The following is a 57,671-nucleotide window of genomic DNA, read 5'->3' as shown; positions in this document are numbered from 1 at the left end:
ATATTGCTCTTACTTGGTTACTCCGGGAAAAATCAAGCAAAAAAATTGCCGCCTATATGTCATTAATCGCCGATGCTATAAAACTAAGCGTCAATGAAAAGCAAAGGCATAATTTAAATTACCCATTTAAAACGGTTCCTGCAATGAAAATTGCTAAACTTGCAGTCTCCGAAACTTTTCAAAAACGTTATAAAGGTCTTGGATCTTTTATGGTTGCCACATCTGTTACTTTAGCGCGTATATGTAATGAAACGCTTTTCGCTTGTCGTTTCATTACCCTTGATGCTGATGTGGAACATAACGAAAGTGTCCTTGAATTCTACAAGAAAAACGGATTTTCTGTTAATGAAGAACTGATTAATAAAAACCGTAAAACTATCAGCATGAGGAAAGATATATATAATTGTTCATAGTTAATTGTTCCCTAATCCATCATCACAAACGCCGCCCAATAAAAGGGCATCGGGTACTTAGCGCGGACTTTTTTCTGCGCTTCTTTAAACGCTTCCTGCCTACTCTTTCCTGAAATTAGCCATTCATTGTAGAAAGTGCTCATCAATAACGCGGTTGCCTCATCGCTCACTTCCCACAGGCTCATTATTAGGGTCTCCACCCCGGCCAGTTTGAAGGCGCGTTGCAAGCCGAAAACGCCTTCGCCGTTTTTAACGTCACCTAAGCCGGTCTGACACGCGGACAGCACTACTAATTTAGCGCCTAACAGATTCATACCGGCGATTTTCGCGGCGGTTAAGATGCCGCTCTCCACGCCTTCTACGGGGTTATTTGTCCATGCGTGGTTACCGCCAGCCAATAAAAGCCCCGAGCGCAACAGCGGATTGTCTATTGGTTTTAATACGCTTCTGGTTTGTTGTTGCTCTTGTTGCCTGTTATCGTTTTTGCGTTCAGGGTCAGGAAGAAAGAAACCGTGGGTCGCCAAATGAATTAACCCTATTTTTTTGCCGCTCAACTGTCTGAAAGATTCCTCGTTGCCCATGCTGTCTTGATACAAAGTGTTGGCTATCTTTTTTTTCTTTAAATAGCCTTGAATATTTTGCACTTCCACACGCGTTGCCGGTAACGGAACCCAGGCCGCGCCTCGCGTTACGCCTTCGGGCGGAGCGGAAAAAGCGGCGGACGCTACGGCTTCTGTTTTGTATGATTGCGCCGCCGCTCGCATGGCGGTTTCATCGGCGTTATAATCAAGCCCACCGTACAGAACAGCGGACGTAATTTGCGTTTTTTCTTTTTTGCTTCTGGAAAGATGAACAACTTCACTGGTACTTGAGACCAGATTCAGATTGTATTTGTCAGTCAGGCGTTTATTGAAGGAATCGTCTAACGGCAGAGCGTTAAACGCTATCTTATGCAGTAGCCCCGAAGGCGAGTAATAAACCGTTGTAACTCCTTTTAATTCCTGTTCAAGCGGCTTCCAAACATATTCAAATAACGCTAACCCGTTGGCGTTGTAGAGAATACGCGCCTGCTGTTCAGGGCTTCTCCCTTCCACTTTGTCCAGTATTTCTTTCAATTCGCTTTCATTGCACAGAAGAACCCACACTGGCGCTTTGCTGTCCTTTTTTACCACAAGCGCGGCGTATTGAACGGTATCCGTAAATTTTTTATCGAAAATTCTAAAAGAAATAAATTCAATGGCGGCTTCGTTCTTTTGCAGGCTTTTTTGTATGGTTTGCCAGTTAATAGCCAAATCCGCTTTTAATTCCCTAAAAGCGGCGGAAGATTGGGTGAGGGATTTATCAAGCGCTTCGGCTTGGGTCTCAAGACTTTTGATGTATTCTTCGTTACTGCCTTTTTGTTGTAGTGTGCTGATCTGCCGGCGTAAACTACCTAATTCTTCAAATTGCGCGATTAGGGCTTGATTGCCCGAAGCGTATATCGCATCTCGCACGGCGTTAGTGGTACGGAGCAGAAGGCCTTTGGAGAACAGGGCAGTTTCGTAATTAAGGATATTGCTTTCGGGGACGGGGTGGTAGAATGATAAAGAATAGCTTCCTTCAAAAGACCTTGAGTTAGCGTTCCAATAAGCGTCGCGCTGCTGTTCAGTTTGGAAAGAAAAATTTTTATTTACAATGCCGGTTTTTATTTTAATCTGTTCCTTGTTATACGCTAGTGCCTTCGCGTATTCTTTTTTATCTAAATACAGTGCACACAAATTACCTAGTGACCCAGCATAAGAGGGATGCTCTTTACCCAGCGCCTTTTCCAAGATGGCTGCCGTTTCCAGTAAATAGCGTTCAGCTTTGGCATAATCGCCCATTTTGTCATAAAGCACTCCTAAGTTGTTTAACAATGCGGCATAATAGGGATGCTCTTTACCTAGCATCTTCTCTTGTATGGTTGCCGCTTCTAGTAAATAGGGTTCCGCTTTGGCGTAATCGCCCATGTTGTCATACAGCAATCCCAAGTTGCCTAATATTATGGCATAATAGGGATGCTCTTTACCCAGCGCTTTTTCAAGGATGGCTACCGCCTCCAGATAATAGCGTTCCGCTTTAACATAATCGCCCATTTTGTCATACAGCAATCCCAAGTTGTTTAACAACATGGCATAATCGCGATGCTCTTTACCCAGCGCTTTTTCAAGGATGGCTACCGCCTCAAGATAATAGCGTTCCGCTTTGGCATAATCGCCCATGTCTTTATACAGCGCTCCCAAGTTGCTTAACGAGGTGGCATAAGAGGGATGATCTTTAACTAGCACCTTTTCCTCAATAGCTAACGCCTCCAGCAAATAGCGTTCCGCTTTAGCATAATCGCCCATGCTGTCATACAGTGATCCCAAGTTGTTTAACAACGTGGCATAATCAGGATGTTCTTTACCCAATGCCTTTTCACATATGGCTACCGCCTCAAGATAATAGCGTTCAGCTTTGGCATAATCGCCCATTGCGTCATACAGCGCTCCTAAGTTGTATAACGACGTGGCATAAAAGTAATTCTCTTTACCAAGCGTCTTTTCTTGAATTGCTTTTAGTTCCAAAAAAAATGAGACCGCTTTAGCATAATCGCCCATGTTGTTATACAGAGTTCCCAAACTGTTTCGTGCTTCCGTATTTTCAGGGCTAATAGAACAAGCTAAAGTCCAATCCTCTATCGCCCCGGAAATATCTCCGTTTTCTTGTTTTTGAGCGGCTCTTACGCAATACAAATCCGCCAGTTTTTCCTTCGCTTCGCTATTGCTGGGGTTAAGTTCAATCGCTTTTCTATAATCCGCTATTCCCCTGTCGTAATCGCCGTATATTTGATAAATTTTACCTCGGTTAAAAAATGCCCTTTCGTATTTAGGATTTATCTTTATAGCCGCCGAAAATTCTTTTTCCGCCTCCGAATATTGGCTAACACTAAAATATATCTCGCCCCTGCCGTTAAACGCCTCCGCGTAATCCGGCTTTACCTGCAAAGCCCGGTTGAAATTCTCCATAGCTTTGTCATAGTCGCCCTGAGTAAAAAATTCCGTTCCCCTTTTGAAGTAATCCGCCGCCGTCTGAGCAAAAATCGCTTTATGCGTAAATACCGCCAACACAAGGGCAATCAGCAAAATTTTTAGTTTCATAGCCAAACTCCTGTTAAAATATTATACCAAAGAGTTCTCACTAAGAACACTAAGAGACAAAGAACACAAAGGGAAGATCAGAGGTTTTTGTCCACCATCTTATCGTGAAGCTCACGCATTAATAACAAACAACAACATTGCTCATTTCTCATTGCTCATTGTTAATTGGCTCCTTTGCCCTCAATTACCGCCGCCTTATCTTTATGAAAATTATTTTCCGTGCCGGTGGTAGTTGACTGTTTACTTTTTTTCGATTAGCCTGTTAAAGGAGGCATAAAATGCTGGTAGTAAACGGTTTTTTTGAAAATGGCGTATTTGTACCTGAAAAACCTCTTTTCAATATTAAAGGCAGACAAAAGGCGGTCTTGAACATTGATGAAACAGATAAAAACGATAAACAGGAACGTATAAGCGCATGGCATGAATTCAGCCGTACAATAAGAACCAGTAATGAGCTATTGGAAGGAGAGCCGGAAAGAATCCGTTTTAGAACTCCGGAAGAAATCGAAGTCTTATGAAATACGCCCTTGATACCAATATCATTACCTATTATTTAAAAGGAAATGAAAAAATATTGGACAAGGTAGATCAAGAAGCGGAGAGCGATAATATCATAATTCCGCCCTTTGCCTATTTTGAAATTAATAAATGGCTTATGGCAGTAAATTCAAAAACCAAATTACAGGCATTTGAAAAACTGTTTGAAAAATGCGGCATAGACGCAATTGAAAAAGAAACACTGGATTTATCTCTGTCGATCTATATAAAATTACGCAAAAACGGCGTTACTGTAGACGATGGCGATTTACTCATAGCGGCGTATTGCATTAAAAATAATTATATCCTTGTATCCAATAACCAAAAACATTTTGAGAAGATTGAAAATCTCCAAGTTGTTAATTGGGCAGCCTAATATGCTGTAACATAAAAGAATATACAAAGAATTTACCACGAACCACACGAATCTTTTGTCCGTTATCTTATCGTGAAGCCCACGCATAGATTTCGGACAAAAATTCCCTCTTTTCTTCCTTTGTGATCGCGAACCGAAGGTTCGATGTACCTTTGTGTTCTTTGTGTGAGTCTTTGCGATAAAATTATTTCTTATGATGCAATAAATTAGCCGCTTCATCCACGGAAGTAGCGTTAATAAGAGCCTGACGGATTGATTCGTCTCTTAATATGGCGCCTAACGCGGAAAGGAACTGCAAATGAGGACCGTCTTTTTTAGGGGAAACTTCCAGTATAAAAAGACGGGACGGCTGGCTGTCCGTAGGTTCTAGAATAATTCCCTCTTTTTTAATGCCTACCGCCACAACCGTATCTTTTACGCCGTCGGTTTTCGCGTGTGGAATAACTATGCCGTATCCCATGCTGGTACTCATAATATTTTCCCGCTCAAATACGTCGGCTAACACAAGCTCGCGATTTAACAGCTTCTCCTGCTTAAAGAGCATATCAACCAATTCGCGGATTATTTCTTCTTTTGAATTCCCTTTAAGATCAAGAATTATAGAACCAGGCTCTATTAATGAAAGCAGGGTGTTGTTGGTTCTTCCTCTGCGGTCAAACAGTTCTTTCTTCATAGCCGTAGTGTTCATTGAGTCTTTTAACTTTTGCATGGATTCCGAAAGATTAATTATATCTTCATAAACAACATTTTTAACAAACGGCAAATCAGAGTTTGACGTTTCTACAATAACGGCGCTTCCTTCGCAGCTTATCGAAAGAGAAATATCATCTTTACGCGCCAAAGCGATGTTATCGTCAATATTCATTATCTGAACATAAAAACCTTCGGCGCGAATATCAATTAACAATCTGTCCAGCATAAGTTTTGCGACATCATGAGAGTCAAAATCCCATTTTAAACGGGTGATATCCTCATCGTTGACTAATTTTCTTGTTCCCTGCCCTTTAATTTTTAACGACGCGTTTAAAAGCGGCGGAGCTACGATAGTAGAAATTAAAGTCAATAAAATTACAATTGAAAAAAGCTGGTTGTCAAGAATGCCCATCGTTAATCCGATACCGGCAATGATAAGCGCGACCTCGCCGCGCGGAACCATGCCTACTCCGATTCGTAAAGCCCCTTTAGCGTTAAAGCCAAGCAGGAGCGCGGGACCGCCGCAGCCGATTACCTTCGCGAAGATTGCCGCCAAAGTGTATATTCCGCCGAAAATTAAAACATCTACGGAAAGTATTTCCCGCACATTTACCATCATTCCCATAACGGCAAAAAACACGGGGACAAAAAATTCATAAAGCCCTTCAAGCCTTCCCTGTATCACCGCGGCAATATCTGTTTTTGAAAGCGAAAGCCCGGTAATATAAGCGCCGATTATCATCGCGAGCCCGCCTTGTCTTTCAAAAAGACCGGCAAGAATAAGAGCGAGGCCAAACGCGAGTATGGAGAAATCTGAACTGTTTTTAAATAATTTTAAAAATGAGGCAAGCTGGCGCGAGAAAAGCAAACCCAATACCGTAAATCCCAGCCATATTCCAAATGCTTTCCCGGCTATGCCAAGAATCGCCAACGCGGAAAAATTGCCGCCCGCGTGCCCGCTGAGTAAAGCGGTTATTCCAAGCACTACGGCAAGCATGATTATTCCCAATACGTCGTCAAATACCGCGGCGGCAAGAATGGTAACCCCTTCGGGAGAGTCCATCTTTTTTTTATCGCTTAGAATTCTGGCGGTAATACCAACCGAAGTCGCCGTTGATAATATCCCTAAAAACAAACAACGCGTATCTAAAAATGAAGTTTTAAGAAGCAAAACGCCGCAAACATCTCCGATTACAAAAGAGAATAAAACTCCGCCCAATCCTATTACTACGCCTGCGATAGAATATTTCAGGAATAAACCAATATCCGTTTCCAGTCCGGAGTAAAAAAGCAAAATAATAGAAGCGACTGTGGCAAATGAATACAACTCATTACTAACCGCGATAGAACCGCTTGCGCTTAATGGAAAAAGCCCCTGGGGAAAACCGGGAAAAGCTATACCGCCTAAAGCATAAGGGCCTATTACTACGCCTATAAGCAATTCGCCAAGCACGGAAGGGATACCCACTTTCTTCGCCAAATGTCCGCCAAAACGCACCGCAAATAAAATTATCCCTACTTGAAAAACCAATATAGTCATTAATTCTGTAGTATTCATTTTATTATTGATACATCCGTGATATTTCCTGAAATTGGTCCTGTATCTGTAAAACAGCGTCCGTCATAACCGGGTCAAACTGTGTGCCTTTTCCCTGCATAATAATATCAATCGCTTGTTCATAAGGCATGGCTGCTTTGTAAACGCGGGCGCAGACAAGGGCGTCGTATACGTCGGCTAACGCGGCAAGGCGCGCTGAAATAGGTATTTCTTTTTCTTTTAATTGCCTAGGGTATCCCTTTCCGTCCCATCGCTCGTGATGCCCGTAACAGATGTCTTCGCAATGTTTAAGGTATATTGATGAATTTACGTCTCCAAGCTCATGGATAATATCCTTGCCGCGTATAGTGTGCGTTTTCATCACTTCATATTCATCGGGATCAAGCTTTCCGGGTTTAAGAAGAATCCTGTCTGGAATCGCTATTTTTCCGACATCATGCAGAGCCATGGATCTGGTTATCATATCGGGCTGGAGTCTCTTTAATTCATCGGAATAAATTGAATTGACTCCTAATAAATAATCAATTAACGCTTTCACAAACAACTGCGTCCGCTTTACATGCTCGCCGGATTCCAGATCGCGGTGTTCAATAACATTCGCAAGCCCCTGTAGGGCGTTTTCAAGAGTCTTAGTCGCTTCCGCTGTTTTTTCCGCTACCATTTGTTCCAGACTGTCGCTGTAATTTTTTAGCGATATCTGATTTCTTACCCGAAGTTTGACAATTTCAGGCAGGAACGGTTTGTTAATAAAATCGACAGCACCGGCGGCAAGAAGCTCGCTTTCCGAATCGTTTTCGGCAGTGATAAAAATAATGGGGATTCTTTGAAACGATTTATCTTTTTTAATCTTTTCAAATAATTCACGCCCGTCCATTTGAGGCATAACAACGTCCAAGAGCATGATCTTTGGAAGAGGAACGGTAGTTTTAAGTTTTTCCAGAGCTTCCTTTCCGTTGTACGCCGTAACAACATTATAATCACCGCTTAGAATTTCTTCCAGAATCATTACATTTGTTTCAACGTCATCAACTACAAAAACTACAGGTTTATTTTCATTCATATTGAGCTATTACCTTGTCCACTTCTACTAATGTTTCAGAGTAGACAGTCTTAACAGTTTCCAACTTACCGGGAGCTACAGAGCCGGCTTTTATTTGGGTTTCAAGTTCAAGGACATGCTTATAAAGTTCAGTAAGAGACAGATTAGCGGCAAGCCCTTTAAGCGTATGGGCGTTAATCTGCGCCTTGGGCAAATCACCCGCGGCCAACGCGGCTTCAAGATCGATAAGATTCTTATCATCCTTAAATTTTTTGAATAGTTTGGCTAGAAGTTTTGAATTATTCAAAACCCTTTTTAGCCCTTCTTCGATATTTACTAACACTACACCGTCTGCCATATTAAACCTCTCTTTTTTATGGTATTTAAAATTTTATCTCTCACGATAAATAATTCTGCCTCTGCTAAGATCATACGGGGAAAGGGCAATTCTTACCCTGTCGCCTGGGACAATTCGGATATAATGTTTGCGCATTTTACCCGACAGATGAGCCAATATAAGATGCCCATTCTGGTTATCCAGTTCCACTCTAAACATGGTATTGGGAAGAGCTTCCTTGACTACTCCCTCTACCTCTATCGCTTCTTCTTTTGCCACTTTTACTCCTTTAGTAAATATAATAATTAAGCCACTTTATGTCAATTACATAAATATGATAAAATAAGGCATGTATTATTATAGCACAAGAAATAAAACTAAAAAAGTCGATTTTGCCGAAGCCGCCCTTACGGGATTAGCTCCGGACGGAGGGCTTTTTGTGCCTGAAGAAATTCCCCAATATTCGGCGCAGGTACGCTCCTCTCTTGGGTCTATGGCTTTTACGGACATTGCCTATGAAACAATCAAACCTTATGTAAAAGATGAAATCCCCGACAGCGTGTTATCTGATATTGTACAATCGGCGTTCACTTTTACAGCCCCACTTGTACCTGTCAAAGACCGCTATGTTTTGGAACTTTTTCACGGACCGACGGCGGCGTTTAAGGACTTTGGCGCCCGTTTTATGGCCCGCGCTTTTTCATACTTACGCCGTGGAGAAGACCGGTCTTTGAGAATACTTGTCGCCACTTCGGGCGATACGGGCGGCGCCGTGGCGGACGGCTTTTTTGAGGTGCCGGGCATTTTTGTTACGGTTTTATACCCAAAAGGGCGCGTATCCCCCCTTCAAGAGCGGCAAATCGCCGGTCTTGGCAAGAACATCACAGCCCTTGCTGTAGAGGGCAGTTTTGACGACTGCCAGCGTCTTGTAAAAGCCGCTCTTGCCGATGAAGGCCTTAAAAAACGAATGTCCCTTTCTTCGGCAAATTCAATCAATATCAGCCGCCTTATTCCGCAGGCGGTCTACTACGCCGCCGGCGCGGGAAGGTCATTTGCGGCACACCTCGATCCCGACGGAGAGGCTACGCCGCGCGTAAAAGGCGCCTTGTCGTTAGGAGGGTGGAAAAGCGGCTTACCGATTACACTGTGCGTACCGTCCGGCAACTTTGGCAATTTAACGGCGGGGCTTTACGCGATGAAGATGGGCGCGCCCATAAGGCAATTTATCGCGGCGACAAATATTAATAAGACCGTTCCCGATTATCTTGACTCAGGCGAGTACCTCGCGAGAATTTCGCAGGCGACAATTTCCAACGCGATGGACGTAGGCGCACCCAGTAACTTTGAGCGTATGTCAGCGCATTTTTCATTGGAGCAGATGCGCGAAATAATTTTAGGCGTTTCAGTCGGTGACGAAGAGACAAGAGAAACAATTACGCAAGTACATGATAAGGCGGGGTATTTTCTTGACCCTCACAGCGCGGTGGGCTGGAGGGGAGTTGATAAACTTTACGCTAACAATAAAATTCAGGAAGGGCCGGTTGGCGTTCTATGCACGGCGCATCCGGCTAAATTCTCGGAGACGGTAGAACCGTTAATCGGCGCTCCGCCAATGCCAGCGTCCCTATCCCGCGCAATGGAAAGAACTGTAAACGCCAAAGTAATACCGGCGGAAGCTTCCGCGCTAATTGACTTCTTAATTTCAATCACATGAAAAAAAACACCAGCAAACTTTTTAAAACCGCCGCGAATTTGTTTTTTAACAATTCTTTACCGGTTAGGGGTTTGTGGGTTTTAGTTTTATTTTTTCTATTCATAGCGTTTTCTTTTGCCTGTGATTTAGAGGGGCATTTTGAATTTACCGTAAGCAATAACGAGGGAGAAATTCTTTACTGCGGATGCTATGACGCCATTAATATGGGGCCGCATATTATCGAATATGTCCTTACCAAAGAAAGAGCGGAGGCGACAGGGGTAAGGCGCCCGTCGGCGCAATTTACGCAGGACAGGGACAACGGCGTATTACGACAATTACTAACAGATAACGGTTATTCCCTGCCGTATCACAGCGACTACACAAATTCAGGTTATGACAGGGGGCACATGGCTCCCAACGCGGATTTTAACGACACCCGTGAAAACGCGCTGATGACTTTCTTTATAGCGAACATCTGGCCTCAAACGCCGAATCTAAACAGAGTTGAATGGCTAAGAACAGAAAACAAAACAAGAAAACTGGCGTCGGAGTATTTATTTGTAAGGGTAATTATCATTGTTGATGAATTTAAAACGGAAAAAGTCGGAAACATCACCATCCCGTCCTGTTTTAAAAGACGCGTCTACGATTTATATTCAGGCGTTTTGATCTACGAAATTGAAGCTTATCAGTAGTGGTCAGTAACAACTAAATATTTACAAGACATTATTCCCAAATTTTCTCTCGCAAAGGCGCAGAGGCGCAAAGGCGCGAAGTTTTCGTACGTTAGCTCATATTTGATCTAGATATATTATTTTGACTACATATCTTGTAGGAAAAACGATGATCCTACGGACAACAACTCTGCGCCTCTGCGCCTTTGCGAGAGGTCCTTTTGTAAATATTTAGTTGTTACAGAGTAGTAGTAATTATACTTGTTGTGATAAAACAAATAAATAGTCAGATACTCTGTTTAGGTACGCTCCTGCTTCGGGGCGTAGCGGCTGTTCTTCGCTGACAGAGAAAAATAACCTTTCCGCTCTTCTTGCGACCGACCGCGCTACTTGGATTTGCGCTTCTATGATGTTTTTTCCGGGGACAACCAGCTTGGTCTGCTTGGGAAGATTGGCTGACAATTTGTCAATCTCTTTTTCTAAAATGGCAACTTCATCATCGGGCAGAAAAAAATTACTGTTCTTTACGTCGGAAACATGGGACATGATTGTTACAAGATTTTTTTGGATTCTTTCCAAAAAATCACGCGCGGACTGATTGGAATCCTCGTTTGAAATTATCGCTTTAATTAGGCCCAGATGGCAGTTAAGTTCGTCAGCGGCTCCGACAAAATGAATTGACGGGCTGTTTTTAGACACTTCATGCCCGCTTAGATCGGAGGTTTTTCCTTTGTCGCCTTTTCTTGTATAGATGCCCATATTACAGCGTGTCGGGGGAGTCAAGATAAACCGGAAGCTGCATTGATGTTTCCAGATAACCCATTCGGCGTTTTTTAACGGTAATTTCCATTACGGCGTAACCTTCATCTTCCATCAAGCGCAAACGCGAAATAGACACGGGATCGTCTTCCGATATTCCGACTTCATCCGCTATTGAACCGCGGACTACGCGGTTTACCCTGAAACTTGACGCGAAAATTGTGCTTTGCAGGGGCGTAAGAATCATGCCAAACAACGGAGCGGCTATCCTATCCCGTTTGTCAATCTTTGCCGCGTCCAGAAGGGGCAGATCTGGGCGTGGGACGGTCATCATAATTTTCTTTTTTACTTCCCCTGTGTTTTTGTCTACAGTTTCCAATACGACAAGTTCTTCGGGGCCGCAGTTAAAAATCATGCTCTGCAAGGCTGGAATAACGCCACCGTTGGGGGCGGTTATTGTTTTACCGTTAATTGTTTTAATAAAAACGCCTTCGCGAACCCTATGAAGAGCGGCTGGCGTATTCGGCGAGGTATAGATAATTTCAGCCTCAGAATAAGTTTCACATAACGTCATTCCAAGCCACGGGCGAGGGGATTTCCCCCCTTTTATCATAGTGGGCAGGGCGGCTGCAAGCATTTCCGCCGGAATGGCGAAATTAAGCCCCTGATGCTGATCCACGCCGGCGAAAACTATTCCCACAAGCCGCCCTTCATTGTCCACTACAGGGCCGCCTGAATTGCCGTGATTGACGGCCGCGTCTATTTGAATTACATCCCCTATCTGCAAAAAACGCCTTCCAAGAGCGGAAACAATGCCCGATGTCACCGTCATTTGCAACCCTATGGGAGAGCCAATCGCAAGCACCGTATCGCCCACGCGCGGAATTACCCGATCTACAAGTGAAAAAACATATTCAGTATTTATTTCCGTCTTAATCAGCGCAAGATCAAGCGCTTTATCCCAGCCAATAACTCGCGCTGGAACACGAGGATTTGAAGAATCCCCCATGCGGATATACATCCGCGAATAACCTTTGCGTTTGGGATCAACTTCGCTTGATATAACATGGTAGTTTGTAATTAACAAACCTGACGCGTCAACAAAAAAAGCGGAACCCAAAACCTTGTCGGGTACGCCGTATCCGCGCTCAATTCTGTATCCCCTGTCAACAAGAACGGTGGCAACTCCTTTAACCATATCGGAAGCGTTATCTCTGCCTTGAGCGTACTCGCGCAGATTCGCGGGAATATTTCTGCCGCCCGCCGTTTGAGCGGCGGCAAGGAAGAACGCCGAAGAGCGGCGCTGCCGTCCTTCTACGGCTTTTTCAAGAAATAAGAGGGCGCTTTGATAATCCATCGGCCTTATTTCATGCGATCTTACAGCAGCCAAAAACGCCCCAAGATTATCGCCTTCCTTTAATTTTTTCTTCGCGCCCGCAAGAATAAAATCCGCTTCTTTTCCGGTATGGGCGTTTTTTATTCCGATACTCGCGATTGATCTTCCTAGGGACACGGCGTCGTCCCATCGCTCTTCCTCAACCGCCTTATCCTGCATCGCGCATAGATTTTCAATAGCCTCTTTTTCATATTTGGCAAGCTTCTGACAATCTTCGCTTCCATCATTATCCGTAACGGAATATATTTCTTTATAAATATAGATTTGATTCAACGCGGCAATTGGTTTTTCACCGATTAGTTTTTCAATATCGCTCAGCCTGACCGAACTCGTAGTACGGGACGGAGAGTCATTATCAGCATCCTTCACGCTTCTGCATGAAAAAATTAAAATTATAAAAAGTAATAAGAAAAATATTTTTTTCATTTTTTGTTACCGCTCTCCGAATAATCCATTTCTCCGCCGCCATCCATATCATAAGAATAAACAATCGAACCGTCAGGAAGATACACTTCTTTTGTTTTATATGTTCCGTCTCCCGCCCAATCGCTCTCGGAAGAGGCGATTAACCGGCGGTAGTCAAGGAGACTCTCCCATTCATAACCTGGCGGCGGGCGGCGGAAACGGCGTATTGTTTCCATTCTGCCGTCAACATCCAAATCAATGTGTTGAACTACAGGCAGTCCTTTTTCAAACTCCGTAACTGAAACCTGCCGTCCGTTTAACGTTTCAATAACGCGCAGTATGACTCCACTATCCATATAAATTGTCTCAACCGCGCCGTCGATTTCCAAACTTGGGCGGGTATAACTTGAGCAAAATGAAAGGAGGGCGCGATGGGAAAGAGTAATATATTGATACGCTGGCACGGGATAGGCAAGGCCGGAAAGGTTGTCGCTCCCTCCAAGTTCGATAAAATTAACTGGCGCGTAACTAAATACGGCGGGGCCAAATTTAAATATTTCATTTTCCATTTCCGCCTGCCTGACAAAAGGATAGCGCTCCCATTGCAAAATAACTCTGCGCGATAAATCTTTATCATGCGAGGAATTATCTTTTGTAACAAAAACGGAAATATTTTCAGGATCATTGTCCAGTCCGAAATTAACCGTTACGTTAAAAACTTTATGGGTAAGGTAGTCAACTAAAGATTCAATAAACCCCTCGCGGTAACGCGCAATGGTTTCTATATAGCCGTCGTTATCATCATCAGTAATTATAGAGCCGGTAAATGTAAGGAGTTTGCGCGTAAAGGAATCGCGTCCTTCTTCAGTGCGAAGAAATTTGTAAGTGTCGATAATTATTTCTTTTTTAATAACTGGTTCTTTGTCCGTAACCGCGGAAAAAACTTCTTCTATAGCCAGTTTATCGTCAATCAGCCCAAGATTGAGCGCCACAGGGACGCAAGCGGGATTCGGCATAAACCTTTCTTTAGACAAACTTCCTGACCTGTAAGAAGCGACGCTTCTTTTCGCGTCTTCAATATCCCTCATAAACGGGGCCGCCATCCACGCAAGTTCCGGGTCACTCTCCGTTAAAAAGGGAAGCCGCCTAAGGGCAAGCTCAAGAAGGTTGATGTCGCTTTGCGGCAATTCAGACGGTTGGGGGTTTCTGTTATACGCATATTCAAAAAATATCCGCAGGGGGCGCGGATCGCGCGGGAAATTGTCCATAGCGAGAAGAACTTGGCTTCTGAACCGCGCCGTTGCGTTTACATAGTCATAACCCGGCACTTTTCCCTCCGCCATTCCGCGCAGGGCGAGAAGACGCAGCATTGCAACATCGGCGCGGGAATCAGAAGCGGTGATTTGATCAAGGCAGATTATCGCGTCATGATATTCGCGCATGGAAATTAACATTTTCGCTTTTAATAACAGCGCGTCATATTCCCTGTACTTAACCCACCTTTTAGCGTCAATTGCCTTATTTAAATTATCAACCACTGTTTTTTGCCTTATGCTGTCTTTATAGCGCGTTTGAATAACTGCCAAAAGATAGGGAATATCGGAAGAAACAGTTGCAAAATCCATTGCGCGGACAGCCGCGGCATGAGCGTCATCCCATCGATTTTCATCAATCGCCTGCTGTATCCATTGAACGTACTGCCCTGCCATTTGCGAATCGTCTTTTATCTCTGTCTGAGTTTGCGCGTGAATATTAAAGCAGACTGAAGCGAACAACAGCAAAAAACACAGACCGTATAAACAGTTACCCCGCAAGTTTTTTTTTATTTTTAGCGTATTATAAAAACTTACGGAAAATTTCATTCGCTTCCCCCTTTAGCCGGAAGACCGATAATTTCCCGCACTTCATCATCAATAAGAGTCTCGCGCGCAAGAAGCGCGTCTGCAAGTTTTTCAAGCTGAGCTTTCTTTTCTTCGATAATTTTTAACGCGTTGCCTCTTGCGCGATCAATTATTTCCTTAACTGCCCTGTCTATCCTCTGCGCGGTATCCTCTGAATAATCCTTATGACGCGCTATTTCCTTTCCAAGAAAAATAGGCTCGTCTTCTTGCCCGTAGGCGATGGGGCCAAGTTCCGCCGCCATGCCCCACTCGCAAACCATGTTACGCGCCATTTCAGTCGCCTGTTGAATGTCGTTCTTTGTACCCGTAGTCGTCTCATTGTAAAAAAGATTTTCCGCTAACCAGCCGCCGTAACAGATGGCGATGCGGTCTTCTATCCAGCCCTTGGAGCGGCTGTAACTGTCTTCTTCGGGAAGTGAAAGCGCCGCGCCCAACGCCCGTCCGTGGGGAACGATCGTAACTTTATGCAACGGGTCGGCGTTTTTAAGAAAGTAGTGCAGAATAGCGTGTCCCGCTTCATGAATGGCGGTCATGCGCCGCTCTTTGTCTGAAACGACAAGAGTCTTTCTGGCGACTCCCATCAGCACTTTATCCCTTGCCTCTTCAAAGTCTGACATCAGCACTTCGGGCCTGTCTTTTCTCGCGGCAAACAAGGCCGCTTCGTTTACAAGGTTCGCGATATCCGCGCCGCTCATTCCCGGAGTCGCTCTTGCGATGCGCGCAAGATCAATCTGCTTATCCAGCGGAATTTTTGCGGCGTGGATTTGCAAGATCGCCTCACGTTCCTTTATGTCGGGCATCGCCACAATCACCTGGCGGTCGAAGCGGCCAGGCCGCAGAAGAGCCGGGTCTAAAACATCGGGACGGTTTGTGGCGGCAAGAATTATTACTCCGTCTTTTGAATCAAAGCCGTCCATTTCTACAAGGAGCTGGTTCAGCGTCTGCTCGCGCTCGTCATGGCCGCCGCCGTAACCCGCGCCGCGCGTGCGCCCAACAGCGTCCAATTCATCAATAAAAATTATACATGGGGCGCTCTTGCGTCCCTGATCAAAAAGGTCTCTTACGCGGCTTGCGCCAACGCCGACAAACATTTCTACAAAGTCGGAACCTGACATGTGAAAGAACGCGACGCCAGCCTCGCCCGCGACAGAACGCGCCATCAATGTTTTGCCTGTTCCGGGCATCCCGACAAGAAGCACTCCCTTTGGAATACGCGCCCCCATCTTGGTAAACTTCTGCGGATTTTTTAAAAACTCAACTACTTCTTCAAGCTCATACTTTGCGTCCTTCTGCCCCGCCACGTCGGAAAAACTCACCTTTTTTCCTTCGTCATGATAACGTTTCGCCTTGCTCTTTCCAAATTGAAAATTCTTCATGCCGACGCCCTGCATGTTTCTAAATATCAGCATCATTATTGACAAGCCGATAATCCAGGGAAGCATATCCAGAATTATCCGCATAAATGTCACTTTTGTTGGGGAACTTGAAATATTGATGCCCCTGCTTTGCAGGTTACCCATGATATTGGGATCGGATAAATTTGGAATGCGCGTTTTAAGCTGAGGCGAACCGCCGGCGGGCGAACCTTTTAAATAAATATCGACATTTCTGTCGTCATAAATAGTAACTGACTCAACCTGATTTTCTTCGATAAAGCGGTTAAACTCCGAGTAAGCTATATTCATAACAGGCGGAGATTTATCTCCTTTGAAAAAAAAGGCAATAAACGCAATTGACACGATTATAAAAAAAATAAACGCAAAACTGCCCGGCCGCTTAGGCTGATTAGACCCGCGATCGGGTAATTTATTATTAGGATCGATCATTAATACCCCCGTCTCGTCAGAAATTATTGATTAGTGATGAGACTTTGTTATAATATAGTAAATTTTAAGTGTTTTTGGTTAATTAATCAAGTGACCATGCGGGAACCTTTCTGGTGTTTAGTGGTGTGAAAATAGAACGATGTATGCCCAAAGAATTTATTCAGTACAGTCGAAGAAAGGTACATTACGGAATTTTAGTATCAGCAACCGGCGTGTGTCTTTAGTTATCCTGAACGTAGATGTAATTACCTTCTTTGTTAAAGTAATTCTGATAAATATTCATCTTGTTTGGAATACTGTCAGGCGGATTCTCACGGAATTGAAATGTATGTTCTTTTTTGCTGATGATCATCTCCCAGTTGTTAATTACATTTGTTCCAAGAATGCAGTCATTGTTACCATATAACTGTCTCCTTGTCTGGTTAATTGTACCATAAGAGTCATATAAATACAAAAGCATTTTCCTGTGCCTTCCCTCTCCACCACACGATGTATGCCCAAAGAATTAATTTAGTACAGTCTGAAGTTTTTCAATCCTTTTACGGAGACAGGCTATTTTTTTTTACTTGTAGTGTAATACTTTCGCATTTTAGCGATTGACCTTTTGACGGCAGGGCGAACAGCTTCCTCAATCGACTTGATAAAGGTTTCATCTACATCATCAAGATAATTGGCGACTGCCGCTGAAACATCGTCCCTTATGCTCTGTTCAGGTTTAAAGAGTTCGTAGATTTCAACTTTTAAGGCTTTGGCTATTTGAGATAAAGTTTGGGCAGAAACCCATTTTTTGCCATTTTCAATGTCGCTGAGAAATGTGATAGATATTCCCAGCTCAAGGGAAAGGTGAAGTTGCGACAGACCGAGCCGACTACGGTATCGTTTGATATTCCGGCTTAGCAACTCCCGGCAGTTTTTTTCGTCTTTATTCATTTACATTCTATCTCTCTCTTTGTGAAAAAACAGGGACAATTCAGCATGAAGAAAGATTGACAATTTCTCAAAAAGCCAATAGAGTAATGTATTATATTAATCTAATAGCGAATTGCTATCAGATTTTTACGGAATTAATTATTTCGGCATGTTTATTGCCGAAAAAAGGAGTATTTTATGAAAAACAAGAAATCAAACGTGTGGAGTTTTGCAACAGCAAAACTCCAAGCTAAAACCAGAATTAGCCTGCTAATTCTGGTTTTAGCAGTAATCGGGTTTTCAATCGCGGCTTGCGATAACGGAAGCGACAGCACCGCCACTACCTACGCAGTAACCGTCAACGGCGGAAACGGAAGCGGCAGTTACGCGGCAGGCGCAACCGTAAGCATTAGCGCAACAGCGTCATCGGGACAAACATTTACAAACTGGACAGTCATTTCAGGCGGCGCAACACTGGCAAATCCAAACAGCGCAAGCACCACATTTACCATGCCCGCAAATGCGGTAACCGTTACGGCAAACTTTACAGGCGGCAGCGGCGATAATGACAACACACCAAGCACTGGTATAGGTACTGGATCTATTGAAAACAGAAAGTATCGAGTTGAAGTGTATAATCTCAGCTCTGAAACTTATACTTACGGTGGTACTACTTATGGCAATAAAACTTATCAGGATGTTGTGAGAGCCGATATGATTTCCAAAGGTGCTTCTATAATTGCTCCATCTCCCTATACTAATCAGACATTTTCAGACATAACTTCAATACTTAGTTCTGCGGCTACAAGTATAGGATATACCAGTGGCGTTGCTGGAATGACTGATAGCTTGACAGAAGCATTACAAACAAATAATCAAAATGGTTGGTGGCGAGGTTTTTACAGTGGATCAACATATCGATTTTTTTACGTAAATAGAACAGGGAAAAATCCGAATTATTATACTGTAGAAGTTTATAATATCAGCTCTGCAACTTATACTTATGGTGGTACTACTTATGGCGGTAAAACTTTAGATGATGTCGTAAGAGCCGATATGATTTCCAGAGGTGCCACTATAATTGCTCCATCTCCCTATACTAATCAGACATTTTCAGGCGTAACTTCAATACTTAGCACTACAGCTACTAACATAGGTTATACCAGTGGCATTACCGGAATGACTGATAGCTTGACAGAAGCGTTACAAACAAATAATCAAAGTAGGTGGTGGCGAGCTTTTTACAGTGGATCAACATATCGGTTTTTTTACGTAAAACAAGAGTAACGGAGTAGCATCCAAGTAACGGACACGCACCACTTTTCCCTAGTGCCGTTATGCGACATTGCTAATTAGCGTCTGACCACTAAAACACATAAATAGGTTTTTTTCTATGATACTTTTTTAATGTGTTTTAGTGGTCAGAATGTATGCCCAATAAAATTCTTGAGTACAGGGCAATCCAGCGTAGCCGTGTAGATCAATAATGCCGCACGCTGAGAGCGCCAAAAAATGCCGCAGTCCCCAATAAAAGCAAGGCCGCCTTTAGGTGGCCGCCAGTGCGAGGCGGTATCCTCCAGAGTTTTTGCCACCCGCAGCCCTGCCCTGACTGTACTAAATAAATTCCTTGGGCATACATCGTGTAGCAATTTACGAAGCCAGATTGCGTTAAATCAGAGCAATATCCTTTATATCATCATCATCATCATTTACAACCGGTTTTATATCTTCTTTCTTTTCTTCTTTTTGATGTACAACATTATATTTTCTTTCTAAAAAGAGCGTCATGTGCCTTATAAATTCTTCAAACTCTCTTTCATTCATCCTTTCAATTTTTTCTTTTTCTTCTGACATCTTTCCCTTTACCGTAAAACCAAACTCAAAGAAATCTGATAATTCATCATCTTTTTCCGTTAATTGTTTATTGTATACGTTTATTTCCGTAAATTCGCTTCCACTCTCTTTGTAACCTAATAACCTCACCGAATACTTTAGTTTTATAATTACAGTCACTTCTTCAAATATTCTTTCGCTCATCCTTTTCTCTCCTCTCCTTCTTTTTTATACCACATTTTTTAGCGTATATGCAACAACCTAGTGTTCCGTAAAAAACAGGCAACAAAATATTTCATTTTTGATTTTATTTTTTAAAAGCATAAGTGCGGGTAATTATGATAAAAATGAATGATTTACTATCCTTTTTCTTCATATTTTTATATATTTGCCAAATAGGTATTTTGTAATATGTATTTTACAGAACACTAGAAATCCCGCTTTCAAAGAACTCTTTCCGCGCTAGGGACAGAATGATTTTTTCCCCTTCGCGTTTAATCTTCACAGGCCCAAGGTCGGCGGCGTTTACAGCGCCCGCACAAAAACGCCTTACAACAGCGCGTTTTACAGGGCGGGGATTTCTTTTGTTTTTTAGAAATTCGTCAATTGCCTGAAATACCGCTTCTTCACGGATGATTTGCTCCTGATCAAAAAAGTTCTTGGCCTCGGTAAAAACAGAGAATTTATCAGCCGCAGAATCACGCGAGGCGTTATGTGATATTTCAGGTTCGAGTCCCCGGTTCTGTAAACTTCGCGGCTTACAATTATTCCATTTTACGCGGGTATTTGCCTCACCGGCGATAAAGGCTGCTGTTAGCGACTGGGTTTCCGCCATGCCAAAAATGCCGCTTTCCCATGAAGGGAACGCTTCGTTTAACAGCGGAATAAGTTTGCGCCGTATCCGGTTGCGAAGGTATTTTTCGTCTATATTCGTGGAATCTTCGCGCCAACTGATGTTTTTTGTTTTTAGGTACTCTACAACATTTGCGCGGGTCATTTTTAACAATGGGCGGATAAGTCGCCCTCGTTTTTCCGGCATGGCGGACAGGCCTGCAGAACCTGCGCCGCGCAAAATACGCATCAGTGCGGTCTCTAAAAGATCGTTTTTTGTGTGGGCAAGCAATATGAGCGTTTTGTCGCCTAACCGGTTGGCTTCTTTGGAAAGCGCCCTGTGGCGGAAAAAGCGGGCTGCGGCTTCTATGCCGATTCCTCTTCGCTGAGCGAGAGCGGCTATTTTGCCCTGCGGAATATTTTCAACGCGGCACTCAATACCGTTGCTTTTGCAAAAATCGCCGACAAACTTAGCGTCGCCTTGGCTCTCTTCCGCCGGGCGAAGACCGTGTTCAACGTGGAGGCAAAAAAGCGAGTCTTTGCCGATAACGCCGCCGCTTCTAAGGGAATGCAACGCGGCAAGCAGCGCCATTGAATCTGCGCCGCCTGAAACGGCGGCTAAAAAGACTGTCCCTAGCGGATAGTCTTTTAAAACTGCGGAAACGTTATTTTCAAATTGAGCGCAGAAAGGTTCCGTTAGGATTTTTTCTCCCCGGCGCCTGAAGCCGCTTTCTTGTCTCCGGCGGCAGGCGCGGCTTTCTTGTCCCCGGCGGCTGGTGCGGCGCCCGCTGCGCCAGCGGCAGGAGCGGTTCCGGCTGCGGCGGCTTCAGCGGCGGCAACTTCAGCGGCGGTCGGAGCGACAACTTCAACCTTGGCGAATTTCACCAACGCGAAAACCTGATCGGGGTTCGTATGAAGTTTAACTCCGGCGGCAAGGGGAATATCCCTGACATGCATGGATTGATTTGCCTTAAGGCCGGAAATGTCAATCTCGATCCTTTCGGGAAGGTCTTTTGGAAGACATTCAATTTCAATTTCATGCAACGGAGTTTCCAACATTCCGCCTTCGCGGACGCCGATAGGATTCCCGATGAAAACAAGGGAAACTTTGGCGCGCAGGGCGACCCCGCTTTCAACCTCATAAAAGTCGATATGAAGAATGTTTCCGTCAACAATATTGCGCTGGGTATCCTTTACAAAAGCGTCGTATGATTTGTCTCCTACTTCCAATTTTACAATTGTACTTTCAGAGATGCCTTTCGTGCCTTTCACAAAATCGACAGCATCCAAATCGACGGAGACGGACTTGCCCGCCCTTCCGTAGATTACCGCGGGAATTCTCCCCACTTTTCTAAGCCTTCTGGATTCAGCGGAACCCTGTTTAGAGCGGCTTTTCGCCTGTAACACAACTTTGCCCATATATTTACCTCAATTAAAAATTACGGGATTAAACCCTATCTGGGACGACAGGATTCGAACCTGTGAATACCGGCTCCAAAGACCGGTGGCTTACCACTTGCCGACATCCCATGTTTGGGTAAGTTTACTAAAATTGGGGAAAAGAATCAATAGGCAATTTATACGCAAAAATTTCTCACAAAGGGCACAAATGTACAAAGATCACGAAGAAGAGGGAAGAAGGGGTGTTTGTCCGAAATCTTAGATTGAGATTCGCGATAAGATAACGGACAAAGACCTTTGATTCTTCTTTGGTAACCTTACACTTTGCCTGTGTTCTTTTAACTACTATCCACTTCTTCCCCTAACTAGGGGCGCACAAGCCGGAAGCCGATGCCGTTGGTGCGGGACGGATCCGACTGTAAGCCGTATTCCCGACGGGCAGAACGAACTGACATTGCACCATCATAAAAGCACCCGCCGCGCATCACACGGGCAGTACCGGAGACCGCCCCCGCAGGATCGGTCTGTGTTTCGTTTGTATAATCGCCAAACCAGTCCCAGCACCACTCATTTACGTTTCCGTGCATATCGTACAATCCCAATGCGTTAGGTGAAAAAATACCTACTGCCGTTGTCTTTCCCCTAGACTCTCCCTTAGCGTTATTATTATACGGATATTTTCCGTTATAATTTGCCTGCCTTGTTGTGATGTTGTTTCCGGTACTGAACGGCGTTGTCGTCCCCGCTCTACAAGCATATTCCCATTCAGCTTCCGTAGGCAGACGGTAACCGTTAGCTCCTCGGTTCCATGTTACGTTATCGCCGTTTATGGTATATGCGGGAGTCAGTCCTTCCTTTAAGCTCCTCCTGTTGCAGTACTCTACCGCGTCAGACCAGTTTACATTTTCCACCGGCAGGTTGTCCCCTTTAAAATAACTGGGATTTGCCCCCATCACTTCCTGATATTCTTTCTGCGTAACCTCATATTTCCCCATGTTAAAACCGCTCACCGTTACCTGATGCTGCGGACCTTCTCCTCTAAAACGGTCTGGCTCGTTGGCAGGACTGCCCATTGTGAAGGTTCCGCCTTGTATGCGTACCATGTCGGAGGGGACTGGCGTTGGTTGCGGTGTTACCGTCATCGTCGTGGTTACTTGCGGCTTGCTGCCGAGATATGCCGTATCAAAAAATTGGTTGTATACTGCGGGAATTTGCGTCCTGTTGCTTGCTCGGGACACGTCCGCACCAGTACGGTTAAATACTTCTTTTACTTCCAGTCCAGGAGTTTTAAGGTTGTTCAACAGGTGGGCGGTAAAAAGACCGTTTCTACCCGAGCCGTCCGCAGCGGTGGAACCTGCGCTGGTCGAATATACAATGATACTGTCAACAGGTTGGCTGCCTACTACGGAAAGCCCCCTTGTGCCACTTCTTTTCCAACTGAAAGGATTATCCCTGCAAGCGTCCAACACTACCACGTTGAGCGCGTTCTTCGCTTCGTTTAGTTCAGCAAGCGCCCATTGGACGGATACCGCCCTGTCACGCAGGGAGTTTTCACTCGGTATGTTCGATCCGACAGGAATTAAATAGTTCTCTCCGTTGGACTGCACCCCGTGTCCCGCGTAAAAGAAAAAGCCGTAAGAGCCGCTTGAGACGGAAAGACGGTTTTTAAGCCGCATTACCGCGCTTTCCATTTGGTCAAGGTTTGCGTCCAAAAGCTTGTCCACGGTAAAACCAAGCCCCTGCAAGGCGGCTTCCATGTCATTGGCATCATTCACAGGATTGTTAAGCTTTCCTATGTTCGTATAGTTTCCGTTGCCTATGACAAGCGCGTATTTTTGTTGCGCGAAAAGTCCCGTGCCGGAAACAAACAATAAAGAAATAATAAAAAATAATTTTAATGTTTTTTTCATCAACAACTCCTTATTTGTGATTAATAGCCAATAAAAGCCCGAAGACCGCTTTTGGGTTTCCCGACATTGCGGAAAAACGCATTTCGTTGGTTTCATAGCGGGCATTGTGCGCGGGAATATAATTTAAGCCGACTGCGGCGGCGACACGCTGATGGAAACTTCCTTTCTCTTTGGAAAAACGCTCCGTTATCACGTCAATGTCAAGCGCTTCTTTTGAGTATAGGACAACCAGATAGTCCGTACCAGTTTTTTGATCCAGAAAAATCCAGAGTGATTCTCCGGGAATGGCAATGGCGTTCTCGCTGTAATCAAGCGCCGGGGATATGTTATAACCTTCAGGCGGGAATATCATCGTCGTTTCATTTGACGAATTGTCTCCCGCAAAAGCATACACATAAGCGGGTTTGTCGTTTTCCAGCAGGTAACGGAATTTAGTTCCGGAAACATACGAGCCGGTTGTACGGTAGTAACCGCCTTCAAAAGTTACAGGCATCCCCAGTTTGGAATTTTCCACCTCAACTTTTACAGACCCCGAGTATTCAGCGCCGTCTTTATATGCCGACAAATTTTCAATTACCTCGTAGGCTTGATTTACAAAATCATTAAACACCTGATATGGAATCCATATATAGCCGTTATTCCCCCAGATTGTACCCCAACTGTTCAGAATCTCAAAAGCTCCGCCGTATTTTGTATCGTCATACCCCACTACGCACATGGCATGGCCGCCGTAATTAACCGCAGGATTGTCGGAAGGCCGCCATACTTCTTTGGCTTTAAAAAACGAATCCGGACAATTCATTCCGATAATCACGGGTTTGCCTTCACAGATGCTTTTCTTAACCATATCCGTCCGCGCGTTGTTTGTTTCGCTGCGCCGCGAGGCGTATAATGTTACATATCCGCCTATAGGATAACGGCGGCTGCTTGAAAACATGGAAAGGGTAATTAAATTGAAAGCCATTGTTTTTTCAAATTCCGCTCTTTTAACAGCGCCTTCTATCTTCATAAATTCCAGAATGTCGGAAATCGCCGCGCCTTCTTGCCCCGTGGGGTTAATATTTTTAAGCGAATAAAAGCCTTTGTAAACAAAAATCGGGGAGAATACGTTATTTGTAACCAAAAAATAATCAACACGGTTCAAAGATACCGATTCCGCAATTGTCCTTGCGGCATACGCGCTTGCCCAACCTACGCAAGTCCCGTAATTACCCTGATCTCCGGGTTGCGGGGCGTACTGTTTAAGCGAATATGCCTTGGGTATAACGGTATATGAACGTGTTAATTGAACCGCCTTACGCGGCAGGCTGTTATAACGGTCGTCATCAAGAATTGCCCCTTTTGGGAATGTTTGGGCAAACAATGCACAGGCGCTTAGCGCCGCCGCAAGTATAAGAGTTACGATCCTTTTATTGCTTCGCATAAAAAATCTCCTTTACAACGCTGTTTTTCTTCTTTTCTCTTTTTTCTTTCGCACTATCTTCTCTTTTTTCTCTCTTCTTTTTTTTTGCACCGCCCCTAGCGTATAAATATCGCCTAACGGCACTACGGAAAAGTGGTGTCGGTTACGCTGCGTACCAAAGATGCCGTGGAGTACCTTTGCGACAGAATGGCGGTTATGGAGGATGGGAAGTTTATTTGAAAGAGGCTCACACTAACTATCCACTACCTACTTCCCTACTCATTAATTCTTTAATCGCTTTATTTCATCAAGGCTGAGTCCTGTTATCTTCTGAATAGTTTCGTCAGAAACTCCTTCAACCAGCGCATTACGGGCGAATTCTTCCCTGCCTTCTTCTTTGCCTTCTTCCCTAGCTTCGTCCTGCCAGACTCTTTTCGCCGTGTCCCAATTCCATTCTGTTGTTAGCATACTCATTACCTCCTTGGCGTGTTTCTCCATTAACTCTTTCAATATATCATGTTTCTTACAATATTGCACTGTCTTTTTTACCGCATCTTTCAAAGACGCTCCCACTTTCTGATACTCCCTCACCTTTGCTATAAACGCGCTGTATTGAGCTAAGGTTTTACACTTTCTCGCTATTTTTTCATTCTTTCCCTTGTTTATGTTTATTATCTTTACTTCCAGTTCCAATGTGAGATACTCTTTTTCTGAAAGTCCCAAACTCTCCGTACTCTCAAATAATTCAAGAGTGTTAATGACGACTGGAACATTGGGGCTTAGAGTTATCCCCTCCAGAGCGCAGTAGAGTTCTCTTAAAACGTCAGGATTACTGAAGATGAAGGAGAAAACGCTGTTTTTAAATTTTTTGTTTACATTTTCCATAGCAACCTCGCAAAATGGTTTTGTAGTTGACCGCCACAAGACAGTTTTTAAAACTACATACCCTATATGGCGCAAGAGTGCCGTTTTGCTTGACTGAAAATAAAGATTTTTTAAGGATTTTTTTCCAAGAACTTCACACAAAGAGCACAAAGGTACAAAGATCACAAAGAGGGAAAAAGGAGGTGAAAGCTAAGCTTGAGCCTCATTATAAGATTACGAACAAGACTATCAACTGCCACTATACCACCCCTAGCGCTCAAATGTCACCTAACGACACTAGGGAAAAGAGGTAGCAGGTACGTTTGCGTGTCCATCGAAAAAGTATTAACGGTTACCTTTGCGTATACTGAGTATATCCGTATTTATAGTTTTACTACTTCTTCAGGAGATAAGCCTGTCGATTTAACTATTATATCAAAAGAAACACCTAACGATTTCAGGTTACTGGCAGTTTCAACTTTGCCTTTCTTATAATAGCCGTCGAATTGCGACTGCCTGTCCATCCATGCTTTCTGCCGCGCGTTATACTCCGCCCTTACTTTCTCGTCCGCGCTTATCTCGTACAGGATGTCTACCGCTTTCCGTATTTCAGGGTTTGCCGTTGCTATCATCTCAAATTCTCCTTTCTAATACATACGCAGATTACCCGCTGTATTTGATCGTAATGCTCGCCTTTTCCTATCTGATCTACTATCAACCTTGACTTGTAAAACGAAATACGTTCCCCTATATACATTAAGGGGTTTACCTGTATTTCTATGTCGATAATTTTACCGGTCTTGGTGCTTACTTTTACGTCCAGAATGCCCATTTTGTCTTCTTCATGTTCCGGTTTAAGGTAGGTGTCCAAAAAAACAAGCTCAAATTCTTCGTCCGGCAGGTTCACAAAGCTCTTGAGCATGGCTATGAGTATATTTTTATGGCGGTCATCGCCAAAGAGGAGCTTGAACACAAAGTCGTTTGTTGGAAGTAGAATGTCGTAGTCCATGACTTTAGTATACAAAAGAAATAAGCCGTCTACAAGGGGGCTTTTTAATGGCTTTTGTTTTGGTTTTTACCATTTAGTGGTTAATGGTTAGTGATTAGTTAATAGTATCGTTGTTAGTAAGCTACGCTTGATAATATCACGCTTAGCTTGCAAACTTCGCTCTCTATATACTCTCCCCGCTCCATGCCCACGCCTTCGCTCCACTCCGTGTCGCTACGGCTTGGGCATGTCGCCTGTATTGCTGACGCAGAACTCAGGGGCGCACCAGCCGGAAGCCGATGTCGTAGTACCGGACGTACGGGTAGCTGCCGTACCGAGACGCAGAACGCAGGAACATGCCGTAGTTGTTCCAGTTCCCGCCGCGTAACACCCGGTAAGACCCAGAGGACGCGCCCATAGGATCGGTTTGCGCCCCACTTGTATAATCGCCATACCAGTCCCAGCACCACTCCCGTACGTTCCCATGCATATCATACAATCCCAATGCGTTTGGAGAAAAACTCCCAACTGCCGTCGTTTTTTGCCTGTACTCCCCCTTCGCGTTATTATTATATGGATAGTTTCCATCGTAATTCGCCTGACTTGTTGTGACGTTGTTCCCGGTACTGAACGGCGTTGTCGTCCCCGCCCTGCAGGCGTATTCCCATTCAGCTTCCGTAGGCAGACGGTAGCCGTTGGCGTTCTTATTCCATGTTACGTTATCACCATTTCTGGTATACGCTGGAGTTAATCCCTCCTTCTGGCTCCTCTTGTTGCAGTACTCTATCGCGTCATACCAGCTTACTTGTTCCACAGGCAGATTGTCCCCTTTAAAATTACTGGGATTTGTCCCCATCACTTCCTGATATTCCTTCTGCGTTACTTCGTATCTTCCCATGTAGAAACTGCTCACCGTCACCTGATGCTGTGGGCCTTCATTACTATTACGGCTTGGCTCACTGGAGGGGCTGCCCATTGTGAAAGTTCCGCCTTGTATGCGTACCATGCCGGCGGGGATGGACGCGGGTTGTTGAGCGGCAGGTGTTACTGTTTGCGCGGGTTGCGTAGCAGGCTGTTGCGGTTGTGTGGTTGTCGTCGTTGTCACCTTAGGCTTGCTGCCGAGGTAGGCGGTTTCGGAGAAGTCGGTGTACAGGGCGGGGCGTTGTTCGTTGTTGCTGGCTCTCTGTACGTCGCCCATTGTCCGACGGAATACCTCGTTTACTTCAAGATCGGGGTTTTTCATGTTTGCTAAAAGGTAGGTTGTAAATAACCCGTTCTTGCCAGTGCCGTCGCTGGCGGTCTTGCCCGCTCCTGTCGCGTACATGATTATGCTGTCAGCGGGCGGAGCGGCAATTACCGCAAGGCCGCGGTCGGCGCTTTTTGTCCATGCTACGGGAAAATCGCGGCAGGCGTCTAAAACTACTATGTTCAGCGCGTTCCTCGCGTCGTTTAACATTCCAAGCATGACTTGTACAGATAGCGCCCTCTCGCGCAAAAAGTTTCGGTCGGGTATGTTGGCGTCCGCAGGTATCAGATAGTTTATTCCGTCCATCTGCACCCCGTGTCCGGCGTAAAAGAAAAAGCCGTATGAAGTGTTCCCACCTTCAACAAGGCGGTTCTTAAGCCGTATCGCCGCGTTTTCCATTTGGGCAAGACTGCCGTTCAACACCTTGTCTACTGTCCAACCCAAGCTCTGCAAAGCGGCGGCCACGTCGTTGGCGTCGTTTACCGGATTACGCAGAGTGCCAAAATTAGTATACGTCCCGTTACCGATGACAAGCGCGTATTTTTTCTGAGCGAAAAGAGCCGCCGTAAGAAAGAATGACAATATAATAAGAATAGCGAATTTTTTCATTGTATACTCCCCGAATAAGTAAAATTATACCATAAAATAGTGAGCAGTGAGAAGTGAGTAGTGAGCAGTATTGTTGTTTGGAAGATTATCTTACATACTGGCTCACTGCTCACTACTCACTGCCCACTGCCCACTGCTCACTTTTCACTGCTCACTGTTCACTATCTCCTACTTGATTCTTTTTTAATAAATTTATATCTTTTACAAAGACTAAACAAAGGTCATGGGCCGCTAGCTCAGTTGGCAGAGCATCGCCCTTTTAAGGCGGTGGTCGGGGGTTCGAATCCCGCGCGGCTCAGGTTTATTCGCAAGAAGATCTCACGAAGATCACTAAGGTACAAAGATCACAAAGGAGGAATCAGGGGTCTTTGTCCGAAGACTATGCGTGAGCTTCACGATAAGATAACGAACAACAACCCCCTCTTCTTTGTGATCTTCTCTTTCTTTGTGCTCTTTGTGAGAAACCTTTCGATAAATTTCATTGACTTTTAACATGCTAAAAGGTAAAATAAGAACATGAATCTAAAAACGGTAATTACCACGGATACGATAGAGCTTCATTTGAAAGGCTCTACCAAGAAAGAAATAATCAACGAATTGCTTGATATTCTTGTCAGAACGGGAAAAATTAAGGATAAAGGGGCGGCGTTGGCGGCTGTAATGGACAGAGAGGAAAAAATGTCCACCGGCATGAAGCACGGGATCGCCATTCCGCACGGGAAATGCGCGTCTTCTGAGGATTTGGTCGCTTGTATCGGCATTTCGGAAAAACCTGTGGACTTTGATTCTTTGGATAAACAGCCTTGCAGAATTTTTATAATGACCCTATCACCGGTTGAAAAAACAGGGCCGCACTTGCAGTTCCTTGCGGAAGTCAGTCTGTTATTTAAAAGCGCCGAAAAACGCGAGGAAATTATAAAAGCCAAAACACCCGAAGAAGTGCTGGAAATACTTGCCGATTAATCCCAGCAAGGGAAAGACAATGTACGTCAAAGACAATCTGATTCTTGATAACGACGGCAGAGTTTTAATCTTGCGCGGAGTGAATCTTGGCGGAGACTCAAAAATACCTTTCTGTGAAATCGGCGGCGAAATAAAACCCGAATTTTTAAACACTCAAAATAATGTTTCCTTTGCCGGCAGGCCTTTTCCGCTTGAAGACGCGGAGAGTCATTTTAGGCGGCTAAAAAAAGCGGGAATGACTTTTCTAAGACTGATTGTCACATGGGAAGCTATTGAGCATGAGGGGCCGGGAATCTACGATGAAGCGTATTTGGCGTACTTGCGAAAAATTTTATTAATAGCAGATAAAGAGGGGATTTCAGTTTTTATCGATCCTCATCAGGACGTGTGGAGCAGATGGACGGGGGGCGATGGCGCTCCTGTGTGGACTTTGGAAAAATTGGGAATGAATCCCGATAATTGCGATGCTTGCGCGGCGGCAATTACGCGCCAGCGTTACGCTCTTTATCATAAGAGCAAAAAATATCCCGACGGTGAGCCATTTCCCAAAATGATATGGCCGGGCAATTACAACCGTTACGCGGCGGCGACAATGTTCAGCTTGTTTTTCGCGGGAAAAACTTACGCGCGGGATTTGCGGATAGAGGGTGAAAATGTACAGGACTGGCTTCAAAACCGGTACATTGCCGCTTTTAAACACGCGCAACGCCGATTAAAAAATTGCTCCGCAATAGCAGGTTGGGGTTCGATGAACGAGCCGCACTTTGGCTTTATCGGCCATCAGAATCTTGAAAATCCTGAAAGCATGGTTATCCCAGCCGGGCCGCGCCCAAGCCCGTGGCAGGCAATCCGCGCAGCCTCCGGCTTTCCTGTGGAAGTTCCCATTTACAAAATTGAATCTTTGTTTAAAAAAGTTTCCGGTTACGAGACATTCAACCCGCGTGGGATTTCACTTTTTAAAGACGGTTTTTCCTGCCCTTGGAAACAAGCGGGCGTGTGGCGCGAAGAAGGCGGCGTACCTCGGCTTTTACGCGCCGATCATTTTAGCAGTTATCAGGGACGGCCTGTAAACTTTGCCGATGACTTTTTAAAACCGTTTATCGTCAAATACATCAATGCAATGAAAGAGGCTGACGATAAATCTCTTTTCTTTATTGAGGGATTGCCTAATTGCATGAAAGCCGAATCTCATCCGTCATGGGATAAGAACGATCCTATTAACACAGTCAACGCGTTTCACTGGTACGACGGCTTCGCTCTTTTTACAAAAAGTTTTCGTTCTTGGTTTACGTTTAACCAGGACACTTTTAAAATAATTTTGGGAAGAAAAAATGTAGCGGACTATTTCGCGAAATGTCTCGCTCAAGGAATCGGTTGGACAAAGGAAAAAATGGGAAACATGCCCGCTTTTTTGGGAGAGTTTGGGCTTGCCTTTGACTTGAACAACCGCAGAGGTTTTAAAAAAGGCGATTATTCGACACACGAGCAGGCGCTTTCAATGTACTATGACGCGGTAGACGCAAATCTTCTTCACTCGACAATTTGGGATTATTCGGCATGCAACACGAATAAATACGGCGACAGTTGGAACGACGAAGACCTTTCAATATTTTCAGAAAACAGCGAACGCGCCTCTTCCGGCTGGAAACGCCCCTACCCAATGGCAACCGCCGGAAAGCCGCTTTTTTTCAGTTGGAACAAAAACCGCAAAAAAATAGTTTTCTATTTTACCGCCGAAAGCTCAATTAAAGCGCCAACTGTAATTTTTCTGCCCGAGTACTTATTCGCGAAAGAGCCAAAAATAGAAATCGCCACCCCAAAAGGAGAGACTCTTAAATGGGAACAAACCCGTGAAGAGCAAAAATTACTTATTTACAACGGCGATTATGATGGGGAAGTACTGGTAGTCCTTAAAAATTAATTATTTACAAAAAGACCTCTCGCAGAGGCGCAAAGGCGCAAAGTTACTGTCCGAAAGTCCATTGTTAATCAAGATATATAATTTTGACGACAAATCTTGAAGGAAAAATGACGATCCTACAAACAACAACTTTGCGCCTTTGCGCCTTTGCGAGATAAAATTTGGGAATAATTCTTTGTAAAGTTTTTTATGTTACTGACTACTAGGGATAATCCCCAGTAAGGCGTTTTTCTTCTTCTTTAAGAAGTCTTGAAAGAAAGCGATTTTCCAGTTTGCGGCGGTTTCCTAAAATGCGGCTTGTGTAATTGAGAGTGACTTCGGGAGCGCCCGTTGACCTTACCCTTCCCGTGCCGACATTGTACATGGCAAGAGCGGAAATTTCACTGCCGCTTGAATCCATGCAGTAACGCAGATGGCCGACACCGTAACGGGCGTTGGTATTAATATCGTAGAAAGACAAAATATCAAGCTGGGGAAAAGATTGGTTGTTTAATTGAAATAAACCGCGATCTACGCTTCCGTTGCGGTTTTTTTTGTTTATCGCGTTTGGATTAAATTGGCTTTCTTCCCAGCATAAGGCGAAGGCCAACGCCGGCGGAATGTCAAATACATCACAACTGTCCAGAATAGCCCGCGCGATTTCCGCGTTTGAACATATAGCGGTAAAAAATTCCGTTACCCATTCTTTGTACTCGGGATTTCGATAATACTCCAAAATAGAATCGGGAATGTTTTCTGATTGGCGAAAAAGCGCGGAATAGTCTTCTTCTTCATAATCATCTTCTTCATCATCTTGAATAATGGGGATAACAGGCGCAGTTTTTTTAAAATAACCGGAATAATCCGCGATTAACGCGCATAAAATAAAAGAACAGAGTACCCCTGTAAACATGGGCATTATTAATTTTACTTTTATTTTTGAAAAACTTGTCTCCAAAAAAGTTACCTTTAAATCGAGCGAACTCTTATTATTCCGTCTACCTTACGAATTTTGTCAAGCACGGGCGCGGATAATTGCTGCTCGGTGTCAATTATATTATAGGCGTAATCATCACGGTGGTGGTTGATTAAGTCGGTAATATTTATATTTGAACCGGCAAGAATTGTCGTTATCTGCCCTACCATATTGGGAATATTTTTATTCACTACAAGCAGCCTGTTTGGGGCGCGTTGTTCAAGTTTACAGCGGGGAAAGTTCACGGAATTGCGGATTGTTCCCGTTTCAAGATAGTCAATAATTTGCTTAACTGCCATAATAGCGCAATTATCTTCGGCTTCGGGAGTTGACGCGCCAAGATGGGGGATACCGATTACTTTCTTGCACGCCAAAAGTTCCTGATTCGGGAAATCGGTAACATAGACGCTTATCTTTCCCGCGTCAAGCGCTTCAATTATGTCCTTGTCTTTAACCAGCGCGTTACGCGAAAAGTTGATAATCCGCGCGTCTTTTTTAATTATACGGAACTTTTCAGCGTCTAAAAGCCCTTTGGTCGTCTCCCCAAGCGGAAGGTGCAAAGTGATGTAGTCTGATTTTGCAAGGAGGCTTTCTAGGGTATCGGCGCGGACTACTTCGCGGGAAAGATTCCACGCGGCGTCTACGGAAATATACGGGTCGTAGCCGATAACGTCCATGCCCAGAGCAATCGCGTCATTTGCGACCATTACGCCGATGGCGCCAAGGCCGACAACGCCTAAAGTTTTTCCCTTAATTTCAGGCCCTGTAAATTTAGACTTCTCTTTTTCTACAAGTTCCGCAATATCCGCCTTGTCAGCCGAAGACATAGTCCAGTTAATGCCGCCGACAATATTACGCGATGAAAGAAGCAGCGCCGCAAGAGTCAGTTCTTTGACTGCGTTGGCGTTGGCGCCCGGAGTATTAAAGACCACTACCCCGCTGTCGCTGCACTTCTGCACGGGAATATTGTTATAACCCGCGCCCGCCCTCGCGATAGCAATCACGGAAGAAGGTATCTCCATTCCATTCATGTCGGCGCTGCGTACCAATACAGCGTCGGGGTTGGGAATGTCGCTCGCGACTTCATATTTATCCCGAGGGAAAAGATCAAGCCCCAAGGGAGAAATTTTATTCAACGTTTGAACACGAAACATATTTATTCCTTTTATTTTTTCTCAAATTTTTCCATGAAACTTATCAGCGCTTTTACGCCTTCAATCGGCATGGCGTTATAAATGCTCGCCCTCATGCCGCCGACAAGCCTGTGGCCCGCCAGATTAATAAGTTTTGCCGCAGCCGCTTCTTTTACAAAACGTGTTTCAAGCTCGGTCTTTTTCGCCTCATTCTGTTCCGTCGTTATAAACGGGATATTCATCAAACTGCGGTACTCTTTTTCCACGGGAGAATAAAACAGATCTGACGCGTCAAGGTAATCATAAAAGAGATTGGCTTTTTCACGGTTCAATTTTGCCATGGCTTCAACGCCGCCTAAATTTTTCAGCCATTCTAAAACAAGCATAATTATGTAAATGCCATAACATGGCGGAGTATTGTACATGGAACCTTCAGCCGCGTGAATGTCATACCGGAGCATCATTGGAATCCAATCCGGCACTTTCTTGATTAGATCTTCGCGGATAATTACAACAGTAGTTCCCGCAGGCCCTAAATTTTTCTGAGCGCCGGCGTAGATCAGCCCAAACTTGCCGACATCAATCGGCTCTGAAAGGATGCAGCTTGAAGCGTCAGTAACAAGAGGCACGGAGCCAGTATTGGGAAGCTTATCCCACTTGGTTCCTACGATTGTATTGTTCAGCGTTATATGATAATAAGCGTCATCGGCTGAAGGAGGGGGAGCGTCGGGAATGTATGTGTAAGCCTTGTCCTTGGAACTTGCCTTTACTTCCACCTCGGCGTATTTTGATGCTTCTTTCGCCGCCTTGTCCGCCCAAATGCCAGTATCAATATATGAAGCTTTCTTTCCCCGTCCTGGCATATCGCCCGCCGCAAGGTTAAGTGGAATCATTGAAAATTGAAGCGAAGCGCCGCCCTGTAAAAAAAGCACTTTAAAATTGGCGGGAATACACATTAATTCCCTAAGCAGTACCTCCGCCTTATCAATAATAGGCTTAAAATCCTTGGAACGGTGGCTCATCTCCATTACGGATTGGCCGGTGCCGTTCACATCCGTCATTTCAGCCGCCGCTTTTTCCAGAACCGGCAATGGAAGGGCAGAAGGCCCCGGAGAAAAATTGTAAACTCTCATGGTAAACTCCAAATAAATAGATTACCTTACTATACAAAAAAATCAAAATAATGTCGAGAAGGGCTAAATACAGGCAAAAAACACGGTATTTCAATGTAAAGGCAAGTATTAATTGAACTGTAAAGGAATTTGATATAAAATTAAGATATGGCTGACAGAGTTTTTACCGTACTTGACCTAATAGACCTCGATCTTAAAGAACACAATTCTTTAAACCTCCGCTGTATCGGGGGCAGAAAGGGGCTTGGAAGGTCAATTGACATTCCCGACATAAATAGGCCAATGGGCGCGATTATGGGCTTTTTTGAAGATTTCGCCTATCAAAGAATTCAACTTTTCGGGCGCGGGGAAGTGGCATTTTTAAGGCGGCTGGAGAGCGAAGGCAAGACCGAGACAATCAAGGAGATGTTCAATTTCCCGATGCCCTGTTGCATTTTTACACATAACCTAAGCCCGCACAAAGAATTTTCAGAGATAGCCGAAAATTCCCAATGCCCGATCTTGCAAACTGATTTTGGGTCTGCTGATTTTTCCGCCAGAATAATGCGTATCCTTTCCAGTATCTTTTCGCCGCGTCAGGTTGTCCACGGCGTGCTTGTCGAAGTTTACGGTTTGGGGATTTTAATACAGGGCGACTCAGGAGTCGGAAAAAGCGAAACGGCGCTGGAATTGATTCACAGGGGACACCGGCTGGTCGCCGACGACGTGGTAGAAATAAATTGCAATTACGGAAACACGCTGATGGGCGCGGGCGCGAATAAAATTATCGGGCACCACATGGAAATTCGCGGCCCGGGAATAATCAATATTACGCATCTGTTCGGAGTAAGGGCGATAAGGGACAGAAAAGAAGTCCAGCTTGTTGTAGAACTGGAAGAATGGGACGCGCATAAAGATTACGACAGGTTTGGCGCTGTAGATCACACGGTCGAACTATTGGGAGTTAAAATACCAAAGTTGACAATACCCGTAAAACCGGGACGTAATATTCCAATTATCATAGAAACAGCCGCGATGAACGAGCGGTTAAAATCCATGGGTTATCATGCCGCCAAAGAATTCAACAAAAATATTTTAAAGTGGATCGAAAGCGACGCCGCAAGATCGGTCTTCTTTGGCCATGACGATATAATTTAAGGGAAATAGAATGACTGAAAGAGTTGTTACAGTATCAAACAGAGCGGGCATTCACGCGCGCCCTTCTGCTCTTTTAGTTCAGACGACAAAGAATTTTTCATCGAATATTTATATAGAAAAAGGAATGGATAGGATAAACGCCAAATCCATAATGGGTATTATAACTTTAGGCGCGTCCTACGGAACGGAATTAAGAATTATTGCCGAAGGAGAGGACGAAAAAACGGCGGTAGAAACGCTGGTTAAACTCTTTGAATCGAAATTTGAGGAAGAGTAAGTTACGTGCAAAACAATAAATCACGCCCCGAATATTCAATTTTAAAAGTACGGATATTGATATTAATTTATTCTCTGTTATGTGTTCTTACTTTTCTTTTTTCTAGGAAATTTTTTACAAGCATTCTTCAAAACGGCGAAGTGCCGGATCGTCTTAACCTTATCGTATTTTTCACCATTCCCGCGGTATTAATAATTTTTCTTGGAATTTCCGTTTTCTACTTTCTTATGGATTTTATTTTTCAGCGCCCTGGGAGCAAATTCAGCGTAAGGCTTTTGGCTTATTTCGCCGTTATCGTCATCTTTTCAATAGCTCCAATAACGCTTATGACAAGCGCCGCGTTAAACCAAATCGCGCGTTTTTGGCAAAGTATGGACTCAAACGCGTCTACCATGGCGGCAAACAGTTTTATCGCCGAAAATTATTCGCTTCACCTGGAGCGTTTTGAAAATATCCTGCGGCAGAATAATTTTTCAAGTTCCGCGCCGCTAGCAAAACTTCCGCAGGACATTTCATCTGTTCAGGTTTTTCGCTTGGCAAACGAGCAATGGGCGGAAGTATCGTATACGGGCGACGAACAGTTTAAACTGCCGGCGCCCCCCTCCGCTGAAACCGGCTTTGTAACAAGAGAGTTACCTAGGGATCAGGGGACAATTCGTTATGTGCAAAGGATGCCGCAGAATTCCTTAAGAGTTATCAATTACAGCCTGGGCATGGATTTTGACAATGGGAAATCCGCATTGGACAACCAAGCCGAGCGTTTTGAGACGGTTAATCTGTTAAGAAAAAATATGCGCCCATTACTAATCTATTATTACGCCGCGTTTTTTCTTCCAACTTTGTTAATGACTGTAATTATAGCCATTTCATTCACAAGGCGCATTACGCGCCCTATCGCTGAATTAACGGAAGCGATTCAACGCGTCGCCGAGGGGGATTTTTCCTTTCAGATTTTATCAAGCCGCAATGACGAGCTTGGCGTTCTAATCCGTTCCTTTAACTCGATGGTTCAGGACTTGGAAAAAACAAGGGAAGCGCTTGTAAGAAACGAAAAAATATCAATATGGCAGAACATGGCGCAGCAGCTTGCACATGAGATAAAGAATCCTCTTACGCCGATAAAACTTTCCGCCGAGCGCGTGCTTCGCAGGTGGCAGAACAACCCGGAAGAAATAGGAGAAATTTTAGAAAGTTCCATGATGGCGATTATTCAGGAAACGGAAGGGCTTTCAGTTTTGTTAAACGAATTTAGAACATTATCAAAACCGATGGAACCGTCTAATTCGCTTACCTTTTTAAAAGAACCCGTAGAAGAAGTAATAAACGCGTACTCAGGCTCTTACCCTAATGTAAAATTCAATCTGGAGCATATAGAGACAAATATACAAATAAAAATTGATAAACACCGTCTTTCGCAAATTATTACAAATCTTGTGATAAATTCCATTGACTCAATGGACGGTAACGGAGAAATTGAAATACGCGCTGATATTGTCAAAAAAAGAGAAGTCTGCTATTGTAGAATAAGCGTCAAAGATTCGGGCAAAGGCATCGGCGCGCAGGAAGGCCGTCAAATTTTTACTCCATATTTTACAACTAAAGAATCTGGCACGGGATTGGGGCTTCCCATTGTCGAGCGAATTGTTACGGATCATGGCGGAACAATCTGGTTTGATTCGGCGGAAGGTATAGGAACGACGTTTTATATCGATCTGCCGTCAGCTTAAGCCACAGGCTTGAGGAATTAAATGCCGTCAATATTAATCATTGATGATGAACCCGGTATCAGAAAAACTCTCGCCTCCATCCTTGAAGATGAAAAATATAAAGTCTTTACCTCGGAAGACGCTCTTGCCGGCATTGAAACATTAAAACGCGAAGTAATAGATTTAGTTTTCCTTGACGTGCAGTTGCCAAAACTGGGCGGCATTAAAGCGCTTGAACAAATACGCAAAGAATGGCCGGTTACGGAAATTATCATGATTTCAGGCCACGCGAGCATTGATATAGCGGTACGCGCCGTTAAGCTTGGCGCTTTTGACTTTTTGGAAAAGCCGCTGTCGATTGATAAAATCCTTACAGTCTGCAGAAACGCGCTCGCGATAAAAAATCTTCGCGAAGAAAATAAAACTTTAAAAAGAATCAATAATTTCGCGAGCGAGGATATAATCGGAACGAGCGCCGCCGCTAGAAAAATAAGGGAGACGGTAAAACAGGCGGCGGCAAGCGACGCGCGAATATTAATCACCGGAGAGAACGGTTCGGGAAAAGAAGTAATCGCGAGGGCGATTCATTCCTGCTCCGCGCGGGCTGAAAATCCGTTTGTTGACGTAAACTGCGCGGCAATACCGGAGGCGCTGATAGAAAGCGAACTCTTTGGCCATGAAAAAGGCGCTTTTACCGACGCCGTTTCCACGCGCAAAGGGCGGTTTGAATTAGCGCACGGCGGGACTCTCTTCCTTGATGAAATCGGCGACATGAGCCTTTCCGCGCAGGCAAAAGTGCTGCGCGTACTTCAGGAACAGAAAATAGAACGCGTCGGCGGGGAAAAAGTAATAGAAACCGACGTGCGCGTTATAGCGGCGACAAATCAAGATTTGGAAAAAGCCTGTAACCAGGGGCGGTTCAGACAGGATTTATTTTTCAGATTAAATGTTATTCCCATCCATTCCCCTCCCCTGCGGGAAAGAAAGGAAGATATTCCACATCTTCTTTACCATTTTTTAAAAGTTTTAAAAAAAGAAATCGCTCTGGAACCCGACGCTCTGGAACTTCTTGCCGCTCATGATTGGCCGGGGAATATCAGAGAATTAAAGAATTTAGCCGAAAGAATGGCGGTAATGCACCAGGGAAATGTCATAAACGGGGAAGATATTGAAAAATTGCTCAATATAAAGGGAAAAAAGCCCGTAAATACGGCGCAAACAAGCATGGACGCGGCAATAGCTTCAAATATTTTGGAACAAAATTACAATGAAGCCAAGGACAATTTTGAAAAATATTATTTGGAATTCCAACTTTTAAAAAACAATGGTATAATATCAAGGACGGCGGAGGCTATCGGAATTTACCCGAGCAACCTTCACGCTAAAATCAGGAAATACGGTATTACGACCGCGAAAAATAGGGAGCAATAATAATTATGAAAGAGTTGACAGATCGCCAAAAACAAGTCCTTTCCTTTATCGCTAACTATATTAAAAAAAACTCCTACCCTCCTACGATAAGGGAGATTGCCGATCATTTTGAAATTTCCGTAAAAGGAGCGCATGATCACATAACGGCTCTGCGTAAAAAAGGACATTTAAAACAGGCGGACAAAAGGCCGAGGACGATGGGGTTGACCCATTCAAGGCCGGAAGACGCGGATTTGCTGGAAATCCCCCTTCTTGGAACAGTTGCCGCAGGCCTTCCTATTCTGGCGGAGGAAAATTTTGACGGAAATATTCTGCTTCACCGTTCCATGTTAAAGAAAAATAAAAAATATTTCGCGCTTAAGGTAAAGGGCGATTCAATGTCCGGCGTGGGCATACTGGAAGGCGACACCGCGATTATTGAAAAGCAGAATACCGTCCATAACGGCGAAATTGCCGTAGCGGTGATAGATGAGGCCGTAACGCTGAAGCGGTTTTACAGGGAAAGCTCCAGAATCAGGTTACAGGCGGAAAATCCGGCATACAAGCCAATTTTCAGCCATGATGTAAAAATCTTGGGCAGATTATTTACAATAATTCGATCATATTAACATGGCTGCTATTTCACCTAACGCATATATTTTTCTGGGTCCTGAACTTGGAAAAAAACAGGACGAGGTAGATTTAATAAAGAAAGAATTTCAAGACGCGGATACGGCTGTTTTTTACGCCGGAGAAACGCCCGTAAGCGCGATTGCCGATTCAATTCAAAATGAAAACCTTTTTTTTGACAAACGCCTGATCATTATTAAAAACGCGGAAGTTATCAAAAAAAAAGACGAAATTGAACTTCTTGTATCCTGCATAAAAAATATTGATCATAGCACGGCAATTATCCTGCTCTCAGATGAAATAAAACTTGCCTCCGCCCTTGACGACGCCGTTCCGAAAAACAACCGAAAAATTTTTTACGAACTGTTTGAAAGGGAAAAAAGCGAATGGCTAAAACAATTTTTCAGGCGCGAAGGCTTTAACATTGACAAGGATTGCATAGCCATAATTTTGGAAATGGTGGAGAATAATACGGATGCGCTAAAAAGGGAATGTTCGCGCCTTTTACATTTTTTGCCCCGTAATAAAGAGCAGGCGGAAAGCCAGGTTAAAGCGGAAGACGTTGAAAAATGGCTTTCCCACAATAGGGAAGAATCGGCATTCACGCTTTTTTCCCGTATAGCCGCGGGCGACTTGTCCAAAGCGCTTGAATCGCTATCCGTCATGTTAGCCGCAAAAGAAAGCGCGCAGAGTATTTTGGCGGGGTTAGCGTGGTGCTTTAGAAAACTTGGCGATTATCTGTCTTTGCTTGAAACAGGTGACGCTAACAACAGCTTTGAATTAAAAAAAATAGGGCTTTCTTCACCAAAAGCAAAAGACGACTATGCCGCCGCCGCCCGCCGTTACAACGCCGAATCGGCGGAAGCATGTCTTGCCCTTACTGCGGAATACGATAATTTACTGCGCTCTCCCGTCGGCGTAATGGAAAGAATATTAATGGACAGGTATATTTTAAAAATTATAACAGCCTAATGCAGTCATCAATACTTTTTACGGCTTCGTCAAATTCACTGTGCAATAAAAAACCGGCTAAAACGCTAAGATGCTCTTCAACCGGCTGTGACCATGTTTTCTTTTTTAATTCGGCAAGTATATTTTTGGCGGTCTTTTTATTATACTCGCCGCACGCGGCGCGAATTTCAAGCAATTTTTCTTTTAATTGCGAATAATCGCCATAACCTTCTTTTTGAGTTTTTTGTCCCTTTTCTTCAAACGCGTTAATTACGGCATATAGTGAATTTAAGAATGACGGAATCTTTTCCATAATCAGCTTTTTATCATTATCACGCCCAGCCTGTTCCAATTTTAACGCTTCTTGTGAAAGCTCCTTTTCGCCAACATTGGCAAGAGCGCTCTTCATAGCATGAACATTAATTATAAACATGGAAAGATCGTCAGCCCTGCGGCATTTATTTATATAAATTGATTCTAATATCTTAGCCGCTTTTTTTGTATCACGGATAAAGAATTCCGCCAACTGTGAATTTATTGTATTCTGATTTGTTTTACTGCTTATTATCTCTTTTTGCCTACGCGCGGCTTCAACGACTTCGTTAGGGTATTTATCGCGAATTAATTTATTAAGCGTCATATTTAATTGGCGGGTATCAATAGGTTTGGAAATAAAATCATCAAAACCGTTTTTTAGGAACATTTCCGCCTGTCCTGCAAGGGCGTTTGCGGTTAACGCCACTATCGGTTTTGTATATCCCAATTCACGGATTATTTTTGTCGCTTCAATGCCGTCCATCCCCGGCATCATGTGATCCATAAAAATAACGTCGTAATCGCATTTATTTTTAATTTTTTCTATTGCTTCAAACCCGCTCATCGCAGTATCAATTGAAAGATTATAAGACGCCATTAAACCTCTTGCGACATAAAGGTTTGTTTCCACGTCATCAACAATTAAAACACGGCCATAGGGCATATATTCGCGCTTTATTTGCAGGTTCCGTATTCTCTGTTCATTAACAAAGTTAAGCTGCATCAGGTTTTCAGCCATTTCTTTGCCAATTGGATCACGATTCGTACATTTTTGAGGCAGGCTTACCGTAAACACGGAACCCACATTCGGCGTGCTTTTAATATCAATAGTCCCGTTCATCATCTGCAAAAGATTTCGCGTAATGCTCATGCCAAGACCAGTGCCTTCGGTCTTTCGGTTTGCTTCCATGTTAAACCGCGAATAATCGCTTCCCAATTTACGTACCTGCTCTGGCGTCATGCCCTGTCCCGTGTCACTGACTCGGAAAACAACGGTTATATTGCCGTCTCCCTCAAAAACGGATGAAATATTAAGATTTATAGAGCCTTCATGCGTATATTTATACGCGTTAGAAAGCAGATTATTTAAAATCTGTTTAATGCGAAGTTCGTCGCCAATCAGCATAACGGGAATGTTTTCATCAATCTGCAATTTAAATTCGATAGGTTTGCTTTCGTAGCGCATCATGTTCAATTGAACAGTATCGTGAATAAGGCTCGCGATATCATACTGAATCGGCATTAATTCAAGTTTGCCGGCTTCTATTTTTGAAAGGTCCAGTATGTCATTAATTATTCCAAGCAAAAGATCTGCGGAGTTATAAATTCTTTCAAACGCTTCTTTTATCACATTTGGCAGAGTTTCATCCTGAAGTTGAATTTCAGTAATACCCAAAATCGCGTTCATAGGCGTGCGGATTTCATGGCTCATCTTCGCCAAAAAGTCGCTCTTTGCCTTACTGCTTTCTATGGCGACTTCTGCTTTACGCATTTCAGCTATCATCGCCCTCTGCTCGCGAAGATCCCTAATATATTCCGTAACGGTAAATTCATTCTTATGCTTAACCCTAACGCAGATTACTTCTACCGGCAGCTGCTCCCCGTTTGTTTTTTGATGCGTCCATTCAAAACGGCTATAACCTTCCCTTAATGCTTTACCGACAAGATCAATGCCTTTATCCTTTGACATAATGCCGTCAGGCTGATATTCGGGAGAAAGCCTGATAAAATTATTAATAAAATCCAGCTTATCCGCCATCTCAAACATTTTTACCGCTTCTTGATTGCAATCTATAAGATTTAAGTTTTTATCCCAAAAAATCGCGCAGAAAGGGGCGGCATCGATCATTATTTGGGTGCGTTCATCAGCCTCGCGCATTTTCATTATCTGGTTATTGTGGTTTACGGCGGAACTCATCATAAGCCCCGCCGATCTTAATATGCTGATTTCTTCATGTGAAAAAGTACGCTCATTACGGCAGTCATCTATGCTGAAAAAACCCCAAAAATCGCTTTCCAGAAACATCGGGATTATTACGATAGATTTCATCCCGTAATCACTTAAAAAATCCCTATCTTCTTTGGGTAATTCAGATAACGGACTATTTATATAATTATCTTTTAAAAACGACTCTTCCCATTCCTTTTTCATGCTGTACGGAAAATGCAAACCATGCGGAATCTGTATGCAACTTCTGCCGTAATCGCTAAGCCACTCGTACCGTAAAACAAAATTCCTCTCGCCCTCGATCATTTCATTACGCCAAATTTGAACGCGGTCAACATCCAGGCAACGGCCTACAAGATCAAAACTTTTTAATAATACTGTTTCAAATGGAATGTCTTTATTATTTGCCAGCAAGATAGCAGCTGCGGTGTTTACCGTATCAAGCAAACGCGTCTGTTTCTTTAAGTCATTTTCATTGTCAAAAGACATTAAATATGCGCCTTTGCCTCTTTAAAAAGATCCCTTACTTCAAAAAAAACTTCGGCTATTTTTGGATCGTAATGAGTGCCGGCGTTTTCCATAATAATGCTAACAGCTTCTTCATCTGTAAACGCATTTTTATACGGACGTTCGGAAACAAGCGCGTCATACACGTCTACAATCGCCATAATACGCCCTTGCAGGGGAATTTCTTCTCCTTTAAGCTTATTAGGATAGCCTTTTCCGTCCCATCGTTCATGGTGGCTTCCGGCAAACAATCTCGCGTTACGCAAAAAGTCTCCCTCTCCCGTCTGCGCGATAATTTTATCTATTATCCGCTCACCTTCTTCGGCGTGGGTTTTCATAATATCGTATTCATCGTCAGTAAGTTTGCCGGGTTTATTTACTATCAAGTCAGTAATGGAAATCTTGCCCAAATCATGCATACGCGCCGAAGAAATCATTTTTTCAATGTCCCAGCTTGAAATTATATCCGCGTAAACCCCTCGTTTTTTCATTTCGTTAATTAATATCTTAATATATGCCGAAGTACGCTCAATATGGCCGCCAGTTCCCTTATCGCGGCTTTCGACAATATTAGCCAAAACCGAAACTATGCTGTTTTGCAGCCTGTTTAACTGCGCCGTCCTTTCGCGGATTAATTCGTCAATTTCAAGGTGCGTTTTAATGCGATTTATCAGCACGGGCGCGGAAAACGGTTTTGTAATGAAATCTACAGCCCCCATTTCAAACCCGTGCACTTCCACAGCGGCATCTGTGTGGCCAGTTAAAAACACAACAGGAATATTTGCCCATAAACTTTCGGATTTTAACCTTTTGAGAGCCTCGAATCCGTCCATTTCGGGCATTTCTATGTCTAAAAGAATGAGATCAGGCGTTATCTTCCCTAAAAGAGAGAACATTTTAGCTGCCGAAGGCATTGTCATAACCCGATACTGCCTATCCAACGCCTCTTCTGCCATTGACAAGTTAGTATCACTGTCATCTACGACAAAAATCGTTTTCATTTTATAAATATAGCCCCAACATAATTATAGTATAGATTTGCGTTTTTAGCAAAAAAAAAGGCTTTTTTTATATATAAAACCTAATAGTCATAAAAAATAACCAAAAGCGGAGCGTTAATCAAGGCAGATTATAGGAAAAACTCATAACCACAGAGTACTGTGGCTGTCATTGTTCATCGCCGCCAACAAATTTTTTTTCTAAATCATCCGCGGAACTGGTTATAAAGGTTAAAGGCACGGCAAATTCATCCAGAGACATATCATCAATAGGCATACAATGACGGACAAAGTGTTTATCACCGATCTTTACAAGACCGCCGCAAACCTTGTCATTAAGCGTTTCAAGCGCTTTGTTCATTTTTTCTTGTCCGATAATGCCAACCGGTGAAGAAATTTGTATCCAAATGCCATTTTGCTTAGTTTGAACCTTTTGAACAAACACCATCTGAGTTCTGTCATTACTCAGATCAAACACCATTTTAAAAAAGTCCCCTTCATCATTTTGCACTTTATAATTGCTCCTAATGAAATTTTTTACCTGATCCCATGAAGCCATATTAATCCTCCAAAAAATTGTATTAGCCTAAAGGCTTATTCATTTATAACATAAATATATTTACTTGTCAATATTTTGTAATTGAATTTTTCCGAAAGAATACTCACAAACAAAAAAAAGCCCCTGACCAAACAATCAGGGGCTTTAAAACATTTTACGCTAAAACTAGAAAGGCCGTTCCGCTAAATATTTGTACTCTTTATACACGCGTTCAGCCTGTTTCTTGGCTTTCGCAAGCAGCATGTCGGCGCGGGCCGGGTCTGCGGCTTTAAGGCTCTTAAAGCGGACTTCTTTGTACATGAAGTCTTCAAGGTTGTAGGTCGGCTCTTTTGAGTCAAGCTGGAAGGGATTCTTTCCCTGCTCTTTCAAGCGCGGATCGTAGCGGTACAATGGCCACAGGCCGCATGTTACCGCGGCTTTGCCCTGATCCAAGCCCTTGCTCATGTCGATGCCGTGGTTGATACAGTGCGCGTAAGCGATAATCAACGACGGGCCGTTGTAGGATTCAGCTTCGCGGAAAGCTTTAATCACCTGAGCCATGTTTGCGCCTAATGAAATTCTTGCGACATAAACATAGCCGTAACTCATGGCGATTGCGCCTAAGTCTTTTTTGACAATTTCTTTTCCAGAGGCGGCGAACTTCGCAATAGCGCCTACCGGAGTGGATTTTGACATCTGGCCGCCGGTGTTGGAGTAAACTTCGGTGTCAAGGCAGAGCAGGTTTACGTTCTTGCCGGAAGCCAGCACGTGGTCAAGGCCGCCGAAACCGATGTCGTAAGCCCAGCCGTCGCCGCCGAAGCCCCATACAGACCTTTTAATGAAGTGGTCTGCGAGCGAGAGCAGTAACTTTGCCGTGGAGCTTGAATTGCCTTTAAGGGCCGCTTTGAGTTCGTCAACATTTTTGCGCTGTTCTTCGATTGCGGCGTCGTCGGCTTGAGTGTTGGCAAGGAGTTTGTCGATGATTGCGGCGGCAATGCCTTCGCTCTTTGCCTTTTCTGCCATTTCACGGGCGTGGACAGCAAGCTTGTCGCTTGTAAGCCTGAAGCCCAGTGCGAATTCGGCGGTGTCTTCAAAGAGGCTGTTTGACCATACGGGGCCGCGCCCTGCGGCGTTCTGGCAGTAAGGAGTGGTGGGCAGGTTTCCGCCGTAGATTGAGGAACAACCTGTGGCGTTGCCGATAAGCGCCCTGTCGCCGAAAAGCTGGGACATAAGTTTAATGTAGGGAGTTTCGCCGCAGCCGCCGCAAGCGCCTGAGAATTCAAATAACGGGCGTTTGTAAGCGAGAGCTTTTGGATTGCTCAATTCACCGGCAGCGGGAGTTTCTGGCAGGCTCATGAAGTAATCCCATATCGCTTTTTGTTCGGCGTGGAATTCGGGATCATCAGAATATGATTTATAGGTAAGAGCTTTTGGAGCGCCGTCGTCTTTGCACTTCGGGCAGATATTAAAGCATGCTCCGCATTCATAACAGTCTTCACACGCGATGACCAATGTCGCTTTTTGCCCGTCAATGGCTTTAGGTTTGATCTCGGTGGTTTGGAAGCCCTTGGGCGCTTTCGCGATCTGATCTGCCGTAAGGTTTTTCATGCGGATACAGGCGTGGGGGCAAACCATTGAACAGAAACCGCACTGCGTGCAAACATCGGGATTCCATATCGGAACCCTTTCCGCTACAGCGCGTTTTTCGTACTGGCTTGTCGCGGTTGGGAAAGTTCCGTCTTCGGGGATTTTGCTGACGGGCAATGTGTCACCTGCCTGGAAGGAGGCGGTTCCCAATGTGTCTTTTATCCACTCGCTCCTTGCCGTAGCAAAAGGTACTTCCATATGGAGGGTACCGTCGGCCTTGGAAGGATAATCCACTTTTTCAACGGCGCCTAACGCGGCATCTACCGTCTTGTAGTTTTTCTCAACAACGTCGGCGCCCTTTTTGCCGTAGGAATGTTGGATATGTTCTTTCATTAATTTGACGGCTTCGGCTTCGGCCAATATGCCGGAAATTTTAAAGAAAGCGGCCTGCATAACCGTATTTGTACGGTTGCCCATTCCCGTATTACGCGCAATTTCCGCGCCGTTGATAACATAAAATTTAAGTTTTTTACTGATGATTTTTTTCTGTATTTCTACGGGGATTTCTTTCCAAACATCAGCCGCTTTGAACGGGCTGTTGAGCAGGAATGTCCCGCCTTCTTTAATGCTGGAAAGCATATCGTACATTTTGATATAGGAAAATTTATGGCACGCCAGGAAGTCTGCTGAATTGATAAGATACGGGCGGCGAATTTTGCCTTTGCCGAAACGAAGATGGGAAACCGTAAAGCCGCCCGATTTTTTTGAGTCATAGGAGAAGTACGCCTGACAGTTGAGTTCCGGTTTTGCCTCGCTGATGATTTTAATCGAGTTTTTGTTTGCGCCGACAGTTCCGTCAGATCCAAGACCGTAGAACATCGCTTCGGTTATGCCTTCTTCCGGTATAAAGAAATGAGGATCGTAATCAAGGCTTTTGCCAAGAACGTCGTCTTTTATGCCGACGATAAAGTTGGCAATCTTCTTGCTGGAAAGGTTGTCAAATACCGCCTTTGCCATAGAGGGGGTAAATTCCTTCGAGCCAAGTCCGTAGCGTCCGCCAAGAACAATCGGGTTGCCTTTAAATACGCCTTCGGCCTGCATTTCCGCAATGGCGGTTCGCACGTCTTCGTAGAGTGGTTCGCCAAGAGAGCCGGGTTCTTTGGTGCGGTCCAAAACGGCGATTGATTTAACGCTGTGGGGCAAAGCTTTTACAAACAACTTCGCGTCGAATGGGCGGAACAGATGGACTTTTAAAACGCCGGTTTTTTCGCCCTTGTTGTTCAGATAGTCAACTGTCTCTTCAACGGTTTCCGCGCCGGAGCCCATTATAACTACAACTTTCTCAGCGTCTTTCGCGCCGTGGTAGTCAAATATGTGATACGCGCGTCCTGTAAGTTTAGCGTACTTGTCCATCTCCGCCTGAACAATGGCGGCGACTTTTTCGTAGTACTTGTTCACGCCTTCACGACCCTGGAAGTAGGTGTCGGGGTTTTGGGCTGATCCGCGAATAGTGGGGGTTTCGGGAGTAAGGCCGCGTTTGCGGTGGGCGGCGATAAGATCATCGTCGATCATCTTGTGAAGATCGTCGTAAGAAACTTCTTCAACTTTTTGCAATTCATGGCTGGTGCGGAAACCGTCAAAGAAGTGCAGGAAAGGCACGCGTGAGCGGAGAGTGCTGGCGTGGGCGATAACCGCCAAATCCATTACTTCCTGAACGCTGTTGGAAGCCAGCATAGCCCAGCCTGTCTGACGGCAAGCCATCACGTCCTGGTGGTCGCCGAAAATTGAAAGGCTCGATGTCGCCAGAGCGCGGGCTGATATATGAAACACTGTAGATGTAAGTTCGCCGGCAATTTTGTACATATTTGGAATCATGAGCAGCAAGCCCTGCGACGCGGTAAACGTAACAGACATCGCGCCCGTGGTTAGCGCTCCATGTACTGCCGCCGCCGCGCCCGCTTCGGACTGCATCTCAATGACATCGGGGATAGCGCCCCAGATGTTTTTACGCCCTTGGGCGGAAAACTCGTCGGAGAGTTCGCCCATAGGACTGGAAGGGGTAATCGGATAAATCGCGATTACTTCGCTAAGCGCGTGCGCTACATGCGCCGCCGCGCTGTTACCGTCAATCATTGCAATTGTTCTTTCACTCATTTTTTACCTCTTTTTTGGGTTAATAAATTATATTATAGAAGGATTTTACCATAGATTAATGAATTTTGGCTAGTACCGGCAGGTTTTTATTTTGACTGTTCTTTATGTCTTTCTATAATGCTTTCAACCCGGTTTAACAATTCATCGCTTCCGTAAGGTTTTGTTATTAAATCAGCCGCCCCTATTCTGGACGCGTAGAGTTTTTCCTTTGCCCCATCCAAAGACGTTAAAAAAGCCACCGGAACGCTCCTTAAAAGGCTTATACCCTTTATTTTATTATAAACTTCCCAACCGTCCATATCCGGCATTAAAACGTCAAGTAAAATCAAATTTGGAACAAAACCTTTGGCTAAAAGAGCCAAAGCCTCTTTCCCCGACTTGGCTGTAGTAACGTTATATTTAGTTTTTAGTATATTTTCAGCGATTATTAAATGAACTTCGCTGTCATCTACTAAAAGGATTTTTAAAGTTGTATCCATACGGAATAACCCCTCTCTTTATAAATATATTTAAATTTCGGTAAAAATCAATAAAAATTTTAACATATTATGGTAAATAAACGTAAAAAACACGTAAAAACTGTTTCAACTACTATTCATAAACAAAAAAAGAGGGTATTCTTCTTTAATGAAGAATACATTTTTAATGATTTTTGCAATTTTTACCATTATATTTTTTGGAAGTTGCAAAGGCAATTCCAGTTCATCCCAGGATAAACCAAATTTTGACAAAGACGCGTCTTATGCTTTGGGGTTAAACATTGGGTCGGGATTAAGAGACGGGTTAAAAAGCGATAATGTAAACCCTGATTTTAATGAATTAATGAAAGGCATGAAAGACGGATTATTGGGTAAAGAGCCAAGATTTGCTCTGGAGGCGGCCAGAGAAAAAATTGAAGCTGCGTTTAATGCATTAACGGAAGTGAAAAAAGAAGAAGCTATACAGAAGGAAACTAACTTCCTTGCCGAAAACGCCAAAAAACCCGGAATACAAATAACGCAAAGCGGTATGCAATACGAAGTTGTTGTAGAAGGGAGCGGACCAAAACCATTGGAAAATTCCATTGTTAAAGTACATTATGAAGGCAAATTAATCGACGGTACTGTTTTTGATAATTCCCGTGACCGCCAGGAACCCGTAATATTCCCGCTTAACGAAGTAATCACCGGCTGGTCAGAAGGATTACAATTAATGAATGTAGGCAGCACATACATATTATACATTCCCTCTGAGATTGGCTACGGTCCACAGGATTATGGTCCGATACCGGCGTACTCAACATTGATTTTTACCGTTGAATTAATTGGTATAGTTTCAAGAGAAGAATACGAAGCGCAATTTGGAAATGGTTATTATTAATTAAGGAGCAAATAATGAAAAAATCAGTAATTTTTTTATGCCTGTTTTTCGCGGTTTTAACGCTGCACGCAAAAGCAATTCAAGAAGATTATAAAAAAGCCGATGATAAGGCCCGCTTAGGTTATGCCTTTGGCATGATAATCGCTTCAAATCTTGGTTTAGCTCAAACAGACATTGAATTCGATTACAACGCTTTTACCGAAGGATTAAAAGCGGTCGCGCAAGGCGGTCAAACCCAATTTAGCGAACAGGAAGCGATGGAGATTATCGAAGCCGCTTTGTACGCGGCAGAAGAAAAACAAAATTCCCGCAACAGGCAAATAGAAGAAGAATATCTTGCGGCTAACGGACAGAGGCAAGAAGTGCGGACTACGCCGAGCGGCCTTCAATATGAAATTATCAAAAGCACTGAAGGTGAAAAACCAAGAAAAAGTTCCGTCGTAAGGGTAAATTATACCGGAACATTTACCGACGGACGACCTTTTGACAGTTCCTCTGAAGATGGCGGCGCGTATATTCCTTTAGAGAATGTCATCTCCGGCTGGACGGAAGGATTAATGCTGATGAGCCCCGGCAGCATTTACCGCCTGTACATTCCGTCTAAATTGGCTTACGGCAAGGACGGCATTCAGGGCGTTATCGCGCCATATTCAACTTTAATCTTTACGGTTGAGTTACTCGAAATTATTGACGAACCTGAAGATGAGGAATCTTAATCCTAAAAACTGATCCTTCACCGGCGCGGCTTTCCACTTCGGCTTTTCCTTTGTGAAGCAGAGCGATATGCCGGACAATGGAAAGCCCAAGCCCCGTGCCTCCAGCCTCTCTGCTTCTTGCCTTATCTACTCTGTAAAATCTTTCAAATATCCGTTCCAGATGCTCAGGGGGAATCCCAATCCCTTTATCCCGCACTTCAAATACCAACTCGTCCTTTTCCTTATACGCATTGACCCAAAGTTTGGATTTTGCCTGAGAATACTTAATCCCGTTTTCTATTAAATTAATCAGCGCCTGAATAATAAAAGAGCCGTATAACCTCGCTCTCAAACTTTCCTTGCAATCGACGATTATTTCTATTTGTTTTTTCTTTGCCACAGTCTCCAGAGAAGAGACAGCCTCGCTAATTAATGGGGCGATATTTAACTCTTCCATATCGCGGTTGTTTACAGTGTTATCTTCCAAATCGGCAAGTATTAAAAGATCATTGGTAAGGTTTTCCATAATCCCAGCGTTTTTGCGGATTATCTCTATAAAGTGAACGTCTTGTTTATTCATAACGGAATCAAGCAGTGTTTCTGAAAACCCTTTGATAAGCTGAATGGGAGTACGCAGTTCGTGCGACACGTTTGCGACAAAATCCTTGCGTATTCTTTCCAGTTTTAAAAGCCGCGTAATTTCCTGCAATACTAAAACCGCTCCCGCGCGGGATTGACCGTTGTTTTCGCCATTATCCGACATTTTAGCGAGAGGGGAGGCGTAAACATGAAACTGCTGTTCCGCGCCTTTATGAAAAGTAAGTTCCGCCTCAAAGGGAACGCCGCCGTTTATAGCCTTTTTCGCAATTACAACTAACTCCGTAGAGTGAGTCGCTTCCAACAGAGTCATTTTATTTATTTCTCCGCTTCCAAGGGCAAAAAGTTCTCTTGCCTTAGGATTAACCAAATGCAGTTTTAGGGCGTTGTCCATTGCAAAGACCGCTTCCGACATTCCGTTAAGGATCGCTTCAAGGCGGCTGCCTTCCGACTTTGCCTGTTCAAAACGGAAATTAAGTTCCGCGGTCATCGCCCTCATTGCCCTCTCAAGACTTCTGAATTCCTGCGCTACAGGTTCCACTGCTTCAGGACCGGAAAGAAGAGGGGCGCTTATCTGCGCGATGTTTACCAGTTGTCCAAGCGAAGATGACAGCGAGCGCGAATACGCGTAGATCGCCCAAAAAGCGATAATAATTAACAGGCAGATAAAGACCAGAAACGGAAAAATTACGGGTGAAATCCTCACCCAAAATCCCGGAACGGAAAGCGATAATCTGAATACGCCAATGGATTTATTTTCATCGTTAAAAACGGGAAGAGCGTAGTAAATTCGCTTCATTTTTGTGCTTATGGAATTACGCCGCGCGCTCGCTTCCCTTCCTTCAAGAGCCGCCGTAATTTCTTCACGGTCAATATGGTTTACAAGATCAAATGCCACATGAGAATCCCACAATACGTCGCCTCTTGAATCAATCAACGTTAGACGATATACACTATCGCCACTTACAGGCAATTCTATTTCCGGCGTATAATCTGTATTTTCAAATATCTGTTTTATGCGATTTTCACCTATCGCGCTCATAAGAGTTTTTGCAGTATTTTCAAGACCTTGCGTATTAACTTCATAATAAAGAGAATTCATAAAAATTAATATTGACGCGATAAAAACAGCGGAAAAGCCAAGGAAGGTAAGGCCTAGAGTAAGCAAACTTTTTTTAAAAATTGTCACTTTTTTCTCCTGTATTATTACTGCGAATTTTCCGGCGTTCTAAACCTGTAACCTACGCCGCGGATTGTCTCGATCATGTCTCCGGCCTTGCCAAGTTTCTTGCGAAGACCCAATATCTGCACGTCAACGGAACGGTCGGTCACGGGGTAATCCGGCCCGTGGATGGCGGCGATAATCTGGTTACGCGAAAAAACTATTTCAGGATTGGAAAGAAAATGTTTAAGCAGCGCGAACTCGGTCGCAAAAAGCTCAAGCTGTTTGTCTCCGTTATACGCAATATGACGCGCCGCGTCCAATTTAAGTTCTCCCTGCTGCCAAACGGAAACAGACTGGGAGAAACCGCCTTCTTCCTGCCGCCTGAGAGCGGCCCGTACTCTCGCTATCAGAACTTTGGGACTGTACGGCTTTACAATATAATCATCCGCTCCCAATTCAAGCCCCGTAACAATATCCGCTTCTTCTCCTTTTGCCGACGCCATAATCACGGGAATAGTCTTGCATTGGTCAATCTCTTTTATTTTTTTTAATACTTTTAAACCGTCAATTCCAGGAAGCATAATGTCAAGTAAAATGCAGTTTGCTTTTTTAGTCTTTAATATTTTAAGCCCTTCTTCTCCTGTTTTAACCTGTAAAAGTTTCCAACCTTCCCTTGACATCGTATGAGAAAGCAATTCCTGAATATCGGGATCGTCTTCTATAATAAGAATTACAGCTTTATTCATTTAACTCCTCATGTTTGCCCTCGATCATATAAATTACGGCTTCGCAAATATTTGTAATATGATCGCCCAGCCGCTCAAGCTGGTTTGACGTTTGAATAACCTGAAGCGCATCCTTAACCATATCGGGATGTTTTTTCATTAATTTTAAAATTTCCTCAGTAAGAGTCTTATGCTCAGTATCGATCTTATGATCCATTGCCGCAGATTCTCGCGCCGCGTTAGCGTCCTGCGCCATAAAAGCGGATATGGCGGCACGGATCATTTTCTGACCCGTTAGCGCCATTACTTCCATATGTTCTTGCGCCATGAAAAGCGTCTCACCTTTTTTGGCAAGTTTCTTCGCGGCGCGCGCAAGGTGGACTGCATGATCCCCTACCCTTTCAATGTTGCTCGTAAGTTTAAAAATCGTCACCATCTCGCGCAAATCGCGCGCCACAGGCTGTTGCGTAGCGATAACAATCGCGGCGTCATCTTCGATCTTTATTTGAAGAGCGTCAACTTCCGCGTCTCCAACGCGCACTTCCTTCGCCAGATCCGCATTACGCGTCCTCAATGCGGAAAGCGCCTTGCCGAGGTTTTCCTCCACCTTGGTCGCCATCGTTAAAATATCCTGCCGTAAGCGGCTCAACTCTTCAGAGAAAAAATTTCGCGCTGCCATGTAGTCCTCCCTTCCATTAACCAAATCTGCCAGAAATATAATCTTCCGTTCTTTTGTCTTTCGGTTTTGTAAAAACTTCCCTCGTATCATTATACTCTATCAATTCTCCCAATAAGAAAAAAGCGGTTTTATTACTAACCCTGGAAGCCTGATGCATCGCATGGGTTACAAGAATTATACTATATTCTTTTTTTAACTCCCCTATTAATTCTTCGATACGGCCTGTGGCAATTGGATCAAGGGCGCTTGTCGGCTCGTCCATAAGAATAATTTCAGGCTCCATCGCGATGCTTCTCGCTATGCAAAGCCGCTGCTGCTGTCCGCCTGAAAGTGCCTGCGCCGGTTTTTTAAGCCTGTCCTTTACTTCGTCCCAAAGGGCGGCTTTTTTTAACGACGTTTCCACAATGTCAGATAAAAGCCTCTTGTCTTTAACGCCCTGCATCCGCTTTCCGTATGCCACATTGTCAAACACCGTCATATTGAAGGGATTAGGTTTTTGAAAAACCATCCCTACTCGGCTGCGGAGTTCCGTCACGTCCATATCGCCGTAAATATCCTTACCGTCAAGCAAAACCTCTCCCGTTATGCGACATGAGGGAATCAGATCATTCATGCGGTTCAGTACGCGGATAAATGTCGATTTGCCGCAGCCGGAAGGGCCGATAAGGGCTGCCACGTCCTGTTTCATAATTGAAAAATTGATATTTTTCAGCGCTTGAAATTCGCCGTAAAAAAGGTCAAGGCCTCTAACGTCAATCTTCAAATTGCTCATAACGTTTCTCCCAGTTTTTTCCTGAAATTGCCGGTTATAATTTTTGTAGCGGTATTAATAACCACCACAAGAATTACAAGCACCGACGCGGTAGCGAAAGCTATTCCAAAATCCTCAGGATGCACTGCTTCGTTTGTCAAATAATACAGGTGAATGGTAAGCGTTCTGCCCGATTCAAAGACCGTGCGCGGCATATTTTTGGTAAGGCCTACGGTAAGAAGCACAGGCGCGGATTCGCCTATGACGCGGCCAACGGCAAGAATCACGGAAGTTACAATTCCCGGAAGCGCGGATGGAAGCACCACATGGAAAATCGTCTGAAGTTTTGTTGCGCCTAACGCAAGCGAGCCTTCCCTGAATGAATCGGGAATTGATTTTAGCGACTCTTCCGTCGTTCTGATAATAACCGGCAGTATCATTATGCTTAACGTAAAAGAGCCCGCTATTATTGACTGCCCGAACCTCAACAGACGGCAAAACATAAGAAGCCCAAAAAGACCGTAAATAATCGAGGGGATTCCAGCAAGGGTTTCTATCGCAAGACGCAGTATCCTTATGAACGAAGAATTGCCTGAATACTCATTTAGAAAAATAGCGGTAGCTATCCCTACAGGCAGGGCGACAATAATAGAAACAAGAACCACATAGAGCGTGGTGATAATCATCGGGAGAATTCCATGCTCAATGCCGACGATAAAAGAGAAATTAAGAAAACCAGCCTGCGATTTAAAAATGTAGACGATAATAAACAACAAGGCGATGATAACGCCAGCCATTGCCGCCGCCATGATTCCATACATTATTTTGTCAAGGATTTTTCGTTTAGTAAGATTTTTCATAATTCCTGCTCCATCCTGCGGCGGTACCATAAAATCAAACTGTTAAGAATCAGTATTATAGAAAATAGCGTAACGCCGATTGAAAACAGCATCTCGCTATGCCTATCAGACGCATAACCCATTTCCATCGCGATTGTAGAGGTTAACGTTCTTATACTCGCAAGAGGGTTTATCGTAAGCTGCGGCGAATTTCCCGCCACAAGAATAACCGCCATAGTTTCACCCACTGCCCGCGAGATGCCAAGAATAACTCCCGCGATTACTCCAGAATTCGCGTGGGGCAAAACCACTCTCCACGCGGTCTGCATTTTGCTCGCCCCCAGCGAAAGACTCGCTTCTTTTACGGAGAGCGGAACGGCGCGAAGGGATGTTTCCGCGATTGTAATAATGGTAGGCAGTATCATCAGCGCAAGAACGATTATGGCGGAAAGGAGCGTGTTACCTGACGGCACTTTGAAGGTATTTCGCACAAACGGAACTATTACCATAAGACCGAAAAATCCGTACACCACGGAAGGAATTCCCGCAAGTAATTCAACGCCGGCGCGTATGATGGAGGCCGGTTTTGGCTTTAAAAATTCCGCCATAAAAAGAGCGCATAACAGAGCGATTGGCACTCCAAGCAAAATCGCGCCGAAACTCGCAAGTAAAGTTCCGGCAATCATCGGGAAGATGCCGAAAATTTTATCTCTTGTTGGATGCCATTCAAGGCCGCCAAGGAAACTAAAAATGTTATACGGCGGCTCAGGAAGAATAACATGCACTCTTTTTTCCAAAGCCGCAAAGGCCGCAGGCCATCTTACCGTATACACGTAGCTTTCGGGGTATGTAACATTAGCGTCGCCGTTATATGTAAATGAAAGTTTTTTTTCAGGATTTTTTTCATTATTATTTACAAATATATTAAGGACTTCTTCCTCTGACGTTTCGTCAAATGACGTTTCGTCATAGTCTTCCATAGGAAAACGAATTGTAATATTTTCAGTGTTTTTTGGAATATCAATAAAAGTGTTATGATCTATATATAAAACGCCGTTAACTGTAAATTCATCTATACGCTGTACTACAAGCCGGATGCCTTTTGCGGTAGACGAGAAAAAGGGCATTCCGCCCTGTATAAAAACAAACAGCAATATGGCTCCCAATGCCAGTACGGAAAAGAGAGCCACACTGCTGAACAGATGTTTAAAGAAAACATCCGTGAATTTACGGTTCATGCCGAGTCATACCCGTTTATTTAACGGGTATCCAGCTTTTGCTAACTACTTTTTGTCCCGCCGCGCTAAGTATCCACTGAATGAAAGCGGAACTTTCAGCATGGATATTTTTTCCCGTAAGTATAATAAAAGGACGCGCGATTTTGTACGTGCCTTTCACAACATTCGCGTTATTCGCGGCAACTCCGCCGACAGATACGGCTTTAATTGTATCATTAAGCGAACCAAGCGAGATATAGCCGATAGCGTCGGGATTCTGCGCGATATTGGCAAGTATCGCGCCGGTGCTTGTTAGCTGATTTGCGTTCGCAAGAAGTTTGCCCTGAAAGCGCGCGATTTCTTCAAAAGCGCCTCTAGTCCCCGAACCTTCCTCGCGGCTTACAACCGCGATTACGGCGTTCTTGCCTCCGACCTGGCTCCAGTTGGTGATTGCGCCGGTGTAAATATTCCTTATCTGTTCAAGAGTAAGGTCAGACACGGCGTTGCTCTTGTTCACAATAACCGCAATACCGTCAATGGCGATTATTGTTTCTTTCAGCCCCTTGCCCTGTTCGGCGGGGCTAAGCTCGCGGCTTGACATTCCAATCTGATAAAGCACT

51 protein-coding genes and 2 tRNA genes (1 of these 53 running past the window's edge) are annotated in these 57,671 nt (G+C 44.2%); 17 read left to right on the top strand and 36 right to left on the bottom strand.

Annotated elements, in window-relative coordinates; translation table 11 throughout:
• Positions 1 to 413 carry the 3' portion of a GNAT family N-acetyltransferase gene (locus tag ACYVRA_RS01630; RefSeq protein ID WP_461251004.1) on the top strand. 154 nt of this gene lie to the left of the window's left edge, so the window shows 413 of its 567 coding nt (coding positions 155-567); its start codon lies off the left edge, out of view; the stop codon is at positions 411 to 413.
• Positions 414 to 424: 11 nt separating this feature from the next.
• Here ACYVRA_RS01630 and ACYVRA_RS01625 read toward each other — a convergent pair whose 3' ends face one another.
• Positions 425 to 3,571 carry a tetratricopeptide repeat protein gene (locus tag ACYVRA_RS01625; RefSeq protein WP_461251003.1) on the bottom strand — a complete coding sequence of 1,049 codons (3,147 nt, stop codon included), beginning with the start codon at positions 3,569 to 3,571 and terminating at the stop codon, positions 425 to 427.
• 278 nt (positions 3,572 to 3,849) lie between these two features.
• On the opposite strand from ACYVRA_RS01625, the gene ACYVRA_RS01620 reads away from it, so the two are divergent.
• Positions 3,850 to 4,089 (top strand): hypothetical protein, encoded by a 240-nt coding sequence (locus ACYVRA_RS01620; protein ID WP_461251002.1) that lies wholly within the window; start codon positions 3,850 to 3,852, stop codon positions 4,087 to 4,089.
• Positions 4,086 to 4,484, top strand: a complete 399-nt coding sequence (locus ACYVRA_RS01615) for a PIN domain-containing protein (RefSeq protein ID WP_461251001.1) — start codon at positions 4,086 to 4,088, stop codon at positions 4,482 to 4,484. The genes ACYVRA_RS01620 and ACYVRA_RS01615 overlap by 4 nt, the downstream gene beginning before the upstream one ends.
• A gap of 184 nt (positions 4,485 to 4,668) precedes the next feature.
• Here the strand turns inward: ACYVRA_RS01615 and ACYVRA_RS01610 are convergent, their stop codons facing one another.
• Genes ACYVRA_RS01610 through infA form a run of 4 tightly spaced genes read right to left on the bottom strand, consistent with a single transcriptional unit; the run spans position 4,669 to position 8,390 of the window.
• The gene (locus ACYVRA_RS01610; RefSeq protein ID WP_461251000.1) at positions 4,669 to 6,735 is read right to left on the bottom strand and encodes a cation:proton antiporter domain-containing protein; all 2,067 of its coding nucleotides are present in this window, start codon (positions 6,733 to 6,735) and stop codon (positions 4,669 to 4,671) included.
• A gap of 4 nt (positions 6,736 to 6,739) precedes the next feature.
• Complete coding sequence (locus tag ACYVRA_RS01605) at positions 6,740 to 7,795, bottom strand: HD domain-containing phosphohydrolase (RefSeq protein ID WP_461250999.1); 1,056 nt, start codon at positions 7,793 to 7,795, stop codon at positions 6,740 to 6,742.
• Positions 7,788 to 8,132 carry an Hpt domain-containing protein gene (locus ACYVRA_RS01600; RefSeq protein WP_461250998.1) on the bottom strand — a complete coding sequence of 115 codons (345 nt, stop codon included), beginning with the start codon at positions 8,130 to 8,132 and terminating at the stop codon, positions 7,788 to 7,790. The genes ACYVRA_RS01605 and ACYVRA_RS01600 overlap by 8 nt, the downstream gene beginning before the upstream one ends.
• A 33-nt stretch (positions 8,133 to 8,165) precedes the next feature.
• Complete coding sequence (infA, locus tag ACYVRA_RS01595; RefSeq protein WP_015712109.1) at positions 8,166 to 8,390, bottom strand: translation initiation factor IF-1; 225 nt, start codon at positions 8,388 to 8,390, stop codon at positions 8,166 to 8,168.
• A gap of 70 nt (positions 8,391 to 8,460) precedes the next feature.
• Here infA and ACYVRA_RS01590 point away from each other — a divergent pair, with 70 nt between their 5' ends.
• Positions 8,461 to 9,825 carry a pyridoxal-phosphate dependent enzyme gene (locus ACYVRA_RS01590; protein ID WP_461250997.1) on the top strand — a complete coding sequence of 455 codons (1,365 nt, stop codon included), beginning with the start codon at positions 8,461 to 8,463 and terminating at the stop codon, positions 9,823 to 9,825.
• Entirely contained in the window at positions 9,822 to 10,502 is a 681-nt protein-coding gene (locus ACYVRA_RS01585; protein ID WP_461250996.1) for a DNA/RNA non-specific endonuclease, read from the top strand. Before ACYVRA_RS01590 ends, ACYVRA_RS01585 begins: the two co-directional genes overlap by 4 nt.
• 234 nt (positions 10,503 to 10,736) lie before the next feature.
• Here the strand turns inward: ACYVRA_RS01585 and ACYVRA_RS01580 are convergent, their stop codons facing one another.
• The 6 genes from ACYVRA_RS01580 to ACYVRA_RS01555 all read right to left on the bottom strand — a co-directional run bounded on the left by ACYVRA_RS01580 (position 10,737) and on the right by ACYVRA_RS01555 (position 17,698).
• The gene (locus ACYVRA_RS01580) at positions 10,737 to 11,240 is read right to left on the bottom strand and encodes a cob(I)yrinic acid a,c-diamide adenosyltransferase (RefSeq protein ID WP_461250995.1); all 504 of its coding nucleotides are present in this window, start codon (positions 11,238 to 11,240) and stop codon (positions 10,737 to 10,739) included.
• Between the two features lies 1 nt (position 11,241).
• Positions 11,242 to 13,062, bottom strand: coding sequence for a S1C family serine protease (locus tag ACYVRA_RS01575; protein WP_461250994.1), 1,821 nt, complete (start codon positions 13,060 to 13,062; stop codon positions 11,242 to 11,244).
• Positions 13,059 to 14,903, bottom strand: a complete 1,845-nt coding sequence (locus ACYVRA_RS01570; RefSeq protein ID WP_461250993.1) for a hypothetical protein — start codon at positions 14,901 to 14,903, stop codon at positions 13,059 to 13,061. The genes ACYVRA_RS01575 and ACYVRA_RS01570 overlap by 4 nt, the downstream gene beginning before the upstream one ends.
• Entirely contained in the window at positions 14,900 to 16,768 is a 1,869-nt protein-coding gene (gene ftsH / locus ACYVRA_RS01565; RefSeq protein ID WP_461250992.1) for an ATP-dependent zinc metalloprotease FtsH, read from the bottom strand. Before ftsH ends, ACYVRA_RS01570 begins: the two co-directional genes overlap by 4 nt.
• A gap of 220 nt (positions 16,769 to 16,988) precedes the next feature.
• Complete coding sequence (locus ACYVRA_RS01560; RefSeq protein ID WP_461250991.1) at positions 16,989 to 17,228, bottom strand: hypothetical protein; 240 nt, start codon at positions 17,226 to 17,228, stop codon at positions 16,989 to 16,991.
• A gap of 92 nt (positions 17,229 to 17,320) precedes the next feature.
• Complete coding sequence (locus tag ACYVRA_RS01555; RefSeq protein WP_461250990.1) at positions 17,321 to 17,698, bottom strand: helix-turn-helix domain-containing protein; 378 nt, start codon at positions 17,696 to 17,698, stop codon at positions 17,321 to 17,323.
• A 177-nt stretch (positions 17,699 to 17,875) separates the two neighbouring features.
• On the opposite strand from ACYVRA_RS01555, the gene ACYVRA_RS01550 reads away from it, so the two are divergent.
• Positions 17,876 to 18,964, top strand: coding sequence for an InlB B-repeat-containing protein (locus ACYVRA_RS01550; RefSeq protein WP_461250989.1), 1,089 nt, complete (start codon positions 17,876 to 17,878; stop codon positions 18,962 to 18,964).
• A 381-nt stretch (positions 18,965 to 19,345) separates the two neighbouring features.
• Here the strand turns inward: ACYVRA_RS01550 and ACYVRA_RS01545 are convergent, their stop codons facing one another.
• From ACYVRA_RS01545 to ACYVRA_RS01500, 10 genes are all read right to left on the bottom strand, one after another.
• On the bottom strand, positions 19,346 to 19,714 hold the full coding sequence (locus ACYVRA_RS01545; RefSeq protein WP_461250988.1) for a hypothetical protein: 369 nt from the start codon (positions 19,712 to 19,714) through the stop codon (positions 19,346 to 19,348).
• 214 nt (positions 19,715 to 19,928) lie between these two features.
• Positions 19,929 to 21,044, bottom strand: coding sequence for a tRNA lysidine(34) synthetase TilS (gene tilS / locus ACYVRA_RS01540; RefSeq protein ID WP_461251038.1), 1,116 nt, complete (start codon positions 21,042 to 21,044; stop codon positions 19,929 to 19,931).
• A complete protein-coding gene (locus tag ACYVRA_RS01535; protein ID WP_461250987.1) occupies positions 21,038 to 21,760 on the bottom strand; it encodes a 50S ribosomal protein L25 in 723 nt (240 codons plus the stop codon). Before ACYVRA_RS01535 ends, tilS begins: the two co-directional genes overlap by 7 nt.
• A 39-nt stretch (positions 21,761 to 21,799) precedes the next feature.
• A tRNA-Gln gene (locus ACYVRA_RS01530) sits at positions 21,800 to 21,871 on the bottom strand.
• A gap of 236 nt (positions 21,872 to 22,107) precedes the next feature.
• A complete protein-coding gene (locus ACYVRA_RS01525) occupies positions 22,108 to 23,652 on the bottom strand; it encodes an SUMF1/EgtB/PvdO family nonheme iron enzyme (protein WP_461250986.1) in 1,545 nt (514 codons plus the stop codon).
• A gap of 10 nt (positions 23,653 to 23,662) precedes the next feature.
• Positions 23,663 to 25,075, bottom strand: a complete 1,413-nt coding sequence (locus tag ACYVRA_RS01520; protein WP_461250985.1) for a C1 family peptidase — start codon at positions 25,073 to 25,075, stop codon at positions 23,663 to 23,665.
• A gap of 261 nt (positions 25,076 to 25,336) precedes the next feature.
• Positions 25,337 to 25,939, bottom strand: a complete 603-nt coding sequence (locus tag ACYVRA_RS01515) for a hypothetical protein (protein WP_461250984.1) — start codon at positions 25,937 to 25,939, stop codon at positions 25,337 to 25,339.
• Positions 25,940 to 26,301: 362 nt separating this feature from the next.
• Positions 26,302 to 26,550 carry a hypothetical protein gene (locus ACYVRA_RS01510; RefSeq protein WP_461250983.1) on the bottom strand — a complete coding sequence of 83 codons (249 nt, stop codon included), beginning with the start codon at positions 26,548 to 26,550 and terminating at the stop codon, positions 26,302 to 26,304.
• Entirely contained in the window at positions 26,547 to 26,927 is a 381-nt protein-coding gene (locus ACYVRA_RS01505; RefSeq protein WP_461250982.1) for an Rpn family recombination-promoting nuclease/putative transposase, read from the bottom strand. Before ACYVRA_RS01505 ends, ACYVRA_RS01510 begins: the two co-directional genes overlap by 4 nt.
• Positions 26,928 to 27,180: 253 nt before the next feature.
• Positions 27,181 to 28,761: an SUMF1/EgtB/PvdO family nonheme iron enzyme gene (locus ACYVRA_RS01500; protein ID WP_461250981.1), complete on the bottom strand. Its 1,581-nt coding sequence runs from the start codon at positions 28,759 to 28,761 to the stop codon at positions 27,181 to 27,183.
• 225 nt (positions 28,762 to 28,986) lie between these two features.
• Here ACYVRA_RS01500 and ACYVRA_RS01495 point away from each other — a divergent pair.
• The 3 genes from ACYVRA_RS01495 (at position 28,987) to ACYVRA_RS01485 (ending at position 31,645) form a co-directional block, all read left to right on the top strand.
• Positions 28,987 to 29,059: transfer RNA gene (locus ACYVRA_RS01495), tRNA-Lys, on the top strand.
• Between the two features lie 218 nt (positions 29,060 to 29,277).
• Positions 29,278 to 29,724 (top strand): PTS sugar transporter subunit IIA, encoded by a 447-nt coding sequence (locus ACYVRA_RS01490; protein ID WP_461250980.1) that lies wholly within the window; start codon positions 29,278 to 29,280, stop codon positions 29,722 to 29,724.
• A gap of 19 nt (positions 29,725 to 29,743) precedes the next feature.
• A complete protein-coding gene (locus ACYVRA_RS01485; RefSeq protein WP_461250979.1) occupies positions 29,744 to 31,645 on the top strand; it encodes a cellulase family glycosylhydrolase in 1,902 nt (633 codons plus the stop codon).
• Positions 31,646 to 31,847: 202 nt separating this feature from the next.
• Here ACYVRA_RS01485 and ACYVRA_RS01480 read toward each other — a convergent pair whose 3' ends face one another.
• Genes ACYVRA_RS01480 through serC form a run of 3 tightly spaced genes read right to left on the bottom strand, consistent with a single transcriptional unit; the run spans position 31,848 to position 34,866 of the window.
• Positions 31,848 to 32,582, bottom strand: a complete 735-nt coding sequence (locus tag ACYVRA_RS01480) for a transglycosylase SLT domain-containing protein (RefSeq protein WP_461250978.1) — start codon at positions 32,580 to 32,582, stop codon at positions 31,848 to 31,850.
• 11 nt (positions 32,583 to 32,593) lie between these two features.
• Entirely contained in the window at positions 32,594 to 33,754 is a 1,161-nt protein-coding gene (locus ACYVRA_RS01475) for a phosphoglycerate dehydrogenase (protein ID WP_461250977.1), read from the bottom strand.
• Positions 33,755 to 33,765: 11 nt separating this feature from the next.
• A complete protein-coding gene (gene serC, locus ACYVRA_RS01470; RefSeq protein ID WP_461250976.1) occupies positions 33,766 to 34,866 on the bottom strand; it encodes a 3-phosphoserine/phosphohydroxythreonine transaminase in 1,101 nt (366 codons plus the stop codon).
• A gap of 147 nt (positions 34,867 to 35,013) precedes the next feature.
• Here serC and hprK point away from each other — a divergent pair, with 147 nt between their 5' ends.
• Genes hprK through holA form a run of 6 tightly spaced genes read left to right on the top strand, consistent with a single transcriptional unit; the run spans position 35,014 to position 40,998 of the window.
• Positions 35,014 to 36,003 carry an HPr(Ser) kinase/phosphatase gene (gene hprK, locus ACYVRA_RS01465; protein WP_461250975.1) on the top strand — a complete coding sequence of 330 codons (990 nt, stop codon included), beginning with the start codon at positions 35,014 to 35,016 and terminating at the stop codon, positions 36,001 to 36,003.
• Positions 36,004 to 36,013: 10 nt separating this feature from the next.
• On the top strand, positions 36,014 to 36,280 hold the full coding sequence (locus ACYVRA_RS01460) for an HPr family phosphocarrier protein (protein WP_461250974.1): 267 nt from the start codon (positions 36,014 to 36,016) through the stop codon (positions 36,278 to 36,280).
• A gap of 5 nt (positions 36,281 to 36,285) precedes the next feature.
• The gene (locus tag ACYVRA_RS01455) at positions 36,286 to 38,007 is read left to right on the top strand and encodes a sensor histidine kinase (RefSeq protein ID WP_461250973.1); all 1,722 of its coding nucleotides are present in this window, start codon (positions 36,286 to 36,288) and stop codon (positions 38,005 to 38,007) included.
• Between the two features lie 21 nt (positions 38,008 to 38,028).
• A complete protein-coding gene (locus tag ACYVRA_RS01450; protein WP_461250972.1) occupies positions 38,029 to 39,417 on the top strand; it encodes a sigma-54-dependent transcriptional regulator in 1,389 nt (462 codons plus the stop codon).
• Between the two features lie 5 nt (positions 39,418 to 39,422).
• On the top strand, positions 39,423 to 40,025 hold the full coding sequence (lexA, locus tag ACYVRA_RS01445; RefSeq protein ID WP_461250971.1) for a transcriptional repressor LexA: 603 nt from the start codon (positions 39,423 to 39,425) through the stop codon (positions 40,023 to 40,025).
• Between the two features lies 1 nt (position 40,026).
• Positions 40,027 to 40,998, top strand: coding sequence for a DNA polymerase III subunit delta (gene holA, locus ACYVRA_RS01440; protein ID WP_461250970.1), 972 nt, complete (start codon positions 40,027 to 40,029; stop codon positions 40,996 to 40,998).
• On the opposite strand, the gene ACYVRA_RS01435 is transcribed toward holA, so the two are convergent.
• The 5 genes from ACYVRA_RS01435 to ACYVRA_RS01415 all read right to left on the bottom strand — a co-directional run bounded on the left by ACYVRA_RS01435 (position 40,985) and on the right by ACYVRA_RS01415 (position 49,503).
• The gene (locus ACYVRA_RS01435; RefSeq protein ID WP_461250969.1) at positions 40,985 to 43,729 is read right to left on the bottom strand and encodes a GAF domain-containing hybrid sensor histidine kinase/response regulator; all 2,745 of its coding nucleotides are present in this window, start codon (positions 43,727 to 43,729) and stop codon (positions 40,985 to 40,987) included. The two genes, holA and ACYVRA_RS01435, sit on opposite strands and share 14 nt — an antisense overlap.
• Complete coding sequence (locus tag ACYVRA_RS01430) at positions 43,729 to 44,748, bottom strand: HD-GYP domain-containing protein (protein ID WP_461250968.1); 1,020 nt, start codon at positions 44,746 to 44,748, stop codon at positions 43,729 to 43,731. Before ACYVRA_RS01430 ends, ACYVRA_RS01435 begins: the two co-directional genes overlap by 1 nt.
• Positions 44,749 to 44,914: 166 nt before the next feature.
• On the bottom strand, positions 44,915 to 45,304 hold the full coding sequence (locus tag ACYVRA_RS01425) for a hypothetical protein (RefSeq protein ID WP_461250967.1): 390 nt from the start codon (positions 45,302 to 45,304) through the stop codon (positions 44,915 to 44,917).
• A 165-nt stretch (positions 45,305 to 45,469) separates the two neighbouring features.
• The gene (gene nifJ, locus ACYVRA_RS01420) at positions 45,470 to 49,024 is read right to left on the bottom strand and encodes a pyruvate:ferredoxin (flavodoxin) oxidoreductase (RefSeq protein ID WP_461250966.1); all 3,555 of its coding nucleotides are present in this window, start codon (positions 49,022 to 49,024) and stop codon (positions 45,470 to 45,472) included.
• Between the two features lie 86 nt (positions 49,025 to 49,110).
• On the bottom strand, positions 49,111 to 49,503 hold the full coding sequence (locus ACYVRA_RS01415) for a response regulator (RefSeq protein WP_461250965.1): 393 nt from the start codon (positions 49,501 to 49,503) through the stop codon (positions 49,111 to 49,113).
• Between the two features lie 148 nt (positions 49,504 to 49,651).
• Between ACYVRA_RS01415 and ACYVRA_RS01410 the strand changes: the two genes are divergently transcribed.
• Both ACYVRA_RS01410 and ACYVRA_RS01405 read left to right on the top strand, forming a co-directional pair.
• Entirely contained in the window at positions 49,652 to 50,383 is a 732-nt protein-coding gene (locus ACYVRA_RS01410) for an FKBP-type peptidyl-prolyl cis-trans isomerase (protein WP_461250964.1), read from the top strand.
• A 14-nt stretch (positions 50,384 to 50,397) separates the two neighbouring features.
• Positions 50,398 to 51,099, top strand: a complete 702-nt coding sequence (locus ACYVRA_RS01405) for an FKBP-type peptidyl-prolyl cis-trans isomerase (RefSeq protein ID WP_461250963.1) — start codon at positions 50,398 to 50,400, stop codon at positions 51,097 to 51,099.
• Here ACYVRA_RS01405 and ACYVRA_RS01400 read toward each other — a convergent pair.
• The 7 genes from ACYVRA_RS01400 to ACYVRA_RS01370 form a co-directional block, all read right to left on the bottom strand.
• Complete coding sequence (locus ACYVRA_RS01400; protein ID WP_461250962.1) at positions 51,068 to 52,864, bottom strand: sensor histidine kinase; 1,797 nt, start codon at positions 52,862 to 52,864, stop codon at positions 51,068 to 51,070. The genes ACYVRA_RS01405 and ACYVRA_RS01400 overlap by 32 nt on opposite strands.
• A gap of 17 nt (positions 52,865 to 52,881) precedes the next feature.
• Complete coding sequence (locus ACYVRA_RS01395; RefSeq protein WP_461250961.1) at positions 52,882 to 53,586, bottom strand: response regulator transcription factor; 705 nt, start codon at positions 53,584 to 53,586, stop codon at positions 52,882 to 52,884.
• Positions 53,579 to 54,244, bottom strand: a complete 666-nt coding sequence (phoU, locus tag ACYVRA_RS01390) for a phosphate signaling complex protein PhoU (RefSeq protein WP_461250960.1) — start codon at positions 54,242 to 54,244, stop codon at positions 53,579 to 53,581. The genes ACYVRA_RS01395 and phoU overlap by 8 nt, the downstream gene beginning before the upstream one ends.
• Positions 54,245 to 54,260: 16 nt before the next feature.
• Positions 54,261 to 55,016: a phosphate ABC transporter ATP-binding protein PstB gene (pstB, locus tag ACYVRA_RS01385; RefSeq protein ID WP_461250959.1), complete on the bottom strand. Its 756-nt coding sequence runs from the start codon at positions 55,014 to 55,016 to the stop codon at positions 54,261 to 54,263.
• Positions 55,013 to 55,855 carry a phosphate ABC transporter permease PstA gene (gene pstA / locus ACYVRA_RS01380; RefSeq protein ID WP_461250958.1) on the bottom strand — a complete coding sequence of 281 codons (843 nt, stop codon included), beginning with the start codon at positions 55,853 to 55,855 and terminating at the stop codon, positions 55,013 to 55,015. The genes pstB and pstA overlap by 4 nt, the downstream gene beginning before the upstream one ends.
• Positions 55,852 to 57,072: a phosphate ABC transporter permease subunit PstC gene (pstC, locus tag ACYVRA_RS01375; RefSeq protein ID WP_461250957.1), complete on the bottom strand. Its 1,221-nt coding sequence runs from the start codon at positions 57,070 to 57,072 to the stop codon at positions 55,852 to 55,854. Before pstC ends, pstA begins: the two co-directional genes overlap by 4 nt.
• Before the next feature lie 16 nt (positions 57,073 to 57,088).
• A partial coding sequence (locus ACYVRA_RS01370; RefSeq protein WP_461250956.1) for a phosphate ABC transporter substrate-binding protein occupies positions 57,089 to 57,671 on the bottom strand: 583 nt, incomplete at its 5' end.

This window comes from Treponema sp. R8-4-B8 (assembly GCF_054786175.1).
Note: the sequence above shows the minus strand (reverse complement) of the source record. Positions and strands in the feature narration are given on the sequence as shown.

Coding starts and splice junctions, on each gene's coding strand:
- phoU (WP_461250960.1), bottom strand. CDS start 54,244: ATGGCAGCGCGAAATTTTTTCTCTGAAGAGTTGAGCCGCTTACGGCAG.
- ACYVRA_RS01395 (WP_461250961.1), bottom strand. CDS start 53,586: ATGAATAAAGCTGTAATTCTTATTATAGAAGACGATCCCGATATTCAG.
- ACYVRA_RS01405 (WP_461250963.1), top strand. CDS start 50,398: ATGAAAAAATCAGTAATTTTTTTATGCCTGTTTTTCGCGGTTTTAACG.
- serC (WP_461250976.1), bottom strand. CDS start 34,866: ATGAGAGTTTACAATTTTTCTCCGGGGCCTTCTGCCCTTCCATTGCCG.
- ACYVRA_RS01600 (WP_461250998.1), bottom strand. CDS start 8,132: ATGGCAGACGGTGTAGTGTTAGTAAATATCGAAGAAGGGCTAAAAAGG.
- ACYVRA_RS01450 (WP_461250972.1), top strand. CDS start 38,029: ATGCCGTCAATATTAATCATTGATGATGAACCCGGTATCAGAAAAACT.
- ACYVRA_RS01475 (WP_461250977.1), bottom strand. CDS start 33,754: ATGTTTCGTGTTCAAACGTTGAATAAAATTTCTCCCTTGGGGCTTGAT.
- ACYVRA_RS01490 (WP_461250980.1), top strand. CDS start 29,278: ATGAATCTAAAAACGGTAATTACCACGGATACGATAGAGCTTCATTTG.
- ACYVRA_RS01535 (WP_461250987.1), bottom strand. CDS start 21,760: ATGGGCAAAGTTGTGTTACAGGCGAAAAGCCGCTCTAAACAGGGTTCC.
- ACYVRA_RS01520 (WP_461250985.1), bottom strand. CDS start 25,075: ATGCGAAGCAATAAAAGGATCGTAACTCTTATACTTGCGGCGGCGCTA.
- nifJ (WP_461250966.1), bottom strand. CDS start 49,024: ATGAGTGAAAGAACAATTGCAATGATTGACGGTAACAGCGCGGCGGCG.
- ACYVRA_RS01410 (WP_461250964.1), top strand. CDS start 49,652: ATGAAGAATACATTTTTAATGATTTTTGCAATTTTTACCATTATATTT.
- ACYVRA_RS01560 (WP_461250991.1), bottom strand. CDS start 17,228: ATGCTTTTGTATTTATATGACTCTTATGGTACAATTAACCAGACAAGG.
- ACYVRA_RS01620 (WP_461251002.1), top strand. CDS start 3,850: ATGCTGGTAGTAAACGGTTTTTTTGAAAATGGCGTATTTGTACCTGAA.
- ACYVRA_RS01510 (WP_461250983.1), bottom strand. CDS start 26,550: ATGATAGCAACGGCAAACCCTGAAATACGGAAAGCGGTAGACATCCTG.
- pstB (WP_461250959.1), bottom strand. CDS start 55,016: ATGAGCAATTTGAAGATTGACGTTAGAGGCCTTGACCTTTTTTACGGC.
- ACYVRA_RS01555 (WP_461250990.1), bottom strand. CDS start 17,698: ATGAATAAAGACGAAAAAAACTGCCGGGAGTTGCTAAGCCGGAATATC.
- pstC (WP_461250957.1), bottom strand. CDS start 57,072: ATGAACCGTAAATTCACGGATGTTTTCTTTAAACATCTGTTCAGCAGT.
- ACYVRA_RS01585 (WP_461250996.1), top strand. CDS start 9,822: ATGAAAAAAAACACCAGCAAACTTTTTAAAACCGCCGCGAATTTGTTT.
- ACYVRA_RS01605 (WP_461250999.1), bottom strand. CDS start 7,795: ATGAATGAAAATAAACCTGTAGTTTTTGTAGTTGATGACGTTGAAACA.
- ACYVRA_RS01500 (WP_461250981.1), bottom strand. CDS start 28,761: ATGAAAAAATTCGCTATTCTTATTATATTGTCATTCTTTCTTACGGCG.
- lexA (WP_461250971.1), top strand. CDS start 39,423: ATGAAAGAGTTGACAGATCGCCAAAAACAAGTCCTTTCCTTTATCGCT.
- holA (WP_461250970.1), top strand. CDS start 40,027: ATGGCTGCTATTTCACCTAACGCATATATTTTTCTGGGTCCTGAACTT.
- ACYVRA_RS01550 (WP_461250989.1), top strand. CDS start 17,876: ATGAAAAACAAGAAATCAAACGTGTGGAGTTTTGCAACAGCAAAACTC.
- pstA (WP_461250958.1), bottom strand. CDS start 55,855: ATGAAAAATCTTACTAAACGAAAAATCCTTGACAAAATAATGTATGGA.
- ACYVRA_RS01580 (WP_461250995.1), bottom strand. CDS start 11,240: ATGGGCATCTATACAAGAAAAGGCGACAAAGGAAAAACCTCCGATCTA.
- ACYVRA_RS01545 (WP_461250988.1), bottom strand. CDS start 19,714: ATGAGCGAAAGAATATTTGAAGAAGTGACTGTAATTATAAAACTAAAG.
- ACYVRA_RS01430 (WP_461250968.1), bottom strand. CDS start 44,748: ATGAAAACGATTTTTGTCGTAGATGACAGTGATACTAACTTGTCAATG.
- hprK (WP_461250975.1), top strand. CDS start 35,014: ATGGCTGACAGAGTTTTTACCGTACTTGACCTAATAGACCTCGATCTT.
- ACYVRA_RS01485 (WP_461250979.1), top strand. CDS start 29,744: ATGTACGTCAAAGACAATCTGATTCTTGATAACGACGGCAGAGTTTTA.
- ACYVRA_RS01435 (WP_461250969.1), bottom strand. CDS start 43,729: ATGTCTTTTGACAATGAAAATGACTTAAAGAAACAGACGCGTTTGCTT.
- ACYVRA_RS01415 (WP_461250965.1), bottom strand. CDS start 49,503: ATGGATACAACTTTAAAAATCCTTTTAGTAGATGACAGCGAAGTTCAT.
- ACYVRA_RS01570 (WP_461250993.1), bottom strand. CDS start 14,903: ATGAAATTTTCCGTAAGTTTTTATAATACGCTAAAAATAAAAAAAAAC.
- ACYVRA_RS01515 (WP_461250984.1), bottom strand. CDS start 25,939: ATGGAAAATGTAAACAAAAAATTTAAAAACAGCGTTTTCTCCTTCATC.
- ACYVRA_RS01625 (WP_461251003.1), bottom strand. CDS start 3,571: ATGAAACTAAAAATTTTGCTGATTGCCCTTGTGTTGGCGGTATTTACG.
- ACYVRA_RS01610 (WP_461251000.1), bottom strand. CDS start 6,735: ATGAATACTACAGAATTAATGACTATATTGGTTTTTCAAGTAGGGATA.
- ftsH (WP_461250992.1), bottom strand. CDS start 16,768: ATGATCGATCCTAATAATAAATTACCCGATCGCGGGTCTAATCAGCCT.
- ACYVRA_RS01590 (WP_461250997.1), top strand. CDS start 8,461: ATGTATTATTATAGCACAAGAAATAAAACTAAAAAAGTCGATTTTGCC.
- ACYVRA_RS01505 (WP_461250982.1), bottom strand. CDS start 26,927: ATGGACTACGACATTCTACTTCCAACAAACGACTTTGTGTTCAAGCTC.
- ACYVRA_RS01575 (WP_461250994.1), bottom strand. CDS start 13,062: ATGAAAAAAATATTTTTCTTATTACTTTTTATAATTTTAATTTTTTCA.
- ACYVRA_RS01525 (WP_461250986.1), bottom strand. CDS start 23,652: ATGAAAAAAACATTAAAATTATTTTTTATTATTTCTTTATTGTTTGTT.
- ACYVRA_RS01615 (WP_461251001.1), top strand. CDS start 4,086: ATGAAATACGCCCTTGATACCAATATCATTACCTATTATTTAAAAGGA.
- ACYVRA_RS01425 (WP_461250967.1), bottom strand. CDS start 45,304: ATGGCTTCATGGGATCAGGTAAAAAATTTCATTAGGAGCAATTATAAA.
- ACYVRA_RS01460 (WP_461250974.1), top strand. CDS start 36,014: ATGACTGAAAGAGTTGTTACAGTATCAAACAGAGCGGGCATTCACGCG.